This window comes from Nonomuraea sp. NPDC049480 (genome assembly GCF_044465905.1).
Classification (GTDB): Bacteria; Actinomycetota; Actinomycetes; order Streptosporangiales; family Streptosporangiaceae; genus Nonomuraea.
On record NZ_JBITMD010000010.1, the window covers coordinates 167096 to 223805 of the forward strand.

The window sequence follows — 56710 nt, forward strand, 5'->3', positions numbered from 1 at the left end:
GAAGGAGGTCGGGTTCGGGTTCGTGCCCGACCAGGTGCCGTTGAAGCCCATGGTGATGGAGGCGCCGGTGGCCAGGTTGCCGTTGTACGGCATGTTCGTCCCGGTCATGGTGGCGCCGGACTGGCTCCAGTTCGCGCCCCAGCCGGCGGGGGTGTACTTCTGGCCGGTGGTCGGATAGTCGAAGGCCAGCGACCAGGAGGTCAGCGGGTCGCCGGTGTTCTTCAACGTGATGTTCGCGGTGAAACCGCCCTGACCCGGGCTGCTCGTCCACGAGTTGGCAGAGTAGGTCACGTCGCAGGCGACCGCGGCGTTGGCGGCCGTGCTCTGGCCGACGACGAGCCCTAAGGCCGCGACACTCACGGCGGTCACGGTCACGGCCCATTGGCGAAGGCCGCGTTGGAGTCTCACGAGCGATCATCTCCAGTGCTGCTAGATGGCTGGGAGCGCTCCCATGGTGAGCCGGAGTCGGGGCGCTGTACAGAGCCCGCCTTTCTGCGCGGTGTCCGCCGCCCCGCATGCTCGTTGAATGCCCCGGAACGCCGATGAAACTTTCATCCCGGGCAGCCTGGTGAGAGGAAACACGGGGGTTACCGAACCGCCATTCCGTTGACATATGCCGGAGGGCACCGACAATCCCGTTTGGGAGCGCTCCCACACACCTACTCCCATGGAGACCCCGTGAAGCACAGACCCCCTTCCCTCTTGTCCCGCTTATCGAGGCGTCTCGCCGTGGCCACGACGCTTGTCCTCGTCGCGGGCGTGACCTCGGCCGTTGCGGCAGGCCCGGCCCAGGCCGCCGTGTCGTGTGACGTGACGTACGCCGCCAACCAGTGGACGACCGGCTCCGGTCAGGGCGGCTTCACCGCCAGCATCACGCTGAAGAACACCGGCGACCCCATCACGTCGTGGACCCTTGCCTTTGACTTCCCGACCACCGGACAGAAGTACACCCCCACCGGCTGGGGCGCGAACTGGAGCCAGTCCGGCACCACCATGACCGGGACGAACATGCCGTGGAACGGCAACCTGGCCACCGGGGCCTCCACGAACATCGGCTTCCAGGGCACCTGGACGGGCAGCAACCCGAGCCCCACCGAATTCAGCGTCAACGGCGTCACCTGCGGCGGCACCGGCGAGAACGCCGCGCCCACCGTGTCGCTGACCTCGCCGACCGCGGGCCAGACGTTCACCGCCCCGGCGACCGTGCCGATCGCGGCCAACGCGGCCGACTCCGACGGCACGGTCTCCAAGGTCGACTTCTACCAGGGCACCACGCTGCTGGGCACCGACAACTCGGCGCCGTACAACTACAGCTGGCAGAACGTGGCGGCCGGCAGCTACTCGATCACCGCGCGCGCCACCGACAACGGAGGGAAGACCACGACCTCGCCGCCGGTCGGGATCACGGTCTCCCCGGACTCCGGTCCCGCACTCGTGGTGAGCCCGACCAGCCTGTCCGTGCCGGAGGAGGGGTCCGCGAGCTTCACGGTGAAGTTGTCACAGGCGCCGTCGGCCAACGTGACCGTCACGGCCGCGCGGGTCAGCGGCGACGCCGACATCACCGTCGCCACCCCCACCACCAGGACCTTCACGCCGTCCAACTGGAACACCGCGCAGAGCTTCCAGCTGAACGCGGCCGACGACTCCGACACGACCAGTGGTTCGGCCGTGATCAGGGTGAGCGCCGGCGGCTACGACCCCGTCGACGTCACCGCCAATGAGGCCGACGACGACGTGGGCGGCGAAAACCCGTACGTCCAGCGCTTCGTCGAGCTCTACAACGAGATCCACGACCCGGCCAACGGCTACTTCTCGCCCGAGGGCGTGCCGTACCACTCGATCGAGACGTTCCTGGTCGAGGCGCCGGACCACGGGCACGAGACCACGTCCGAGGCCTACAGCTACTACCTGTGGCTGGAGGCGGTCTACGGGCAGGTCACCGGCGACTGGTCGAAGTTCAACAACGCGTGGGCGTCGATGGAGAAGTACATCATCCCGGCCACCGCCGACCAGCCGACGAACTCCTTCTACAACCCGTCGAAGCCGGCCACGTACGCGTCCGAGCACCTGCAGATCAGCAACTACCCGTCGCAGATCGACCCCGGAGTCACCGTGGGCGCCGACCCGCTGGCGAACGAGCTGCAGAGCGCCTACGGCACCCGGGACATGTACGGCATGCACTGGCTGCTGGACGTCGACAACACCTACGGCTTCGGCCGCTGCGGCGACGGCACGACCAAGCCCGCCTACATCAACACCTACCAGCGCGGCCCGGAGGAGTCGGTCTTCGAGACGATCCCGCAGCCGTCCTGCGACACCTTCGCCCACGGCGGCACCAACGGCTTCCTGGACCTGTTCATCAAGGACAGTTCCTACGCCAAGCAGTGGAAGTACACCAACGCCCCCGACGCCGACGCGCGGGCCGTCCAGGCCGCCTACTGGGCGCTGACCTGGGCCAAGGCGCAGAACAAGGCCTCCGAGGTGTCCGCGAGCGTGGCCAAGGCCGCCAAGATGGGCGACTACCTGCGCTACGCGATGTACGACAAGTACTTCAAGAGGCCCGGGTGCACGAGCCCGTCCTGCCCGGCGGGCACCGGCAAGGACTCCGCCGCGTACCTGCTGAACTGGTACTACGCCTGGGGCGGCGCGACCGACTCCAGCGCCGGATGGGCCTGGCGCATCGGCTCCAGCCACAACCACTCCGGCTACCAGAACCCGTTCGCGGCCTGGGCGCTGTCGAACGTGACCGAGCTCCGGCCCAAGAGCTCGTCCGGCGCGGCCGACTGGAGCACCAGCCTGACCCGCCAGCTGCAGTTCTACAAGTGGCTGCAGTCCAACGAGGGCGCCATCGCCGGCGGCGCGACCAACAGCTGGAACGGCAACTACTCCGCACCGCCGAGCAACCTGCCGAAGTTCCACGGCATGGCCTACGACTGGCAGCCGGTCTACCACGACCCGCCGTCGAACCAGTGGTTCGGCTTCCAGGCGTGGACGATGGAGCGGGTGGCCGAGCTCTACAACGTCACCGGCAACGCCGACGCCAAGGCCATCCTCGACAAGTGGGTGACCTGGGCGCTGGACAACACCACGGTCAGCTCTGACGGCAGCTACCAGATCCCGTCCACGCTCCGGTGGACCGGACAGCCGGCCGGTGACTTCAACGCCACCACCGGCATGCCGCCCGCCAACCCGAACCTGCGCGTGACCGTCGTGGACCACACCCAGGACGTGGGCGTGGCCGGCGCGTACGCCAAGGTGCTGATGTACTACGCGGCCAGGGCCAACCACGCCGAGGCCAGGGACACGGCCAAGGCGCTGCTCGACGCCGTGTGGCAGCACCGTGACGAGGAGGGCGTGTCGGTCCCGGAGACCAAGCAGGACTACAACCGCATCGACGACCCGGTGTACGTGCCTCCGGGCTGGAGCGGCGAGATGCCCAACGGCGACGCCATCAACTCCAACTCCACGTTCATCTCGATCAGGTCGTTCTACCGCGACGACCCCGACTGGCCGAAGGTCGACGCCTTCCTGAAGGGCACCGGCCCGGCGCCCACCTTCAACTACCACCGGTTCTGGGCGCAGGTCGACGTGGCTGTCGCGCTCGCCGAGTACGGGCGGCTCTTCCCGTGAGAAAGGCAGCACTCGTAGCCGCGGTGTCGCTGGCCCTGCCACTCCTGGTGGCGGGGCCGGCGGCCCGTGCCGCCGCACCGGCTTTCGCCTACGGCGAGGCGCTGCAGAAGTCGCTGTGGTTCTACGAGGCCCAGCAGTCGGGCGCGCTGCCCGACTGGAACCGCGTCTCCTGGCGCGGCGACTCGGGCATGAAGGACGGCGACGACGTCGGCGCGGACCTCACGGGCGGCTGGTACGACGCGGGCGACCACGTCAAGTTCGGCTTCCCGATGGCGTTCTCCGCCACCATGCTGGCCTGGGGCGCGGTCGAGTACCGCGACGCGTACGCGTCCTCGGGGCAGCTCACCCACCTGCTCAACAACCTCAAGTTCGTCAACGACTACTTCATCAAGGCCCACCCGTCGCCGAACGTCCTTTATGGACAGGTCGGCAACGGCGGCACGGACCACGCCTGGTGGGGTCCGGCCGAGGCCATGCCGATGACGAGGCCCGCGTACAAGATCGACGCGTCCTGCGGCGGGTCGGACCTGGCGGGGGAGACGGCGGCGGCGATGGCGGCCTCCTCGATCGTCTTCCGCCCGACGAATCCGGCCTATGCCGACACCCTGGTGACGCACGCCAAGCAGCTCTACTCCTTCGCCGACACCGTCAGGAAGAAGTACAGCGAGTGCATCACCGACGCGCAGGGCTACTACAACTCCTGGAGCGGCTTCAACGACGAGCTGGTGTGGGGCGCGATCTGGCTCTACCGGGCCACGAACGACGCCTCCTACCTGGCCAAGGCCGAGACCGGCTACGACAACCTCGGCAGCGAACCGCAGACCAGCATCAAGTCGTACAAGTGGACGATCGCCTGGGACGACAAGTCCTACGGCGCGTACGTGCTGCTGCACAAGCTGACCGGCAAGCAGCGCTACCTCGACGACGCCAATCGCTGGCTCGACTGGTGGACGGTCGGCGTGGACGGCGCCAAGGTGCGCTATTCGCCGGGCGGGCAGGCCGTGCTCGACCGGTGGGGCTCGCTGCGGTACGCGGCCAACACCGCGTTCGCGGCGCTCGTGCACAGCGACTCGATCACCGACGCCACGCGCAAGACGCGCTACCACGACTTCGCGGTCCGGCAGATCAACTACGCGCTCGGCGACAACCCGCGCAGCTCCTCGTACGTGATCGGGTTCGGCGCCAACCCGCCGAAGAACCCGCATCACCGCACGGCGCACGGCTCGTGGACGGACCAGATCACCAATCCTGAGCAGACCCGCCACATCCTGTACGGCGCGCTCGTCGGCGGCCCGCCCGACCCGAACGACGCCTACACCGACAAACGCGACGACTACGTCATGAACGAGGTCGCCACCGACTACAACGCCGGCTTCACCAGCGCGCTGGCCAGGCTCTACAAGGAGTACGGAGGCGCGCCGGCGGCGAACTTCCCGCCGCGGGAGACCCCGGACGGCCCCGAGATCTTCGTCGAGGCCGGCGTGAACGCCTCGGGCGCCACCTTCACCGAGATCAAGGCCATCGTCCGCAACCAGTCGGCCTGGCCCGCCAGGGTCCTGTCCGACGGCTCGTTCCGCTACTACTTCACGCTCGACGGCTCCACGACTGCCTCGCAGATCAGCGTGTCGTCGGCGTACACGCAGTGCAAGGCGCCCACGCTGCATCCAGCGGGCGGCAGCACGTACTACGTGAACATCGACTGCTCCGGGCAGGCCATCGCCCCGGCCGGGCAGTCCCAGCACCGCAGGGAGGTGCAGTTCCGGATCAGCAGCGCGGGCACGTGGGACCCGGCCAACGACTGGTCGTACCGGAACATCCCCACGACGCCCGGTGCGACGCCGGTGCGGACCCAGGACATCACCCTCTACAGCGGCGCCACCAAGATCTGGGGTGAGCCGCCGGGGCCGGAGGAAGAGGACGACACTGCGCCCAGCAAGCCCGGCAAGCCCGCGGTCTCCGCGATCACAGGCTCCACCGCCAGGCTGAGCTGGTCGTCCTCCACGGACAACGTGGGCGTGACCGGCTACGACGTCTACCTGGGGTCCACCAAGGCAGGCACGGCCACGAGCGCTTCCTTCGACCTGAGCGGTCTCACCCCTGCCTCGTCCTACACCGCCTCCGTGGTGGCCAGGGACGCGGCGGGCAACACCTCGGCGCCGTCGGACGGCACCCCGTTCACCACGACGGACGAGCCGCCGCCCCCGGGCGGCTGCACGGGCACGTTCAAGGTGACGAGCAGCTGGGGCGGCGCGTTCCAGGCCGAAGTCACGGTCAAGAACGCCGGCACCTCGGCGATCAACGGCTGGACGGTCGCCTGGACCTCGCAGAACACGATCAGCCAGCTCTGGGGCGGCAAGCACACCCAGACCGGCTCCAGCGTCTCGGTGAAGAACGAGAGCTACAACGGCGCGCTGGCCGCCGGCGCGACCGCCACGTTCGGCTTCATCGCGAACGGCACCCCGACCATCCCCGATCCGATCACCTGCACCCCCTCCTGAGCGAGAACCCGCCCCCGTCACGGGGGCGGGTTCTCGGTCAGGGAAAGGCACTCCCATGAGATCAGTGTTCACCGCGCTGACCGTCCTGCTGGTCATGCTCGTCACCCCCGCCGGCCCGGCGAACGCCGCCGTGGGCATCCACGTCAGCGGCACGAAGATCCTGGAACGCAACGGCCAGGAGTTCGTCATGCGCGGCACCAGTCACGCGCACACCTGGTACACCACCCAGACGAAGGCGTTCGCCGACATCAAGTCGCTCAAGGCCAACACCGTGCGCGTCGTGCTCAGCGGCGGCCGCTGGCCCGCCAACGGCGTCAACGACGTCGCCAACATCGTCTCGCTGTGCAAGCAGAACAAGCTCATCTGCGTGCTGGAGAACCACGACACCACCGGGTACGGCGAGCAGAGCGGCGCCTACACCCTCGACCAGGCCGTCGACTACTGGCTCAGCGTCAAGTCCGCCCTGGTCGGCCAGGAGGACTACATCATCGTCAACATCGGCAACGAGCCCATCGGCAACAACGCCGTCACCCCGGGCTGGGCCGCCCGCACCACCGCCGCCATCCAGAGGCTCCGTGACAACGGCTTCGACCACGCGTTGATGGTGGACGCGCCCAACTGGGGCCAGGACTGGCAGTTCACCATGCGCGACAACGCGCGGGCGGTCTTCGACAGCGACCCCGACAAGAACACGATCTTCTCCGTCCACATGTACGGGGTCTTCGACACGGCCGCCGAGATCACCGCGTACCTGGACGCGTTCAGGACCGCCGGGCTGCCGCTGGTCGTGGGCGAGTTCGGGCACAACCACTCCGACGGCAACCCCGACGAGGACACGATCATGGCGCAGGCCGTGAGCCGCGGCATCGGCTACCTGGGCTGGTCGTGGAGCGGGAACAGCGGCGGTGTCGAGTACCTCGACCAGGTCACCAACTTCGACGTCAACCAGCTCACCTCCTGGGGACAGCGGCTGTTCAACGGCGCCAACGGCATCGCCGCCACCGCCAGGGAGGCCTCGATCTACGGCGGCGGCACCAGCGACCCGACTCCGCCCAGCACGCCGGGCACCCCGACCGCGTCCGACATCACCTCGTCCGGGGCCACCCTGACCTGGGCGGCCTCCACCGACAACGTGGGCGTCACCGGCTATGAAGTCGCCACCTCGTCCGGCACGTCGCTCGGCGCCACGGCCACGAACTCGATCACTCTGACCGGGCTGTCGCCGTCGACCCCGTACCAGGTGCGCGTGCGGGCCAGGGACGCCGCGGGCAACCAGTCGGCCTGGTCGCCGGCGGTCCCCTTCACCACCCTCGGGGGCAGCGGCGGCGGGTGCACCGCCACGGGAACCGCGCAGAGCCAGTGGAGCACCGGCTACGTGGCCCAGGTGACCGTCACCAACACCAGCTCCTCGACCAAGAACGCCTGGACGGTGACGTTCACGCTGCCCGCCGGGCAGACGATCACCGGCTACTGGAACGCCGCGGTGACGGTCAGCGGCCAGACCGTGACGGCCAAGAACCTGAACTACAACGGCACGCTGGCGCCCAACGCGAGCACCGGCTTCGGGTTCCAGGCCGGCCGTCCGAACGGCAACACCTCACTTCCCTCCGGGTACGCGTGCGCCAACTGAACGCCCTGTTGAACATTGGGGCTGTCGGCTGCGTATGAGGAGGTGAGGCCACAACTTCATATCCCTGCCCGATGAACACCATCCCCGCCCGGATGGGACGGACGCGGCCGATTCCTCCAGTCGGCCGCGTCCGTTTGTCCGGCTGCTATTTGGTCCGGGCTGCTATTTGGCCTGGGAGAACCTCTGGCGCGCGGCCTCGATCGGCGCGTCGTCCTCGAACTCCTCATTGAACGCCTGCTCGTGATAGCGCTCGGGGATGAGCCGCTTCACCCGGTCCGGATAGCCCGCTCCCGGCTCGGGCACCCGGATCTGCGGCGGGATGCTGATCTTGACGGCTATCGGGCCCCCGGCCCGCACGGAGGCCGCCCAGTCGTCGCTCTCGCCGGTGATCGCGCACATGTGCCGGGCGTACACCCAGGTCACTTCGACGAGGGAGGCGGCATTCGGCGGCTCGGTCCCGAACGGCTCCACGGCGCACACCACGCGCGAGTCGAAGTCGTGTCCGTGGGCGTGGTGCTCGCCGGGCGAGGCCTCCTCGAGGATCTTGGTCACCTGGGCGGCGAGATCCTCCTTCAGCTGCGATGACGGCTGCCTGGCGACGAAAAACATCACCCCGGCCAGGGTCAGGCCGGCCAGGGTGATGATCGCCGCGACTAGCCCGCGACGCGTTCTGATCACGGGCTGGTGCACGTCAGGGCAGGTGCCGGGTTGGGAACGGAGCCGGTGGCGTTGAAGCCGAACGTGGTCGTGGCGTTCGGCGCCAGCTGTCCGTTGTGCGTGGCGTTGGAGACGGACACATTAGGTGGCTGTCCGTTCACCACGCCGTTCCACGGTGAGCCCTCGAATCCCTGCCCGCCGCTGTAGGTCCACTTGACCGTCCAGCCGCCGAGCGAGCTGGTGCCGGTGTTGCGCACGGTCACCTCGCCCTGGAAGTGGCCGGCCCAGCCGGTGTCGGTGGCCTTCCACGTCGCCGTGCAGGCGCCGGTCGGCGTCGGCGTGATCGTCGGGTCGGGTGACTGTCCGCCGTTGGGACCGACACCGGTGACCTCGCCGTTGCCGCCGTCGAAGACGACGTCGGAGCAGCTGTAGAAGTTCTCGTTGCTGTCCGAGCGGATCCAGTGCGTGAAGATGATGTGCCGGCCGGTCTTGCCGGACGGGAGCTGGGCGTTCCAGTAGTAGTAGTTGAGCCCGCCGGCCCCGCCGGTCTCGGGCGGGTCGGTGACGCTGCCGAACGGCTCCAGGTCGGACCACTTCAGTGGCGCGTTCGGGTTCCAGCCGTTCTTGGTGATGTAGTAGTTGAACGCGCCGGGGTGCCTGGCCCAGTTGCTGTGCCGCATCTGGATGGAGCGGCCGGCGGTCAAGTGGGTCAGCGGCCAGTCGGAGCGAACCGCGTTGTATGCCGAGAAGTCGTAGGGCCCGCCGGTGCCGCCGCTGCAGATCTGCCCGTCGGGGATGAATCCGGTGGTCCGGCCCGCGCCGTCGGAGCGCAGCACCGCGAACCAGTTGTACAGAGGAGTCGTGCCGCTCTGCTGAACGGCGGCCGCGCACGCCGGGTTGTAGGGGATGATCTGGCCGTTGTCCCGCAGGCCGTCCTGCCAGCACAGGAACGTGCGGGCGCCCGGGAACATCGAGACGCCGTGCGCCTGCGCCTGCGTCGGGATCATCAAGACACTAGTGATCAGGACCATGACGGCGGTGATCGCCGCCGACTTGAATAACTTCATGGGGATTCCCTTGCGCTGACGACGGAGGAAACCTGCCCACGACCAGCCCGCCCGGCCAGCGCGATTGAATCACGCGGTGCGCGGGTTCGACAACGCGCGGTGAAACTTTCAGCAGATCTTGGTCTTGCCACTCCGTTGATGGCACTATTGGGAGCGCTCCCACCAGTCGGAACTTCCCGAGGAGCGAAGCCGTGACGTTCACGCTGCCGGCCGGGCACACGATCACCGGCTCGTGGAACGCGAGCCTCACGGTCAGCGGCTCCACGGTCACGGTCAGGAACCTCGGCCACAACGGCGCCCTGGCGCCGAACGCTTCGACCAGCTTCGGCTTCCAGGCGAGCAGGCCGAACGGGAACACGCAGGTGCCCAGCGGCTACACCTGCGCATGAGGCTCGCGCGGGCGTACTTTGCGAGGGGTACGCGCCGCGCGAAGGAGGGGTACGGCTGGTGCTGCCGTACCCCTCCGTCAATCTCGCCCGAGCGCGGCCTCGATGTCGTCGAGCTTGGCCTCCAGCTCGCTCTTGCAGGCCGGCTCCAGCCGGCCCTCCCGCAGGCGGTCGGAGAGCTTCTGGCGCACGTCGGCCGTCGAGGACTCGTACGGGCCCCGGGGTATCACGGTCGCCTGCAGGACCTGCTTGAGGTCGAGCACGACGTCCGCGTCGGTGGCGCCGCACGGCGTCCTGGCCACCAGCGCGGTGGTGAAACCGGCCACGGCCTGCTCGACGGTGCTCACCGCGGACGGCGAGCTCTCGATGAACCGGGCCGTGGCGGAGGGCGACGGCTTGGCCACGGTCTTGTCCGCCTGCCGCTGCAGCGCCTGCTGCTGGAGTCCCGTCTGCTGGAACCACAGCAACGCGGAGAGCGCGATCGCGGCGGACCCCGCGACCGTCAATCCGCGTCTGACGTGCCGGCCCAGCGTCGCCGTGCCCAGCGCGGAGGTCAGCTCGGCGACGATGTCCGACGCCCCCGGCCGCTCCTCCGGCCGGTGCGCCAGGCAACGCTGGCAGAGTGAGGCGACGGCGTGCGGCACCCCTGGGACCCGCGGCGGAGGAGAGGTCCGGCAGGCCGCCTCGATCTCCTCCCACGTGGTCTCCGGGTACGGCGTCCGGCCCGTGAGCATGGTGTGCAGCAGCACGCCCAGGGCGTAGACGTCGACCGCGGGATGGGTGGGCGCGCCGAGCAGGCGCTCGGGGGCGACGTAGGGCGGTGTGCCCCGGTCGTCCTCCGGGTCGCCCGCCCAGGCCGCGATGCCGAAGTCGAGCAGCTTGGGCCCGTCCGCGGTGAGCAGCACGTTCTCGGCCGTGACGTCCCGGTGGACGAGCCCGCGGGCGTGCCCGGCCATGAGGACGCGCGCCAGCCGCAACGCGATGCCCGCCGCCTCGGTCCACGGCAGCGGGCCCGACTCGATGCGCTCGGCCAGCGGCGTGCCGTCGAGCAGCGGCATCACGACGTAGGCCGCGACACCGCCGTTCGTGGTGACGGTCTCGCCGTAGTCGTAGATCTCGATGGAGTCGGGATGGATGAACCTGGCGGCGGCGCGGGCCTCGCTGCGTACGCTGACCCGCTCGCCGTGGTCGGCGTGCAGCGACGCGGTGAGCACCTTGACCGCGATCATCCGGTGCAGTGACTGGTCGAAGGCACGCCAGATGACCGACATGCCCCCTCTGGCCAGCGGATCCAGCAGCAGATACCGCCGAGCCAGCACATCCCCAGGCTCAAGCCGACTCACGGACGACCAGTTCCGTGGGGAGGACGGGATCGATCCCCGCGGCCCCCGACAGGAGCAGCCGGGTGGCGACCGTGGCGAGCTCCTCGACGGGCTGGCGGATCGTGGTGAGCGCGGGGGCGGTGTGCTTGGCGACCGGGGCGTCATCGAACCCGATCACCGCGACGTCCGCGGGCACCTTGCGCCCGGCCCTGCGCAGCGCCTGGATCGCGCCCGCCGCCATCAGGTCGGAGGCGACGAACACGGCGTCCAGCCCTGGGGCATGACGTAACAGCCACTGCATGGCGTGGGTGCCCGAGGCGGCCGTGAAGTCGCCGTAGGCCACCGGCACGTCGGGCGCGCCGGCCGCCTGCAGGGTGCGTACCAGCCCGTCCAGCCGGTCGCGGGCGGCGGGCAGGGACGGTGGGCCGCCGATGGCGGCCACGTTGCGGCGGCCCGTGAGGAGAAGGTGCTCGGCCGCCTGACGACCGCCGTCGAAGTTGTCGACGTCGGCGTACGGGAGCTTGAGGTCGTGGGGCGGGCGGCCGATGTTGCGGACCGGGACACCCGAGGTGGACAGTTTGATCGCCAGAGGGTGGCGTTCTCTCGCGCCGATGATGAGCACCGCGCCGGACAGCGCGGGAAGGGTCGACGACGTCGGGGTCACGGTCGTGACCATCAGGTGGGTGCCGTGCTCGGCGATCACACCGCCCGCGGCGGACAGGAGCCTGGCGTAGTAGGGATCGGAGAAGAGACGGGGAAGGTGATCACAGATCACGGCCGTGACGCCGTCGGCCGTGGTCTTGGCAGCCGTTCCCCTGGGCGCCCGGTGGCGGACGTAACCCATGCGGGAGACGGCGTCGTAGACTTGGCGGCGGGTCGAGGTACTGACCCGCACTGAGCCCGTGAGGACTCTTGATGCGGTCGCGGGGGAAACCCCTGCAGCGGCCGCCACCTGTGCCAGTGTGGGCTGCTCGGTCATGGAGCACCTCGCGGAAAAGATCCTGGGAGCGCTCCCACGTTACCAATGTTTCGCCGTTGTTAATAGGGCCTTTGCTCCGAGTGCGTCCCATTGTGCGGACGCAAACCGAATTTGCGGAGCTAGTGGCGTTGGTAACCCTCAGAGGTTTTTGTGCCGGGTGGTGATCACCGCCATATTTCCATGTCCGATTTGTCGTATCCGACGGTTTGAAAATACCTCTTACCGATCAGTCGCCCAGCTCGGGGAGCTCGATGTCGATGCCGTCGTCCTCGCCCTCGTCCGGCTGCACCGGCTCCGGGTCCGGCTGCACGGGCTGGCAGCTCTGGCCGCAGCCGCCGAACCGGGCGCTGTTCACCGGCGTGAAGTCCGTCGGCGGGACGCCCTTCAGCGCGGCCAGCATGGTGTCCTTCCAGATCGGCCCGGGAATCGAGGCGCCGAAGACGTTGGAGTAGTAGCGGCCGCCGATGGTGACGTAGTTGAGCTTGTGGTTGTTGGCGCCGCGCGGGTCACCGATGCTGACCGCGCCCGCCAGGTCCGGGGTGTACCCGGCGAACCAGGCGCTGGACTGCTCGTCCGTGGTGCCGGTCTTGCCGGCGGCCGGGCGGCCGATGCCGCCGACGCCGCGCATCGTGCCCCTGGTGAACACTCCGGACAGGATGCTCGACGCGGCGTCCGCGACCTCGGGGTCGAGCTTCTGCTTGCAGTCCGGCTTGTAGTTGCGGACCTTGCCGTCGCGTTCCTTGATCGAGGTGATGGCCATCGGCGCGCAGTACTTGCCGCGTGCGCCGATCGCGGCGTAGGCGTTGGCCACCGTCACCGGGTCCATCTCGTTGGTGCCGAGCGTGAACGTCTCGAACTCCGTCAGGGGAAGTCCGTCGGAGCGCTCGATGCCCAGCGACTTGGCCGTCTTGACCACGTCGCACAGGCCCACCCTCTGCTCCAGGGCGACGAAGAAGGTGTTCACCGAGCCCCAGGTGCCGGTGGCCAGCGACTTGAAGCCGCCGCCGCCCCCTTCGGCATTGGTGACGGTGTGGCTGGGGTCGCCGATGTTCTCGCCCTTGCAGTTCTTGAACGAGGAGTAGTAGGGGGCGCGATAGCCGCTGCCGACGGAGATCCCATCGTTGATCTTCATGCCCTCGTCCAGCGCGGTGAGCAGGGTGAAGGTCTTGAACGTCGAACCCGCCTGGAAACCGGTGCCGCCGCCGTGCTTCGCGTTGGCGACGATGTTGTACGACATCTCGTTCTTGCGCTTCTTGGTGCCGTACTTCCGGCTGGAGGCCATGGCCTTGATCTGGCCCGTGCCCGGCTGGACCAGCGCCTCGGAGGCGACCGGGTTGTCCGAGGCGAACACGTACTTCTTGATGGCCTGCTCGGCGGCCTTCTGCATCTTCGGGTCGAGCGTGGTCCTGATCTCCAGGCCGCCCCGCTCGAGGAATTGCTCCCTGGCCGCGGCGGTCTTGGCGAAGACCGGGTTGGTCAGGACCTCGTTGCGTACGTACACGCAGAAGTACGGATATTTGCTGTCGATGCAGCCGCCCGGGATCTCTGTGCCCTTGTAGCCGAGCTTCTTGGCCTTGGCCTCGGCGGCCTCCTCAGGCGTGATCTTCTTCAGCTCGGCCATCCTGTCGAGCACCACGTTGCGCCGGCTGAGCAGCCGCTCCCGGGACTTCTTGCCCAGGTTGGGGTCGGTCGCGTTGGGGTCCTGCACGGCGCCCGCCAGCGTCGCCGCCTGCGCGAGGCTCAACTTGGACGCGGGGACCCCGAAGAAACGCTTGGCCGCCGCCTCCACCCCGTAGGCGCCGGCGCCGAAGTAGGCGATGTTGAGGTACTTCTCCAGGATCTGGTCCTTGGTGTACTTGTCCTCGATCGCCATCGCGTAGCGCAGCTCCTTGAGCTTGCGCGCGTAGCTGGCCTCGAGCGCGGCGTTCCGCTCCTTGTCGGTGGTCGCCGAGTTGAGCATCACCTGCTTGACGTACTGCTGGGTGATGGACGAACCGCCCTGGGCGGTCCGGCCCGTGCTGAGGTTCTTGGCCAGGGCGCGGATGGTGCCCTCGATGTCGATCGCGCCGTGCTCGTAGAAGCGGTAGTCCTCGATGGAGATGATGGCCGTCTTCATGATCTCGGCCACCTGGTCGAGCGAGACGTTCTCGCGGTACTCCTCGTAGAACCACGCGATCTCGTTGCCCTTGGCGTCCACCACGGTCGTACGCTCCGCCAGCGGGGGCTCCTTGAGCTCCTCGGGTTTGATGCCGAGCTCCTCCGATGCCGAGACGAACATCGCTCCCGTGCCTCCGACCGCGGGCAGCGCGATCGCGGCGGCCACCACGCCGGCCGCGGCCGCGGCCCCGGTCAGGCGCGCGATACTCGACATACGGGAACCCATGCGAAAATTCCTCCCCCTCGTGGCAATAGGGTGCATCCTAAACCCGCCCGTGGCGTGCTTCATGTAAAAGCTTGGACCCTGCGGAGGGCTGGTTTGTTCGGCCCGGATGCGGTGATTTCCGGCACACCTGGATGATCGTGCGGCTGGGGTCCTCACGGTTTCCGTCAGGCGTCGGCAAAGAAGCGTGTCGGCGGGCAGAGGACGGTTCGCCCCTCTGGCAACGTCTACCAGGGCATTTCTTCCTGGCTTGGTGGAGGGTTCTCATGCGTCGTGTCGGGGATGGCGAGTACTTCGATCGTCTGCTGCGCGCCGTCCGTCTCCATTGGGGAGAGAACCCCGGCGGTGACAGGTGCGTCGTTGCAGAGGTGTTCGACCAGGACATCAGGGTCGTGGTCCGCACACTCATGGTCGCGAAGGCCGTCTGCGGGGCGAGCCAGGCACGGCTGGTCGTGCTGGGCGACCCGGAGGCGCGGCAGCTCGCCGAGGTGTTCGGGGCGGCGCGCGACCTGCAGCCGACGACGCCGCCGGTCGCGCTGGTCACCGGCCGGGTGGACCGCCGCGTGCCGAGGGAGATCCCGGTCGTGCACGTGCACGGCAATGGGACGCTGCAGGCGTACGCGCTGTTCCCCGAGGATGGGCCGAGCTCCTACCACGAAGATCTGCCCGGCCGGGTCGCCGCATTCTTCGACGACCACATCTGGCAGAACAGAGACTTGATCGCGCCCAGCGCCGAACGCGTGGCCTGGCAGGCGAAGAGCGACTACGAGGTGCGCACCGACACCGAGCGCCGCCAGCTCCGCAGCTACGGCTGCGCCCGCCTGGACCTCGACCCGGGCCTGCCGACGATCGTCGTGTTCGGGCACGTGCCCGGCGAGGACACCGAGCTGTTCGAGACGACGGCGGAGTTCGCCTCGACGGACGACTTGGCGAACTGGATCTTCCTCGACCCCACCGCGAGCGTTCACTCCCGGATGAAGTGCGGGGTCGACGACCTGTCCACGAACATCCTGTGGAGCCTGGCCGACGTCGGCGTCGCGTTCGGCGGCAGCCACCTGCCCGCCTTCGGCATCCCCGTCATCCAGGCCGGCTGGTCGGAGGGCAGCGCCTGCGGCGCCACGCACGTCGCCCGCTCCGTGCCCGAGCTCCGCACGCTGCTGGAGGAGGCCGTCGCCAGGCACGCCAAGGGCGACACCATCCTCGGCCCCGAGCAGCGCGAGCGCGCCCGCCTGTGGCTCTGGCTGAGCCGCTGCGCCTCCGACGTGCCCACCCAGCTCCTTCCGCACTGGGAGCACGGTGCCGACTACGCGCGCGTGCTGGCCGTCAACCTGAGGTACGTGGAACGCGACGGCGACCCGCTCTTCACCTCGGTCCAACGCATGTGGGAACGGCGTGATCCCCTGCTCACCCGTTTCGACTTCCGCTACCCGACAGGACTGTCCACCACACTCACCCCCGCGAGGAGCACTCGATGAGCAGCGCAGGATCCGCCACCGACCTCGACCAGGTGATCCTTCCCGCGATACCGCCCGCGCACGTGCTCAGCGGCCAGATGCCCGCGCTGCAGGTCACCGACCGGCTGCACCGGGGCACGCAGATCGTGGGCAGGTTCGAGACCTCGGGACTGGCCGGCTTCAAGATCGCCGCACAGGGCCGTCCGCTGCGGGTGCGGATGTCGCTGTCGGTCGACGAGCTGTCGATAAGCGGCTGGCACACCGGCAGGACCGAGCCCGTCAGCACGCTGCCGCGACTGGTCCAGATCCGCTCCCAGGGGCGGCTGCGCCAGTGCGTGCTGCTGCGCGGCCGCAGGTCGCACGCCCAGGTCGCCTTCGACCTGCCGGCGGAGGAGATCCCCGACGACGGGCTGATCTGCGTCGAGGCGCTCGACATCATGGAGGGCGACAGCGTCTGCGAGGAGGTGCGCCGGGCGGTGGGCGGGCACGTCATGCCGGACGGCGCGGCGGGCCTGCGGATCGACAAGATCGTGTTCGAGGAGCCGCCCGCGGCCGACTACGACCCCGACACACTCGACGGGTGCCGCTGCGAGCTCTACTCGCTGATCAGCGCCGGCGGCCTGGCGAATCCCAACCGGCAGGGCGTGCGGCTGCTGCGCTCGGGCATGTTCGTGGTCAACCCCGTGCTGCCCGGCACGTTCGGGTCGAGCGAGCGGATCACGCTCCGGCTGGGCACCCGGGCGGAGCCGGCCAGCGTCATCCCGGCGACGTGGCGGCGGATGACCGGCGAGCTGCGCTGGCTGCGGCACGCGACCAGGAAGGCCCTGCGGGTGGCGGCGCCGTCCGTGGAGCGGATCCTCAGCGTCAGGGACGGCAACACGGGGCGGCCCAAGCAGCGGATGAACGGCAACATCACCGAGCTGGAGCCGCCGAGCCCGGCCGGGTCGCCGCTGCTGGTGATCATCTCCCCGGTCCAGGGCGTGATCCCCACTCTGGAGTCCGGCACCTCACACTAGCCCGCCGCCTCCAAGGCGGTCAGGAGGACCGGTACGGGTCTGAACTATCTGAGCTCGAATAAGATCTGGGGCCATGGGTGACGCCATCGACGGGATCCTCGAGCAGTGGCGGCGGGAGCGGCCCGATCTCGACCTGTCGGCCATGGGCGTCTTCGGGCGGCTGGCCCAGGTGATGCGCCTGCTGGAACCACAGGTCGACCGGGTGTTCACCAAGCATGGACTGCGCCAGGGAGAGTTCGACGTGCTGGCCGCGCTGCGCCGGGCCGGGCCGCCGTACACGCTGATCCCCTCGGAGTTGTCCGCGGTGCTGATGATGTCGCGGGCCGGCATGACCAACCGGCTGGACCGGCTGGAGGCGGCCGGGCTGGTCGAGCGCAGCCTGGACCCGACCGACCGGCGCAGCTTCCGCGTCCGGCTGACGGGCGAGGGCCGGCGGGTCGTCGACGAGTCGCTCACCGAGCACGCCGCGAACCTCGCCCGCCTGGCCGCCCCGCTGACCTCCGAGGACGCCGAGACACTCGCAGGGATCCTGCGCAAGCTGCTCGACGGTCCGCTCGGTAACCCCGGAGACCGCGAGGCTTAATGGCCGGGGAAAAATAGCGATCACCTGTGATAACGCCGCTCTGAGGGCAGTTGTCCCTTGTGAGCAGGAGCGGCTTGCGAATCGAGACAACCCGATATCTCCAGTGCACGGTCATACGCGCCAGCGGCGAGCTCGACCATGCGGGACGGGTCCGGTTCAGCGCCTGCATCAACGCCGTCTGGGACTGGTCGGAGGGGCCCGTCCTCGTGTTCGACCTCGCCGACCTGGACTTCTATGACTCCTCGGTCATCGGCGTACTGGCGATGGTGATGCAGCGGATGGAGGAGCAGGACAGCGGACGGATCATCCTGGTCCGGCCCTCGCGTCACCTGCTGTCCGTGTTGCGGCTGACGGACCTGCTCTCACACGTGGAGCTGCGCGACGGCGTCGAGGAGACCGTGGCGGAGCTGATGTTGCAGTCGGGGGAAGTCCTTAGCCCCGCGCCGGCCATCCCGCCCGTCGTGGTGCGCGCGGGCACGCGGCGGACCGCGCCCGAACACGGCCGGCGCGGGGGGCGGTTCTAGAGTCCGTACGCCTCCAGCAGGCGCAACCACACTTCGCTGACCGTCGGGAACGACGGAACCGCGTGCCAGAGCCGCTCCAGCGGCACCTCGGCGGTGACCGCGATCGTGGCGGCGTGCAGCAGCTCGGCCGCCCCCGGCCCGGCGAACGTGACGCCCAGCAGCACCTTCCTGTCCTCGTCCACGACGGCCCTGGCCCGTCCCCGGTAGCCGTCGCCCAGCAGGTACGCCCCGGTGACCGAGCCCAGGTCGTAGTCCACGGCGCGTACCCGGAAACCTTCCTCCCTGGCCGCCGCCTCCGTACGGCCCACCGCGCACACCTGCGGGTCGGTGAAGACCACCTGCGGCGCGCCGTAGCCGCCGGCGAGGTCGCGCATCGCGGGCAGCTCGTCGCCCCGGGCCCGCGCCGCGATCACGTCACCGCAGATTCTGGCCTGGTACTTGCCCATGTGGGTGAGCAGCGCCCGCCCGTTGACGTCGCCCACGGCGTACAGCCAGCCGTCGGCGATCCCGGTCGCCCGCATGCTGTCGTCCACCCCGACGTAGTCGCCGTCGGCCAGGCCCACCGAGCTCAGCCCCAGGTCGCGCGTCGCGGGCCGCCGGCCGGTGGCCACCAGCAGCTCGTCGGCCTCCAGCGGCGGATCCTCGGCCAGGTGCACCGTCACCTTCCCGCCGGGCTCGGGCCGCTCGATTCTGGCCACGTCGGTACGGGTGCGCACGTCGATCCCGGCCTCCGCGAACGACTCGGCGAGCAACTCGCCCGCGAACGGCTCCATCCTGCTCAGCAGGCCGCCGCCGCGGACCAGCACCGTGGTCTGCCGGGCGCCGAGCCCGTGCATGGCCTGCGCCATCTCGCAGGCCACCACCCCGCCGCCGAGCACGGCCAGCCGCTCCGGGATCTCGGTGGCCGCGGTCACCTCATGGCTGGTCCACGGGTCCGCCTCGGCCAACCCGGGCACCGGTGGCATCGCGGCCGTGCTGCCGGTGGCCAGCACGACGGCCTGCCGGGCGGTCAGCACCCGCTCGCCGCCGTCCTCCGTGGTCACGCGTACCCGCTTGGGGCCGTCGAGCCGGCCGCGGCCCCGTACGAACTCGGCGGGCACGCCCTCGAGCCACCTCACCTGGCCGGCGTCGTCGTAGCGCGAGACGGCCTCGTCGCGGCGGGCCAGCACGGCGGCCACGTCGATCTCCCCGAGAGAGAGCCCGGGAACCCGGCTCACCTCGGCCGCCAGGTCGATCGGGCGCAGCAGCGCCTTGCTCGGCACGCACGCCCAGTAGGAGCACTCGCCGCCGGCCAGCCGTTCCTCGACGACGGCCGCGGTCAGGCCGCCGCGTACGGCACGGTCAGCGACGTTCTCGCCGGCGGGACCTGCTCCGATCACGATGACGTCGAACTCGTCAGCCACCTCAGCCTCCAGAAGCACTCGTCGGTGAGATGCACTCTTTCACGCCCGGTCGCCGGGCACAGCGATCACCCCCGCGGGCCGGGGTGAGAGACCTTTCATTTCGTGCTCATGGTGGCCCAACGGGCGGCCGAGAACCTGAGGACAGCCGCGGAGAGACCGCGGGGACGTCAGGAGGAACTCACATGGGCCAGGCATTACAGCGGATTCTGCTCACGATCGCGGTCGGGCTCGGACTTGGTGCGACGGGGGCGATCTTCGTGACCACGAGCGCTCTGGCGGCGAACGCACCCGCCTCCGTCCACCTCACCACCGACTCGGACGACGACGATGACGATGACGACGGTGGGGCTCCGCGTGGCGGGGTCGACACGGGCATGGGCGGGGCCGCGGGGAGCGGGAGCGCCGAGGACGGGTCGGTTCCCGTGGTGCCGCTGAGTCTGGCGGGCGCCGGGCTGTTCGCCGTCGGGGCGTACTGGGTGCGGCGCGCGTTCTTCGCGGGCGGCTGACCGTGCGTGCTCTCGTGTCGGTCGTCACCGCCTGTGCGCTGGCCGGGGCCTGTGCCACCGCCCCGGCGCCCCGCGAGGCGGTGGCCGCCACGGCCCAAGACCGGACGCAGGGCGGAGAGGCGCGATTGGTGTCGGACGCCGGGGCCCTCCCGGCCGACGTGGCCCGCCCCGTACGGCTCCGCATCCCCGCCATCGGCCTCTCCACCCGGGTGATCCCGCTGCGGCTCGACGCCAAGGGCCGCCTGATCGCCCCGGAGAAGTTCGACCGGGTGGGATGGAACCAGACAGGTCCGGAGCCGGGCGAGCGAGGCGTCGCCGTGATCGCCGGTCACGTCGACTCCACCACCGGTCCGGCGGTGTTCTACCGCCTGCGCCAGCTACGCGAGGGCGACCGCGTCCACGTGGACCGCGCCGACGGCACGGCGGTCACGTTCGTGGTCAATCGGCTCGCCCGCTACCCGAAGGACCGGATCCCGGACAAAGAGGTCTACGGCTCAGGAGCGGGCGCCCAGCTCCGGCTGATCACCTGCGGCGGGACGTTCGACCGCCAGCGCCGCAGCTACCGCGACAACGTGATCGTGTTCGCCAGTTGAATCAGCACCCCCGTGCCGCTGAGGACCCCCCGCCTCAGCGGCACGGCCCATTCCGCCGTCTGCGGCATTCGTCTCCATGTACGCCTGCCGTCGGACGTCGTTAACCCTGGGCCCGTAGCGTGCCCGCATGGCTGATCACCCCACGTCGGTGCCGTATCAGCGGGCCACGGACGGTTACCACACGTACCGGATCCCCGCGGCGGTCGTGACGCAGGCGGGCACCGTGCTGGCGTTCGCGGAGGGGCGGCGCGGCTCGGCGGGGGACTCCGGCCACATCGACCTGGTGCTCAAGCGGTCCGCCGACGGCGGGCGGACGTGGGGCGCCCTGCAGGTGATCGCCACCGAGCCGCGCCGCGGCACCGCGGGCAACCCGGCCCCGGTCGTGCTGTCCGACGGCAGGATCGTCCTGGTGTTCGTGCGGCAGGGGCCGTCGGCCACCGAGGACAAGATCAGGCGTGGCCAGGTGGCGGCGGCGGATGGGCGTCGGGTGTTCGTGCAGGTCAGCGTGGACGACGGGGTCACCTGGTCGGCGCCTCGCGAGATCACCGGAAGCGTGAAACGGCCGGAGTGGCGCTGGTACGCGACCACGCCCGGCCACGCGATCGAGTTGCGCCAGGGCCCGCACGCCGGCCGCATCGTGGTCCCCGCCAACCACTCCCTGCCCCCGGCCGGCCAGGACAACGGCACCGAGGGCAAGTACAACGGCGGCCACTCGCTGCTCAGCGACGACGGCGGCCAGACCTGGCGCATCGGCTATGTCGACGACAACCCCGACGGCTACGTCAACGTCAACGAGACCACGGCCACCGAGCTGCCGGACGGCCGCGTCTACTTCAACACCCGCACGGAGTCCACCGCCCCCGGCACCCGGGCGGACGCCTACTCCGCCGACGGCGGTCAGACGCTGGAGCTGCCTTTCCGCCCGCAGGCCGGGCTGGTCGGCCCGGTGGTGGAGGGCAGCGTGTTGTGGTGCGCGGCGCCGGACGTGCTGCTGTTCTCGGGCCCGGCGGCCCCCGACGCGCGGGCGCTGATGACCGTGCGCGCCAGCGACGACCTCGGTGTCACCTGGCGCGTCGCGCACACGGTGTCCGGGCTGCCGGCCGCCTACTCCGACCTGGTCAGGCTGGACGGGGACACGGTGGGGCTGCTGTTCGAGACCGGGAACTTCGGCCCGTACGAGAGCATCGTCTTCCGCCGCATTCCCCTCGCCGAGCTAGCGACCGGGTGAGGCGTCCGGGCCGACCACGTTCATGGCCATGATGAGGCCGTGCGCCTCGTCGTCCTCGGTACGCAGGCGGGACAGGCGCACGGCGAGCGGCATGGGCAGCCCCCTGCGGTTGACGGCCTCCAGCACGGTCCCCTGGATCTCGCCGGCCAGCGCGGCCCTCAGACACGGCATGAGGCTCTCCAGCGGCAGGCCGATGTCGAGGGACGCGAACGCGCCGCCCACCGCCTCGTCCGCGCCTACCCCCCACAGCTCCTCGGCCCCTCGGCTCCACACGATCACCCGCAGTTCGGCGTTCAGCACCACCACCGCGTCGCCCAGGCTGCGTACGACCGAGGAGACGAGCCTGGTGACCTCGTCGAGCTCGATCGAGCGGGCCGTCAGCGCACGGTTGATCTGCTGCAGCTCTTCGTGGGCCTGATCCAGCTCCTCCTTCAGCTCGCGGCCGCCGTCCGCGTCCGGATCCCGGGCGATCCGCGGCCGGTCACGTACGGCGGTGGAGGGGACGGTTCGCACCGCGTGCAGGCGCGGCAGATGGCGGCGCGGTAACAGTGTCTCGTAGCTCTCCAAGCCGGTGGCGGCGAGGGCCTCCGGCATGCTCGTGTACAGCGGAATCGAGGGTCTGGCCTGCTCGGCCATCAGCGTGACCAGGCGGCGCAGCGGCGACCGGGCCTCCGCCACGGCCAGGTGACCGCCCTTGCCCCGCAGCGCCTGATGGGTGATCGCGAGCTGCTGGAGCCCGTTCAGATCGCAGAACCAGAGGTCGGCGGCGGCCACGACCACGTACTTCACCGGGGATCGCGGCAGCGGGTCCAGGAATGCGGCCAGCACGGGTCTGGTCGTTGAGTCGAGCTCTCCCGTCAGGGCGATGACCAGGGTCGTCTCGCCGACGGGAACGAGCCGGACGGAGAGTTGCATCACGGTACGGCCTCCTTCCTCCCGCTCGGCGCGGCCCGGCGCGCCGGCGGATTCGCGGCCCGAGGCCATAGTCCTCCCGCACGGTGCCGAGGGCCAGGCGATTCGCGTCAGAGAGGGTTGGGCAGCCGCGTCCAGGTGTCGCCCGGCGAGGCGCCCGCGAGCTGTGTGGCCAGATGTGCCTTCACCGTGAGGCATGGGCCGAACAGGGCCTCGCGGTCGGCCCGCACGTCCGGGCCGCCGGGAAGCCCGTCGAACGCCTCCCGCGCGGCGGCGGCCACGATCGCCCACATCCGCGACTCGGCGGCGCGGTCGCCTCGGCAGAAGAGCGAGATGAGGCTGCCGAACGTGGTGCCGACGAGCGAGCCGTACAGCTTGGCGTGCAGGACGCCGGGGTCGTCGGTGAGCAGCCTGGCGCTGACCGGCGGGACCTCGAACCCGTTGCGGGCCAGCCTGGCGGGACTGAGCCTGACGTCGGCCAGGTCGCGGTAGATCAGGCGGGACGGGCGGCCGCGAGCTCCGTCGAGCACGATCAGCAGGTTCTGGCCGTGCGCCTCCAGGGCCGCGCCGAGCGCCAGCAGGCCCAGGGCGTCCGTCAGCGCCAGGCGGGCGAACGCCGCCAGCCACGCCACCGGGTCGCCGGTCATCTCGCGGGTGACCGCGGCCACGGGCAGCACAGTCCCGCTCGTGACGAGGGCGGATGTCGGCTCGCGCAGCATCGCCGACAGGTCGGCGCTGAGCTCGCCCTTCGCCGTGGCGGCGGCCCCGGCCAGGTACCGGGCCATGCGCGGGCGGCCGCCGAGCCGCGCCGACAGGTCCGTGAGCAGGCGCGACAGCGCGACGCAGTCGCGGATCGAGCCAGGTGAGATGTCCCTGACGTCCGAGGTCATCCGGGTGCTGAACGCCGTTTTGAGATGCGGGCCGCCGTCGAGGGGGGCGAGGGTGCGTACGGCCATGAGCGGGCGCGCCGGGATCACTCCCGTCGCGTACGGCCGCAGGCCCAGCTCGGGCAGCACATGCCTGGTCTGCCAGGGGTGCATGGGCAGGAGCAGCCGGTCGCCGTCGATGAGCGAGGCCGGCCACGGGCCCGTGACCAGGCATTCCGCGGCGGGCACCGCCAGCAGGTCCAGGGCGACGACCGGGCGGTGCTCCGGCATGTACGCCAGCTGCTCGGCCACAGATACGCCCGGCCGGTTGCGGCAGCACGGGTGGTACGGATGGCCGTCCACCACACTTTGCTCGTAGTCCTCAGGCGTGGTGGGAGTGCGCTGTGCTTGCGCGGTGGCGGCGGCGCTCGCGCGGGACAGGGCCAGGGAGGCCACGCTGTTGTCCAGGTCCTCGACCAGCCGGTCGGCGCCGGGTATGCCGAGCGCGGCCAGGAGCTCGGCGGGGTGCGTCCAGGGGTAGCCGTCCAGCCACAGGGTCGATTCGCCGTCGAGGTCATACGGCAGCCGCGCCCGCCCGGCCAGCCGCCGCCCGCCGGCCGGCAACACGACGGCCAGGCCCGGTCCGGCCGGAGGTTCGGTTCTGGCGCGTCCCCTACCGTCCGCAGAGGCTGCGAGCGCGTCACCCGGGGCGGCGAGGACTGGGGACGTGGCCACGCCGGGCAGGGGTTCGTAGAGGAGACTGCGCCACAGGCGGCCGAGGACGGCGGCGCGGGCGCCCGGCAGGGCGGCGGTGTAGGCGGCGGACAGGCTGGGGCGCGCGGCCGCCAGCTCCGCTGCGAACCGATCCTCCGTTTGCCCCATATTTCCCACTATTTCCAGAAACACCTGGGTAGCTACCTTGTGACACCGATGGGTACCGATGGGATGACACAGTAGGAGCAGGTCGCCATGGCAACCACCGACGGCCTCCTCCCGCCCAACGGGCCGGAGCGCGAGGCGAGGACAGAGGCCGCGGCTCTGGCGGTGACGGCGCTGCTCAACTGCCTGCTCCGCGAGGTGGCCCGCCCGGGCCCGGACCCCGGGACGTTCGAGCTGCCCGCGACGAAGCGCCTGCTGCGGGCCGGCGGCGAGCGTTTCCCTGCCGCCCCCGCGCTCCGCACGCCCGGCGGCTGGCGCCCGCTGCCGCTGGACGACCTGATCGCGTTGACGGCGGCCGAGCTACGCGCGAGCACCGGGGTGGCCAACGACGCGCTGCCCTCCGAGATCCTCCACAGCAGGGACGTCACGGCGGTCCTGCTGGCCGCCCGGCGGGCCGCGCCGTCACCCGCGGAGCCGTTCCTGCGCTCCGAGCAGGCCCTCGTCGCCGGGCACCGCTACCATCCGGCGCCCAAGGCACGCGGCGGGGCGGGGCCGGAGGAGTGGCTGCGGTACTCGCCGGAGGCGCACGCGAGCTTCGCCCTGCCACTGCTCGGCGTGCCTCAGGAGATCCTGGTGGAGGAGGGCGACGCGAGCGCGCTCGACCGGCTGGGGCCGCCCGCGGGCGACGGCCTGGCGCTGCTGCCCGCCCATCCCTGGCAGGTGGACCTGCTCGGCGGCCTGCCGCTGCGCCACCTGGGCGCCACCGCGACGGCGGCCGTGCCGACCTCGTCGATCCGCACGGTGTACCTGCCGGAGCCGGACCTGTTCTGCAAGTTCAGCCTGGACGTGCGGATCACGAACGACGTCCGCCGCCTGTGGCTGCGCGACCTGCGCCGGCTGGGCGCGGTCGTCGACCTGGTGGACGGTGCCTTCGGAGACCTGCCCGAGCACGTGCCGCGGCCCGCCGTGCTGCGCGACAGGGGTTACCGCAGCGCGGAGCTGGGCGGGGACGGGGGCGAAGGGCTGGCGGTGATCGTACGGGACGGGCTGCGCGAGCACGTGCGCCCCGGGCTGACGGCGCTGATGGCGGCGGGGATCAGCGAGGGCTTCCCCGGCAACCCGCTGGACGGGCTGGACCAGGACCGGTCGCTGCTGTGGTGGGAGCGCTACCTGGAGCACGTGGTGCCGCCGGTCCTGCACGCGTACCTGCGGCACGGGGTCGTGCTGGAATGCCACCTGCAGAACGTGCTCGTCGCGGTGGACGAGCACGGCATCCCCGCCCAGGCGCTCTTCCGCGACCACGAAGGCGTCAGGGTGGTGGCGGAGCGGCATCCGGAGCTTTCTGGCGCGGGCGTGGTGAGCCGGTCGTACGGCTGGGAGCGGCTGGTCTACTGCCTGGTGACCAACAACCTGTGCGAGCTCGCCGGGGCCGTCTCCGCGCGCCATCCGCGGCTGCGGGAGGAGCTGTGGGCGCGGGCGAGGACCGTGTTCAAGGGCGTCGGCCGGGACCACGGCGATCCGGAGGAGCTGCGGGCGCTGCTTTCCGATTCGCATATTCCGGCCAAGGCCAATCTCCTGCTGCGCTGGACGGACGCCGCCGGCGAGGCGATGCGGTGCGTTCCCGTACCCAATCCGTTGAGACTCTTCACGGCATAAGCCATCCTCGCTTTCCGTCATTACTTTGCGGTGTATTGGGCGGCCGAACGCGGTCACGCGTTTCCCAGCTGCTCGGACTGCGATTTCATGCGGTCGATGATGGCGGAGGTCGAGTGGTCGGGAAGGTAGCCGAGCACGCGTACCTCACCGCCCAGCGCGCGCACCAGCGGCGCCTCGGGCAGCATCTCCGGGGTGTAGTCGCCGCCCTTGACGTACAGCTCGGGGCGGATCATCCTGAGCAGCCGCTCAGGAGTGTCCTCGTCGAACTCGACCACGTAGTCCACGTCGTTCAGCGCCGCCAGCACGGACATGCGGTCCTCGCACGGGTTGACCGGCCGGCCCGGGCCCTTCAGCCGGGCCACGCTCGCGTCGCTGTTGACGGCCACCACCAGCACGTCGCCGAGCCGCCCCGCCTGCTCCAGGTAGGTCACGTGCCCCCGGTGCAGCACGTCGAAGCAGCCGTTGGTGAACACCACCCGCTCGCCCCTGCGCCGGTGCTCGTCCAGCAGTTGCGCCAGGCGCTCGGGGGTCTGCACCGCGCCCTCCCGGCGGCGCAGGGCACGCAGCAGGTCGTGCCGGGTGCAGATGGCGGTGCCCGGGCGGCGTACGACGACCCCGGCCGCGGCCTGGCCCGCCTGCGCCGCCTCCTCCGGTGACGCTCCGGCCGCCAGCCACAGCGCGAAGGCCGCGGTGTACGTGTCGCCCGCGCCCGTGGCCATGTGCTGGGGCGCGGGCTGGGCGTAGGTCCGGTACGGCGGGCAGCCGTCCCTGTGCAGCAGCGTCCCCTCGCCGTCCAGCGTGGTCACCACCATCCCGGCGCCGGCCAGTTCCAGCAGCCGGTCGGACCGCGCCATCAGGTACGCCGGCCGGTCGACCTCGCCCACCCGGCCCTCCTCGCCCTCCTCACCGTTCTCGTCGCCGAGCAGGCGCACGACCTCGGTGAAGTTCGGCAGCACCGCGGCCGGCGCGCACTCCCGCCACGGCGCCACCGCGTGCGCGTCCACCACCAGCAGCGGGAACCCGGCGAGCGCCCGGCGCACGGCCGGGGTGAACACCCCGCCGCCGTAGTCGCACGCCACCACCACGTCCGCTCCGCGCACGGCCGCCGTCACGCGCCGCAGCAGCTCCCGCTCGGCCTCGTCCGGGATGACGTCGAGATCCTCCTCGTCGTAGCGGGCCGTGAGCTGGCCGCTGGTGACCAGCCGCCGCTTGTGCGACGTACGCCGTCCCGGCACGGTCAGCAGATCCGTCTGGACGCCGAGCAGGCGCAGCGCGTGCACCAGCTCGTCCCCGCTCTGGTCGTCGCCCACGACGCCGACGAGCCGGACCCGGGCGCCCAGCGCCACCAGGTTGGCCGCCGTGTTCGCGGCGCCGCCCGGCGCGTTCTCCGTCGCCTCCAGGCTCATGACGGGCACCGGCGCCTCCTGGGCCAGCCGTTTCGCCGAGCCGAGCAGCCACGAGTCCAGCATGACGTCGCCGACGACCACGGCATGAACGGTCTTCTCGTTCGCGATGCCCATGAGGGGCGAGTACCTGTGGGAGCCGGGTTCAAACCCGTGTGATCCCAGGTTAAGGACCGTGTCCCGGAGGGTAGCCGGGCGGCGGCGGCCGAGAAGACCACGGCCGCGGACGGGAGCGCGGAATGCTACGACTACGTCCTGGAGAGCCTGTGACGGGGCTGGTCGACGGCGTGGAGCGGATCGCGGTGCTGCGGGCCAACGCGCTCGGCGACTACCTGATGGCGGTGCCGGCGCTGGAGGCGATCAAACGGGCCTACCCCGGCGCGCGGCAGACGCTGCTCGGCACCGCCATGCACGCCGAGCTCCTCACCGGGCGGCCGGGGCCGGTGGACGACGTGGTGGCGCTGCCGCCGATCTCGGGGGTGTCCACGGCGGAGCGCGGGCATCCGGCGCCCGACGGGATCTTCCACGAGCTGCGGGAGCGCGGCTTCGACCTGGCCGTGCAGATCCACGGCGGCGGCCGGTTCTCCAACCCGTTCGTGCGGCGGCTGGGCGCCCGGGTGACGGCCGGGCTGCGGGCCCCGGACGCCGGACCGCTGGACCGCTGGGTTCCGTACACCGACTACCACCACGAGACCCTGCGCTTCCTGCAGGTTGCCGCGCTGGTCGGCGCGGTCGCCGACGGGCTGGAGCCCCGGTTGACGGTCACCGATCGTGACCGGGCCGAGCTGGCCGCCGCACTCGGCGAGCTGCCCGCCGGGCTGGTCGCCGTGCATCCCGGCGCGACCGACCCGCGCCGGCGGTGGCCGGTGGAACGCTTCGCCGAAGTGGCGGACGCGACCGACCGGCCGGTCGCCGTCACCGGCACCGAAGGGGAGCGGGACCTGGTGGAGGGGGTGATCGCCGAGATGCGCCGGAGCTCGCGGCCCGCGACGCCGGTCGTGGGCGCGCTCGGCATCGGCGGCCTGGCCGCGCTGTACGAGCGCTGCGACCTGCTGGTCGCCAACGACACCGGCCCGCGTCACCTGGCCGCCGCCGTCGGCACGCCCACGGTCGCCGTCTACTGGTGCGGCAACCTCATCAACCACGGACCGCTCTCCAGGACCCGGCACCGGCCGCTGATCTCGTGGACCACGGCGTGCCCGGTGTGCGGCGCCAGCGGCGTGGACGTACGCGCCGAGCGCTGCGCGCACAACCTGCCATGGGTGACCGACGTGTCGGTGGGCATGGTGATGGAGCAGGTCAGAGACCTGCTGACGGGGGAAGGAAGATGGGGAAATGAGTGACCACGCGGTGCTCGACGAGCTGCGACAAGCCATCGACGAGGCGTTCGGCGCGCGGGACCGGGTCGCGATCCGGCAGGTGTACGCGCGGGCCTCCGAGCACGTGAACCTGCCCGCCGACCTGCTCGCGCACCTCAACGAGCTGCCCGAGGGCGCCTACACCAGGCAGGAGGTGACGGAGGCGATCAACGAGGTCATCCGCCGCCGCGGCGAGCAGGACAGCCTGGGGCTGCTGGACATGCCGCGGCAGATGCGGCCGGTGGAGGAGACCATCGAGGCGGCGCGGGACGAGAGGCCGCTCGAATAGCTCAGCTCCGATTTCCAGGAGCCGGGCGCATAGCGGGGCGGCCGCACGGCGTCTGAGAGGGTGACATCAATCCCTCTTGGAGGTGATCGTGGACGCCGCGGACGAGCAACGTTTCCGTGAGTTCGTCGCCGCGCGTTCTCCCGCCCTGATGCGGCTAGGGTTCCTGCTCACCGGTGGTGACCAGCACGCGGCCGAGGATCTGGTGCAGAGTGCGCTGGCGAAGCTGGCGGCCAAGTGGCGGCGCGTGGAGGCGCCGGAGGCGTACGCCAAACAGATCATGTACCGGCAGCAGATCAGCAGGTGGCGGGCGAGCGGCCGGCGCGGCGAGGTGGTTCAGGCGGACCTGCCCGAGTCCGCGGACCGGGACCTCAACCACCAGAGCGAGCTGCGCATGGTCCTGCGGTCAGCGCTGGCCAGGCTGACCGCGCGGCAGCGTGCGGTGCTGGTGCTGCGGTATTTCGAGGATCTGCCCGAGCAGGAGATCGCCCAGGTGCTCGGGTGCTCCGTCGGCACGGTCAGGAGCACCGCGCACCGCTCCCTGGCCCGCCTGCGCGAGATCGCCCCCGAGCTGGCACAGGAACTGGAGGTGGCCAGGTGAGCCCACTGCTTCGCGACACCCTGCAGGACTGGGCCGGGGAGGCCCGGGTCCCGCACGACCTGGCGGACCGGGCGCTACGGAGGCGCGCCTGGTGGAAGCCGGTCGGCGTGGGCATGTTGGTGGTTGGTCTGGTGGCGGCCGTCGCCGTGGTCGTCACCGGCCAGGGCATCCCCGAGGTGACGGTGCGTCCGGCCAACGGGGTCACGCTTCCCGCCCGGCCGTCGCCGGCGCCGACCGACGTGCGGTCCGACACGGAGAACAGTCCGCCGGCCAAGTTCATCGCCGCGGGCAACATGGCGATGTCCGCCTACTACACGATCCAGCGCGAGCAGATAGCGGAGGATCGGCAGCGCATCCGGTACATCTGGTCACTGTACGATCCCCGCATCGACGGCTACGAGCGGACCTCGTGGGCCTGGGTGGACGTGGCACCCGGGCTGCAGGTCGCGGCCGTGCTGGACGGGGACCTGATCAGCAAGCGGCTGGGCATCTTGGACATGAACACCCGGCAGATCCTGAAATGGTTTGATCTGGAACATCCGGTGGCGTCGGTCTCGTGGTCGCCGGACGGCAAGAAGGTCCTCGCCACAGCGTATTCCGAATACCCTGACGTCGAGGCGGGCTCGGGGAAGCACACGTCTCCGGCCGGGACCAGCCCGCGCACCGGCTACTACATCGTCGACGTCGAGTCCGGCGAGGTCGGCTACCACGCGCTCCCGCCCCTCAAAGACGACGTCGGCGACGGTCGGCCCTTCAACATGAACAGCCGCCAAGACATCGGCTGGAGTGTGGACGGCGCCATGTTGTGGGCGCCGACCGGCATGGCCAACGGGCCGAAGCGGCTTTTCTACAGCCTGGACGGCAAGGAGCGGGCAGCACCCGCCGACCAGCGATACGCGGAGTTCTCCGGCATCTCGGCGATCTCGCCGAACGGCCGCCTCGTGCTCGGCCCTTCCGGTCTGCCCACCGCGATCACCGACCGCGAGACCGGCGAGATCGTCGGCCGCCAGAACGTGATGCAACTGCACGCCTGGGCCGACGACGACAACGTCCTCGCGATCGGCTGCGCGGGCTCGTGCGAGAACGAGTTCAACGGCGCGCTGGTGCTGGTGAGCGTGGACGGCAAGCGGATGACCCAGCTCGGCGCGTACTTCGACAACCGGAAGGAAGGCGCCTGGGGCTGGGTGCTCACCCCGAGGTGACGCATGACGGGGCAGCGCCAGGCGCTGCCCCGGTCATGAAGTAGTGATTTTTGACCGATCGTTCTCGATAGTGCTAGCGTTCCCTGTGTGGCACGGAGCAAGGAGTTCGATCCCGAGGTCGCGCTGGAGAAGGCGCTGGAGTTGTTCTGGGAGCGCGGCTACGAGGGGACGTCGATGGCGGACCTCGTGGCGCACCTGGGGATCGCGCGGGCGAGCATCTACGGGACCTTCGGTGACAAGCGTGAGCTCTACCTGAAGGCGCTGGAGCTCTATCTCGCGCGGTTCAACGTCGTGGAGCAGCTGTCCCAGCCGGGGCCGGCGCTGCCCGCGCTGCGCGCGTTCCTCGACGCCTACGTGGCGGAATGCCTGGCCGACGAGCTGCGGCGGGGCTGCATGGTGGTCAACACGGCCGTCGAGTTCGGCTCGCGGGACGCGGTTGTGTCGCGGAAGATCGCGGCGAGCTGGACGGAGCTGGAGACCGTCATGGCCGCCGCGCTCGTCAGGGCCCGCGCGCAGGGGGAGATCCCCGCGGGCAAGGACCCGCACGCGCTGGCCAGGTTCCTGCTCGTGCTGCTGCAGGGCGTCAGGGTGCTCGGCCGGGCCGACCCGGACCCGCGCCGCCTCCGTGACGCCGTCGATCAGGCCATGACGGCCGTCCAAATTTGAGAACGATTGGTATGGAATCAATGAGTCGATTTGCCGGCAAGGTTGCTCTCGTCACCGGCGCCACCGGAGTGGTGGGCGGCGCGGTCGCCCGTGCGTACGCGAAGGAGGGCGCGGCCGTTCTGGTCGCCGGCCGCGACGCCGGTCGGCTCGCCACGCTCGTGAAGGAGATCGAGGAGTCCGGCGGCCGGGCGAGCGCGTTCGCCGTGGACGTCACCAGGTCTTCCGAGGTCACCGCCATGGTCGCCGCCGCCGTCTCCCGATACGGCGGGCTGGACGTGGCCTGCAACGCGGCCGGCGTCTTCGGCATGCTGGCGCCGGTGGCCGACTACGAGGAGGACGTCTGGGACGACGTGCTGGCCGTGAACCTGAAGGGCGTGTTCCTGTCGATGAAGCACGAGATCGCCCACATGCGCGCGCACGGCGGCGGTGCCATCGTCAACGTGTCCTCCAACCTGGGCGCCCACTGGCGGCTGCCGGGAGCCGCTGCCTACGCCGCGTCGAAGGCCGGGGTGAGCCACCTGACCCGCACCGCCGCCCGCGACCACATCGCCGACGGCGTCCGCATCAACGCGGTCAGCCCGGGCCCGATCGACTCGCCCATGTCGACGCTTCCGGGGGAGACCCGCGAGGAACGGGACGCGCGGATGAGCGGCGCGCTGCCCATCGGCCGGGTCGCCACCCCGGAGGAGATCGCCAACGCGATCCTGTGGCTGTCGTCGGAGGAGTCCACCTTTGTCGTCGGCCAGGACCACGTCATCGACGGCGGCGCCACAGCCTAGAGCGGATCGGCGGTCACCATGGTGCCCGACAGCCGGTCGTGCAGCGTCCTGGCGGCCGGGTCGGCGATGCCCCACAGCACGTCCACGGCCAGCACCAACAGCCCGAACAACGGCACGAGGGCGAGGACAGGGAAGACCAGAGCGCGGACCGCGGCTTTCCGCCATCCCGGCCAGTGTCCCGTCTCGACGGAGACCATCCGGATGCGCATGAGGCGCTTGCCGGCCGTCCGCCCCGTCACGGCGTACAGGAACGCCGCCAGCACGACAAGCGCCGGCTCGGGGTCCTCGATCAGGTCATGGATATTGAGCTCGTTCAGCAGCCCGTAGTACAGGCCGTTCAACGGGCCGCCCCCCAGCGTATGGAGAAGGACGAGGAGCGCGGTGAAGACCAGGTAGTCCATCACGAACGCCGCCACCCGGCGCCCCATCAGGCCGGTGGGGTCCTGGGCGGCGCCGGACCGCGTCGCCAGCAGCACCAGCACCGCCGACGTCATCAGGCACAGCTCCACCGGCCCGTAGGCGTCGATCACGATCGAGAACCACTCGACGGTGAGGACGGGGACCGGGCCGCTGCACGGGTTGTCGCCGGCGTAACTGGGGCTGGCCGGGCCGGCGACCGCGAGTACGGTGAGCAGCCCGGCCACACGCCGCCCGGCGACCCCGCCCTTCCCCTTGAGGGCGGCGAGGAAGCCGACGACGATGAGGACCGCGGGGAGGGCTCCCTGGGTGGCGAGTTCCGCCAGCGTCGAGGCATCTCCCAGCAGCGACGACGCGAGGCTCGACGAGAACTGGGAGACGAGCGCTCCTGCGCTCTGCCCGCCCCCGGAGAACAAGCCGACGCAGCCGTAGGTCCGGGATTCGGAGTAGATCTCGTAGTCCCAGTGGTCCCAGGTGGGGTACGCGGCGGCGGCCAGTGCGGCCGACCAGGCGAGCAGGGTTAATCGCGACAAGTCGATCTCCGTTTTTCGCGACACCTTAGCCGTTATGCCGCGCCAGACAATTTCCGTGCCAGCGATGGCCCTTCTTGGCGGCTTTCCTGCTCCAGGCGCTTGTACAGCTCGGGCAGGGTCGCGCCGCAGCGAACGTTTGAGAGCCCGCTGTTTTCCGGCACCAGGACAGTACGGATGGCGATGTAGCCGCCCCCTGCGCCATCGATGATGTCCCAGCCGGGGAATCTCCGGGTCGTCGTCATGACGATCACGCCCCCACGGCGATGTCGGCCCACACGACGCGATGACTGTCCTCGATGACGTGCGTTCCACATCGGATGCTCAGCCGGGCCACGATGCCGAGGCCGCGCCCGGTCTCCTCCATGGGGCTCACCTGGCGAGGGATGAAGCATGGTTCTGGGTTCGGAGTGCCCGGGTCGATCACTTCCAGACGGATGAAGCCGTCGCCGAAGCCCAGCCGGACCTTGAGCCAGTCGCGTCGCCGACCCGCAGGCACGTGCTGAAGGACGTTGGCCACCAGTTCGGCGACGATCTGGAGCGCGTCCGACCGGACCGAGGGAGGGCTGTCGGCCAGCCATAGGCCGGTCGCCTGCCGCGCCTGCCATGGCGTCCTGTCGTTTCGGCGCAGTGTCGTACTGCGCCATAGGCGGATATCTGGCATCTCCGTTGATGTGGTTTCCGCTCGCACAGAATCACCGACTTTGCTCTGCTGTGCCGACATTTGCTCCGGACAAGAGGCTCAAGGCGGCGTCCGGAATCACTTACGAGAGTGCCGTCTCCGCGCTAATTTGTAATCAACTGGCAACTGTCCGTGGCCGGACAGACGTTTGGCGGTGCTGTCGGGGTCCTGTGAAAGGGCGGTGGCATGACGACAGAGGTTTATGGCGAGGTACTGAAGAAGGCGCGCGACGCGGCGGGTCTGTCCCAAATGGCGCTGGGAGACCTGCTCTCGTGCAGCGAGAGCCTGGTCGGCCTGATCGAGCGCGGCAAGCGGAAGCCGACCAAGAAGTTCACGGTTGCGGTGGAAGCGGTGCTGGGGCTCAACGGGGAGCTCTACCGGCTCCTGCCCAACACCACGGTCATGTCCACGCCGAAGTGGTTCAGCGAGTGGCCGAAGGTAGAGGAGAAGGCGCACACCATACGAACGTGGCAACCGCTCGTGGTCCCGGGACTCCTCCAGACAGCTCGCTACGCTCGGGCCCTCCTCTCTGCCGAGCCGGGAGCCGCAGAGCAGTGGATCGAAGAGGCCGTCGAGACGCGGCTCCGGCGGCAATCTGTGTTCGAACTCGAGGATCCGCCCATGTATTGGGCACTACTCGACGAATGCGCTCTCCTTCGGCCGATCGGCGGAAAGGAAGTTATGCGAGAGCAGCTAAGGCACCTGCTGAAGATGGCCGAGCGACCTAATATCTCGTTCCAGGTCGTGCCGCTGGAGGTGGGCGCCACGGCAGGCCTGCTTGGAGGCTTTACCCTCTCCCAGGGCGACGGCATGCCGGACCATGTCTATCTCGATGCCGCCGCGCAGGGCTCCGTAACGGCTCGCGAGGAGACCGTTCGGCACGTTAACGTCAGATATGACGCAATTCACAAATGGGCACACCCTATACATGTGAGCCAGCGACTAGTGCGTGAGGTGGCGGCGAAGTATGAAGATCAGTGACGACTTGCGCGTTGAGCTGGAGGCCGCACAGTGGACGAAATCCACGCTCTCCGGCTCGAACGGAGGGGACTGCCTGTACGCGGCCAAGCTAAGCGGCGACCGATACGCGATCCGTGATTCCGAGCAGCCCGACGTCCCGCCGATGATCCTTCGGGGCAGCGTCTTCCGCGCCTTCGTGGGCGGCGCGAAACTCGGAGAGTTCGACTTCTGATCACTGGATCGGCACCGCGGTGCCGGAGACCTTGACGCGGGTGTCACCGGGGATGGTGGTGCACGTCAGCAGGCTGGGCCGGCCCATGTCGACGCCTTGGTGAATGGTGAGAACGGCGCCGTCCTCCAGGTGTCCCAGAGCGCGGAGATAGCCGGTGAACGCGGCCGCCGCCGCGCCGGTGGCCGGGTCCTCGACCACGCCGCCGGGCGGGAACGGGTTGCGGGCGTGGAAAACAGTGGGGGATTCGGCCCAGAAGAGGTGGACGGTGGTCCAGCCCAGCTCCGCCATGATCTTGCCGAGGGCGTCGAAGTCGTAGTCGAGGCCGGCCAGGCGGGCCCGGGTGGCCGCGGCCAGCACGAGGTGGTCGTTGCCGGCGTTGGCGATGTGCGCCGGATAGGCCGGGTCCAAGTCGTCGGCCGACCAGCCCAGCGCGGCGAGCGCCGGCCGTACCTCCTCCTCCTCGGAGGCTGGGCGGGTGGAGGTGCGCGGACTCGTCAGCGTGGCGGTGATGCCACCGGTCGAAGCCGCGACGATCTCCACCGGGACCGGGCCCGCCTGGGTGGCGAGGTGTACGGTCCCTGGGCCGATTCGCTCGCCGAGCGCGACCGAGGTCGCGATCGTCGCGTGGCCGCAGAAGGCGACCTCGGCCAGAGGGCTGAAGTACCGGATCCGATACTGGCGCTCTCCCGTGGGAAGCAGGAAGGCCGTCTCGGAGTAGCCGAGCTCGGTGGCGATGGCGAGCATCTCCGCGTCTGACAGTCCCCGCGCATCCAAGACCACCCCGGCAGGGTTGCCGCCAGAGGGAGTGGTGGTGAAGGCGGAATATCTCAGGACTTGGGTCACTCGGACATCATCGCGCAAATCCGCTGTCCGCATTCGGGTGTACGCCACGCTAGTGGTGTGACCTGCTTCTTTCGCGAAGGAGAACGAGATGAGCCGGCTCAGGCTGGGGGTGCCGCTGTCCCTGTCCGGGAAGCATGACCGATTCGGCAAGCAGGCCGGGCTGGGCCTCGAGGTCTGGCGGTCCTTCAACGAGTCCGTGGAAGTGATCGTTGAAGACGACCGGAGCGACCCCGAGGTGCTGGAGCGCGTTCTTCGGGGGCTGTCGTCGCGGTGCGACATCCTCCTGGGGCCGTACTCCACTCAACTCATGCGGCGGGCAGGACAGGTCGCCACGGAACTGGACCGGCTGATCTGGAATCACGGGGGTTCGGGTGACGACGTGGAGACGGCCCATCCCGGTCATGTGGTCTCTGTCTTGACGCCGACGAGCTGGTACGCGGAGCCGTTCATTCGCCAGGTGGCCCGTGGTCCGCTTTGGGTTGCGGAGGGGAAGGGGAGCTTCGGACGGCAGGTGGCCGAGGGTGCGGAGAGGTGCGCGGAGGAGTTCGGGATCCGGGTGGTCCGGATCCGACCTGGCGATGCGCTGCCTTCCGTGCAGGATGATCCGTGGAGTCTGTTGTGTGCTGGGTCATTTGCCGAGGATGTCGAGGTGATCAAGCGAGCTCGGGCAGACGGACCGCGGGTGATCTGCGCCGTGGCGGCGGGGGTGCGGGAGTTCGGTGAGGCGGTGGGCGATCCTCGTGGGATCTATGGCGTCGGGCAATGGTTCCCGGGGGGCGGGGGCGAAGCCGCAATCGGGATGTCGGAGCGCGATTTCGTCAACGCGTATTGGGATCGGGCCGGGGCGCTGCCTGATTATCCCGCCGTACAGGCCGCAGCCACCGCGATTATCGCGGCCCACGGCGTTGCGCGGGCGGGAAGCACCGGGCGGGCGGAGTTGTGGTCCGTCGCCACTGACCTAGAGACCAGCACCCTGTTCGGGGCCTTCAAGATCGATCCGTCTACCGGCGCCCAGGTCGGCCATCGGACAGCGCTAATCCGGTGGGAATCCGACGGCCCGCGCCCGCTGTGAGGGCGGACCCAAACCGTCCGGTATCTCAGATCCGTTGATGGGACCGCGTCGGCGATGAACGTAGCCTCGCGCTGGAGGCCCAGCGGCTCACGTCGACCACATCGTACGACGTGGAGCTGTGTACCCGGGACCCGCTGGAACTCCGCGGGAAACCGGGACTGCGTCTACCGATCAGCGATCAAGGCTGTTTCGCGCAGGCGGTCGAGAGCCGAAGCGATGTCACTCGGGCGGAACAGCCGCTGCTTGCGAGGACTCCAGGCGGCCATTTCCGCCGCGAGAATACCCTGATCGGCAGTTTTCTCGGGGTTCGAGGCGAGGTAATGGGCCGTCGCCAGCAATTCCATGCCTTCGGGATATTCGTAGCCCGAGACCGCGTGGCGAACCTGTTCCCAAGACCGCTCGAACTCGGGATCGGATGCCAGAGCGGCCTCGGCGGCCTCGGCTGCTTCGTGGAGAATCTGGAGCACAGCCTTCGCCCCCAAGGTGCCGTCGCCGTACCCGAGAAGATGATGGCCTTCCATGGCCGCCAGTTCTTGATTGAGGCGTACGGAGAAAGGCCCGTAGAGATGTGGCGTGAACTGCAACCCCATCTGGAGTCCGGCGCTCTGCATGAGATAGACGATCTTGTGTGCTTCGAGCAGTGATAGGCGAGGCTCGATGGAGATGCCCGACTCGAAGGCGAGGGCTACGTAGCGGGAGAGTGAGGCGAGGAGTCGAGTCCGAGATGTGGTCAGTCTCGGGGATTCGGTTCGGGTGGGCATGTCCTCGGGGTTGGGAGTGCCCGGCCCGTAGAGCCGGACGTCGACGCCGTCGTGCGCATCCATCATCGGAGCAGCAGCTTAGCTCCTGATCATGTTGTGGGCTCTCCTGAATGCGGATTTCTGCCGGTAGGTCCCGTCTGATTCTGAGAAGGGTACGGTCCGCGCCCCCCGCCAGAGACGGACGCGGACCGTACGAGGACTCAGACGCGGCTGATACGGACCGCGTCGGCGATGACGAGGCCCGTGCCTGAGGTCCAGCGGCTCACGCCGACCACGTTGTAGGTGCCGGCGTTGAGCGAGAACGTGCCGATGCTACGCCACGTTCCGCCGCCGGACCGCTGGTCGACGTACACGGTCTCGTTGCCGCCCGACGCGGCCACGATGTACGGCGCCGAGCTGTTGTATCCGGGATCGGCCGGATACCAGACATCGACCCGGTAGGTGCCGGCGCTCGGGATCGTGGCCGAGTACCACGCCGGGTCGCTGGCGGCGACCGGGTCGGCGAAGCGGTAGTCGGTGCCGTGGCGCTGGCTGGAGAACGTGGAGGTGCCCCAGTTGGCGCTGGCGGTGAACTGGCCGGCGGTGGTGTTGTCGACCGTGGTGGTCCACGAGGGGGTGCCGCCACCGGTCACGTAGTTCATGTACGTGGTCCAGTTCCAGTGCGAGCCCGGGTCGGTGTGGGTCGCGCCGGGCACCTCGTTGTGGCCGATGATGCCGGTACGGGTCTTCGGGATGCCGTACTTGTCGCACAGCGCCCTGGTCAGGGCCGCGGACGCCCGGTACATCGCGTCGGTGAACCACGAGGCGTCATTGACGAACCCCTCGTGCTCGAGCCCGATGGACCGGTTGTTGTAGGTCGAGTTGCCCGCGTGCCAGGCGACGTCCTTGTCCCGCACCATCTGGGTGATGGCGCCGTTGGAGGACTTGATGACGTAGTGCGCCGAGACGTTGGCGCTGGGGTTCTGGAACCAGGAGATCGTCCCGGCGTACGAGCCCTGGGTGACGTGGATGACCACGCGGTCGATGTTGTAGCTGGTCTCGCGGTTGGAGACCCGGTAGTTGCCGGAGTTGGCCGGCACCCAGGCGGCCGGCGGGTAGTCGGGGCTGGCGACCTCGGCCTGGGCGTTCAGGTCGCGGGCCTTGGCCAGGGCTCCACGGTCGGCGGTGACCTCCTGCGGCTTGACCTGCACGCCGCGGGTGTCGATGCCGAGGCCGAGCTGCTCGTACACGGCGTCGGCGTACAGGCGGGCCAGCTCGGGGGAGGAGGCCGCGCTGTACTTGGCGACGGCCTGGTACCAGCGGCCGAGGTCCTTCCTGGCCGTCTCGTCGAGGCCCAGCGCGTCGGCCTGGGAGCGCAGGACGGCCGCGCCGCCGAGGATGTTGGCCTCGTCGTCCTTGCGCAGCTTGTCGGCCGGGAGCTTGGTGAGCTCGGCGGCCTTCTCGAGCGAGTGGTTGGTCGGGTTGCTGACCAGGTGCATCATGCCGTAGCCGCCGCTGGCGCTGGGCTCGCCGTTGTGGCCGTCGAGGTGGGTCTCGGCGTAGGCGAGGGCGACCAAGAGGTCGCGCGGCACGTCGTACTCGGCGGCGGCCTTGGCGAACGCGGCGGGCAGTGGGCCGTCCTTGGCCTGGGGCGCCGCCATCGCGGGCTGGCCGGCGGCGATCAGGAGGACGGCGAGGATCGAGGTGGCGAGGGCTGCTAATCGCGTGCGGGCGAGAGTCATGTGGGGTGTGCTCCTCGTTCACAAGGGTGACGGGTGCACCGTAAGCCACTTTCTGACTCGATGTCGATAATTGACATTACTTGGGTGTTAGGTGAAACTTTCCGCCCATGTGATCCCTGAAGACTATTGCGCTTTGGCCGGATTGCGCTGAAACTTCCCTTCGTGACCGCGCTCCCGCGTATCGTCCTGGCGGTGCTTACCGCCGCACTTGTCGGCATCGCCGCCCCGACGGCCGCCTCTGCCGTCGCCTGCGCGACTGATCCCGCCACCCCCAAGCGCCAGCTCAGGGCCATGTGGATCTCCTCGGTCGCGAACATCGACTGGCCCAGCCGCACCGGGCTCAGCGTCTCGGCGCAGCAGGCCGAGTTCCGCGCCTGGCTGGACCTGGCCGTCGCCAAGCGCATGACCGCCGTGGTCGTGCAGATCAGGCCGACGGCCGACGCGTTCTGGCCCTCGTCGTACGAGCCGTGGTCACAGTGGCTGACCGGCACCCAGGGCGGCAACCCCGGGTACGACCCGCTGGCCTTCATGGTCAACGAGGCCCACGCCCGTAACCTTGAGTTCCACGCCTGGTTCAACCCGTACCGGATCGCCAACCACGACGACCCCACCAGGCTCGTCTCCACGCACCCCGCGCGGCAGAACCCCGGCTGGCGCTTCGCCTACGGCGGCAAGCTCTACTACAACCCGGGCATCCCGGCGGTACGCGACTTCATCGAGGACGCGATCATGGATGCCGTCTCCCGCTACGACGTGGACGGTGTGCACCTCGACGACTACTTCTACCCCTATCCGGTGAGCGGCCAGAGCATCCCCGACTCGGCCACCTACCAGCAGTACGGCGGCTCGTTCGGCAACATCGCCGACTGGCGGCGCAACAACGTCAACCTCCTCGTACGCGAGCTCGACCAGCGCATCCACACCGCCAAGCCGCACGTGTCCTTCGGCATCAGCCCGTTCGGCATCTGGCGCAACGCCGGTACCGACCCGCTCGGCTCGCGCACGTCCGGGTTGCAGTCGTACGACGCGATCTACGCCGACAGCCGGCAGTGGGTGAAGCAGGGCTGGGTCGACTACATCTCGCCGCAGATCTACTGGCACCTGGGCTTCTCCACCGCCGCGTACGAGGTGCTCACCGCCTGGTGGTCCGACGTCGTACGGGACACCGGCGTGCAGCTCGTCGTCGGCCAGGCCGCCTACCGCGCGGGCGCCTCCGGCGAGGACGCCGCCTGGCAGGACCCCAATGAGCTCAGCGACCACCTGACCGACAACAGGAAGCACCCTGAGATCGTCGGCGACGTGTACTTCAGCGCCAAGGACGTCAAGGCCGACCGGATCGGCGCGATCACCAGGCTCGTCAACGCCCACTACACCAGGCCCGCCCTCCTGCCCGCCCGCGGCTCGGCCGCCGCCCCCGCCGCGCCGGCCATCACCTCGGCCACCCAGGGATCCAACGGGGTCCAGCTCTCCTGGACCGGCTCCGGCGCCTCGTACGCCGTCTACCGCGTCGCCGGCACCCCGTCCACGGCCGACCCGTGCTTCTTCGCCGACGCCCGCAACCTGATTGGGACCACCCGGCAGACCACGTTCACGGACACGACCGCCGGCGGGACGCAGACGTACTACGTGACCGCGCTCAACCGCACGCACCAGGAGAGCGCGCCGAGCGCGGGCAAAGTCGCGGGGGCGCCGGGCGGCTCGTTCAGCGTGGTGATCGACAACGCCGGGTCCGGCTTCAGCGCCGGCGCGAACTGGGGCACTTCCACGTACTCGACGCAGCTGCACGGCACCGACTACCGCTTCGCCGAACCGGTCTCCTCCAGCGACCCCGCCTGGTTCCGTGCGGCCATCCCCAGCACGGGGAACTACCGGGTGGAGGTGTGGTATCCGGCCAACTCCGGGTACAACAGCGCGACGCCGTACATCGTGGCCGCGTCCGGCGGCAACCAGACGGTCACCGTGGACCAGCGGTCGGGGGGTGGGCAGTGGCGGGTGCTGGGGACGTACGCGCTGGCGGCGGGGACGTACAACGTGGTCGGCGTGAGCCGCTGGACCTCCACGACCGGGTACGTCATCGCCGACGCCGTCCGCATCACCAAGCTGTGAACCCCGGCCCGCAACCGGCGGCGAAGGCGGTGCCTGAGTCTGGGCACGATGCGCCGGTGATCGTACGATGAGCCGGTGGACGGTGCCCGTCCGCGACCTGCCGACGTGGTCGCGGTCCTGGTCGCGGCAGGCTTGACGCTGACGATCTGCGCGCCGGGCCCGCTCCTGGCGATTTTCGTGGCGGCCGCGATCCCCATCCTGTGGATGCGGCGCGCGCCGCTGACCGTCGCGTGGATCACCGTGGGCACGGCGGTCGCGCTGCCCGTGCTGAGCGTTCTGGCCCCGTCCGCCGTGCCGCCGCTGGACGGCGTGCTGGTGTGGCCGCCCGCGGGCGCTTTCGCGGTGTACGGGGCCATGGCGTTCCCGGCCGAGCGGCATCGCGGCGTCCCGCAGTGGCTGCCGGTGCTCACGCTCGCCGTGGCCGTGCTGCTGCCGGCCGAGTGGCCCGCTGCCGCGCCGCTTGTGCTGCGGACCGAGGCGGCGATCGTGCTGGCGGCCGTGTACGGCCTGTACGCGGAGGTCAGGATACGGCTGCGCCGGACGCTGGAGGAGCGGGCCGAGCGGGTGGAGCGCGAGCGGCTGGCCGGCGAGATGCACGACGTCGTCACCCACCGCGTGAGCCGGATGGTTCTGCAAGCCGGGGCGCTGGCCGTGGCCTCGGCCGACGAACGCACCAGGGCGGCGGCGGAGGAGTTGCGGGAGACGGCGTGCGAGGCGCTGGACGAGCTGCGTCACATGGTGGCGCTGTTGCGGCGCGGTACCGGTGAGGGCTTCGACCTGGGGTTGCCGCTGCCCGACCTGCGGTCGCTGATCTCCGAGTCGGCCTGTGCAGGGGTGCCGGTGGAACTGGTGGTGACCGGGACGCCGGTGCCTGTCTCCGGCGCGGTGGGGCGGACGGCGTACCGGGTGGTCCAGGAGGCGCTGGCGAACGTGTGCGAGCACGCGCCGGGCGCGGACGCCCGGGTGGAGGTGCGGTATTCACCTGGCGTCGTGCGGATCAGCGTGCGCAACACCCCGCCGGACGAGCCGCAGCCCGCGATCGGCGAGGAGGGCGGCACGGGCCTGTACGACGTGCGGCAGTGGGTCGAGCTCGCCGGCGGGACGCTGAAGGCGGAGCCGGTGGAGGGTGGAGGCTTCCAGGTCGAGGCGACCCTGCCCACGTCGCCGCCGTGACCCCGTCGCCGCCGTGACCCCGTCGCCCCTTGACCCCGTCGGTCAGTGCGGGTCGCCGTTGAGCAGACGTTCGAGACGGGCCGTCGCCTCCACCGGGTCATAACCGGGGAGGGCCGCGCGCATGAGGTCGTGGGTCTGGCGTTGGGCGTCCGCGCATGCGTCGCGCACCGCGGCCAGCGTTTCATCGGCCAGCTCGTGGCTGGTCAGCTTCATGGCGCGGGCGCTGTAGGCGACGTCGAGCACCCGGCCGTTCGGGTCCACGGACGCCTTGACGTACCCGGTCGGTCCCGTTCCCGTGCCGACGATCTTGTTGAGCTCTTCCTGCGCCGTCTCCAGCCAGGCCAGCATGCGCTCGCCCTGGCGGCCGGCCTCGTCCAGGTCCTTGTCCCTGATGTTGCCGGGGTCGATCTGCGGGCCGAACACGCTTGCCTCCACCTCAGAGAAGAAGATCTCGGGTCGCCTGCTCGACCCGCTGGCGTATGAAGGTCTCGTCGAGCGGCTCCGGCAGGGCCTTGCCCTTGACCTTGTCCGCGATCTCCATGGCCTGCCGCTCGGCGTTCGCCTGCGCCTCCTGGAGCACAGCCGTCACCTTCCTGCCGAGCTCCCGCTCGCTGAGCCGCAGCGCTCGCGGGTCGATGCGCAGGCGGGTCAGGCCGCCCTGGCCGTCCGCGACGGCCATGACCAGGCTGTCGCCGCTCTCGGCGCGGCCTTCCACCTGCCTGATCGCGGCCCTGGCGGCCTGCAGGTCACGCATGATCTGCCGGCTCTGGTCGAGGTAGGCGGCCAGGTATTCGGCGTCGTGCTCCGGCGCGGGTGTCTGCATGTCGGACTCCGGCGGTCAGATGAACGGACTGGCCGCCCAGTTTAGACACATCCTGACTCGATCTTGACGGGGAGATGTGGATCTCATGAATCTTGAATCTTGCTCATTCACTGACATGTCCCGATATGGTCATTGGGCATGACGGGACTTGAGATTGCTCTGGGGGCGGCGGGGCGGAACGCCTCGGACATCAGGACCCTTGGGGAGGACTACGACGCCGCGCTCCAGCGGCTCAAGGAGCGCGCGAACGGCGCCGCGGCGTGGGGCGACGACGGACTGTTCGGCGTGATCACCGCCACGTACGCCGAATGCACCCATTGGGGACTCGCCGCCCTCACCGGGGTGTCATCGGAGATCACCGGCACCGGCGAAGGACTGGACGCCGTCGGCAGGAACACACAGGCCGCCGAGGACGCGAACATCTACAACGTCGGAAACAGCACAAACGTCGGAAACAGCACAAACGTCGGAAACAGCACATGGGTCTGATGCTTCCGCCGGAGGTGGCGGGGTTCGTGCAGATGCTCGGCGTCCCCTGGCCGAACATCGACGAGGACGAGATCAAGAAGGACGCCGCCGCCTGGCGTACCGTGTCGGCCGGTTCCGAGCGCGCGGGCGCGGAGGCCGACACGACGGTCCGCAGAACGCAGGTCACGTACCGCGGCGATTCCGCCACGGTCCTGGCCGACCGCTGGAACGCCACCGGGAACGGCGGCGGCCACATCTCCCAGGCGTCCACCGCGGCGAGAGTGGTGCCCGTGGCCCTCGACGGCACGGCATCCGTGGTGACTGCGGCGAAGGTGGTCGTGGGCACCCAGGCGGCCAGCGCGATGGTCAGCGTCGCCCAACTGCTGGCGTTCGGGGGTGCGGTCGGCGTGACGGCCGCGACCGCCCGCATGCTCCTCGCCCGCCAGGCCGCAGCGAGGGGCCTGCGCGAGGCCGGCGAGGGCACGGCCCGGCAGCTGGCTCCGTTACTCGGCAAGCGGGCCACGTCCGTCTGGAGCCGCATTTTCGGCGACCTACGCGGACTGGGCCGCCCGGGCGGCACCCCGGCGCTGGCCGGCGCCGGCGGCCCCACCATCGGTCCGAGGGCGATGACCGGCCCTCGCCACGTGCGCGACTACATCGCCACCATGGGCCGCAACAACAACAATGCGCGAAGAGGCAGCAACAACCGTCGTGGCGGAGGCCGCCGCGGCGGAGGCAGCGGGGGCGGAGGCCAGGTCCGCCGGGACTCGTCAGGAAAAGTCCACGGTGACCTTCCCCGCGACACCAGGGGCATGACCAAAGAGCAGGCGGAGCAGACCCAGCGGGAGCTGATGAAGAGCATCAGCAGAAGGGAGACGGAGCAGAGGGTGCTCGGCGAGGAGGCCGGGCACAGGACCCGGATACAAATGGAGAGGGAAGCCCTCAGGAGGGTCCAAGAGGACATGCAGCGGAGATGGGGGGGACAACAGTAGATGCAAACGCAAGCAGGCGATGACCTGATAGAGCGCATCCGCACGCATTCGGCCGACGACACCGTGGTGGGTCCGGCGGCCAACGACCTGCTGAGCGAGCTGTTCGCGGGATACCCCGTCGAGAACCTCCAAAGGCTCCTGCGCAGCGGCGACGACGCGGCCGTGGGGACGGGCACCTGGCTGCTGTCAGAGCTGGGAGAGCGCGCCGCCCCGCTGCTGGACGAGGTCCCGGCGCTGCTCGCCCACCCGCTCCGCCGCGTGCGGTACTTCGCGATCGAGGTCGTGCTGTTGAGCACCGACGCCGCGCACGGGCCTGTCATCGCCCAGGTCATGAATCTGAGCCGGGATCCCGAGCGGGCCATCCGTGGGAAGGTTCTCGAGTTCCTGGCCGAGGCCGCGGACGACCAGTTGGCGGCCGGGGCGGCAGCCCTGGAGCCCGGCCAGGTCAAGGAACTGGTCGAGTGGTTGATCCGCTTGGACGGCGAGGAGGAGCCCGACCCCCGGGACATCGTCGCCCGGCTCGAGGGACCCGATCCGGTTGCCCGGCTGTTCGCCGCGGCGGCCGCGGCGCACCTGTCCGACGCGGAGGACATGAACCTTCTGCGGCACGCGGCCACCGCCGAGGACGAGGAGATCAGCTCGTTCGCCCGGCGGCAACTCGGGGAACTGGCGGAGTAGAGCGACCAGAGTCGTAGACCTGAGTCATCCCGCGGGACGATCGCCAAACGTCCCTCGGAAGGATGCCCGGCCGCCGTGGTTCGGCCAGGGTTGAAGGTATGAATCGACTCGTTCGGACGGCCGCCTTACTTGTCTCGGTCGTCCTGCTCGCCTCGTGCGGAGCGCAGAGCACCGCCGCCCCGGCCGGTCGTGCCAGCCATTCGGGACACGCCGTCACGTCCACGCCCATGGCGTCCCCGCTGCGGGCCGGCGAACGGTTCGTCAACCTGACGATGGCGGAGCCGTACACGCCGGGCCCGCCCAACGGCGGCACCGACGACTACCGCTGCTTCCTCGTCGATCCCAAGCTGGCGAAGTCGATGTTCCTGACCGGCGCGCAGTTCCAGCCCCAGAACGTCGACCTCGTCCACCACGCGATCTTCTTCAGGCTCGGCCCCCAGCAGGCCGCGCAGGCCCGCAAGCTCGACGCCGACAGCCCCGGACAGGGCTGGACCTGCTTCTCCGACTCGGGCATCGACGAGGCGTCCTGGGTGGCTCACTGGGCCCCGGGCACGAACGAGACGCTCCTCGACCCGAAGTACGGCTACGAGCTCCCGGCGGGCGGCCGGCTCGTCATGCAGGTCCACTACAACCTGCTCGGCGTGGACGGCAAGCCGGGCACCGACCGCTCGGGGATCCGGCTCCGGCTCACCGAGCAGCCACTCACGCCGCTGCTCACCGCGCAGTTCCCCGGGCCGGTCGAGCTGCCCTGCACGCCGAAGGAGTCCGGTCCGCTGTGCGACCGCGACGCCGCCGTGAAGGACGTCGGCAAGAGGTTCGGCAAGGACGTCCAGGAGAGCTCCACCGAGCTGGCCGAGTTCTGCGGCCCGGTCAAGCCGGGACCGACGCAGCACTGCGACCTGCCCGTCCAGGGCCCCGCCGTTGTCCACGCCACGGCCGGTCACATGCACCTGCTCGGGCGCTCCATCAAGATGGAGCTGAACCCCGGGACACCGAAGGCCCGCACGATCCTGGACGTGCCCAACTACAACTTCGACGACCAGTCGCTCCGCGTGCTTCCCGCGCCCGTCCAGGTCAAGAAGGGCGACGTGGTACGGGTGACCTGCACGCACGACGCCGGCCTGCGGGCCCAGTTGCCGCAACTGCGGAAGCTGCCGCCTCGGTACGTGGTGTGGGGCGACGGCACCAGTGACGAGATGTGCCTGGGCCTGGCCATCATCTCGGCCGCCTAGCGGGCGTAGAGGACCGACAGGAACCGCACGAGCACCGCCTCCCTGCTCGCCGCCGGCAACGCGTCCAGCACCGCGTTCACCACCGCCATCTCCGGCTGACCGGCCCCCGGCCGGAGGTCCACCCCCACGGAGGCGGCCAGCTCGGCGAAGGTCGCGTCGTCGAGCGCCTCCAGGTCCATGCCCGCCACCAGCTCGACCAGCCCTTCGGGCAGCACGACCGGGCCGCGTCCGACGGCCGCCGCGGCCGACTCGGCGATCACCTTCAGCATGGCGTCGACTCCGGCCAGCGTCACCCCGGTGACCGTGATGTGCAGGTTGGCCGGGATGCCGGCGTACGACAGCTGCGGCTGAAGGAACCAGCCCCGCCCCCTTGCCTCGTCCGCCAGCACGAACACGTCGACCCCCTCCCCGCCGAACGCCACCAGCGACGACTCGGGCTCCCCGAGCACTCGCAGCCCGGGGATCGCCGCGATGCCCTCGCGCAGCCGCCGCGTCGCCTCCAGCGTGGCGCGGCCCAGCTCCAGGTAGCCCTCCCGGCCGAGCGCCTGCAGGGTGGCCCAGGCGCCGCCGAGCGGGCCCGCCGACCTGGAGCTCTGCACAGTCGCGTTGATGATCGTGTACCCCGGCCAGGCCGCCGAGGCGAAGTACGCCTTACGCCGCATCGCGGGATCCGCGAAGAGCACGACCGAGGCGCCCTTGGGGGCGTACCCGAACTTGTGCAGGTCGCAGGAGATCGACGTGACGCCCGGCACCGACAGGTCGAACGGCGGGATCGCCGCGCCCGCCGCGCGCAGCCACGGCAGCAGCCACCCGCCGACGCACGCGTCCACGTGGCACGGCACGCCCGCCGCCGCGGCCACGGCGGCGACCTCCTCGATCGGGTCGATCACGCCCTGCGGGTAGGAGGGCGCCGAGGCGACGACGAGGATCGTGTTCTCGTCGACGGCCGCCTCGACGTCCCGCGCCCGCACCCGGTACGTCTCCAGGTCCACCGGCACGGCGACGACCTCGACGCCCAGGTAGTGCGCGGCCTTGTGGAAGGCGGGGTGGGCGGTGACCGGGACCACCACGTTCGGGCTGCCGCGCCCGGCCAGGTCGCGGGCGGCCTTCACGGTCAGCATGATCGACTCGGTGCCGCCGCTGGTGAAGATCCCGTGCCCGCCTCCGAGCACGTCGGCCACCGCCCCGACCACCTGGCGTTCCATCTCCACCACACTCGGGAACGCGGTCGGGTCGAGACAGTTGACCTCCAGCATCTCGAAGTACGCCCGCGCCGCCGCGTCGTTGACCTCGGCCCGTCCGGTGTCGTACACGTAGGCGGTCACCTGCCCGCCGCGCACCGGTAAGTCGTGCTCCTTCATCCCGGCCACCTCGGCCAGCAGGTCTTCGGGCGTGCGTCCGGTCGGGGGCAGATTCACTCGGACTCCTTCGTGACACGAGGCGGCGAACGACCGAACATAATTCCGCCGCACGCTCCCGGTCAATGCTCTCGGTCCGGCGCCCAGAGCCAGGACGAGCACCGGCAGGAGCACGAATCACCGGATCCATGCCCCTGGACGCGTCACGGCGGACGCGTCACGGCGCCGAACGGATCATCTGAGCGCGTCCACGGGCTCCATCCTGGCCGCCCGCAGCGCCGGATAGAGCCCGGCCAGCAACCCGACCACGGCTCCCGCGACGGGCGCGGCCACCGCCAGTCGCACGTCCAGGAGCGGCGTCCACTGCTTGGCCGCGGACACGGCGACGACCGTCACCACGCCCAGACTGGCGCCGATCACACCGCCGGTCAGCCCGATCAGCGTGGACTCCAGCAGGAACTGGGCGGCGATGTGCCGCCGGGCCGCGCCGAGCGAGCGGCGCAGGCCGATCTCGGCGACCCGCTCCATCACGGTGACGAGCGTGACGTTCGCGATGCCGACCGCGCCGACGACGAGCGAGACCAGGCCGAGGATCAGGAACAGCGCGTTGACGTCGTCCTGCGCCTCGTCGCGGGCCCTGGTGGGGCTGGGCGGTGCGACGACCTGCAGCATGTCGCCGTTCTCCGGGCTGAGCGCGGCCGGGGCCTGGCCCGCGATCAGGCCGGCGGCGCCCAGACTGGTGTTGACCAGCACCCGGGTCACGTCGCGCAGTCCGAACTGACGGCCCACGGTGGGCGGCACCATCACGGCGGTGCTCAGATTGCGCTCGCGACGCAGGTCCCCGAGGATGCCGATCACGGTGTACGCGTGCTTCCCGATGAAGATCGCCGGTGCCCGGTCGAGACTGGTGACGCCGAGCATTTCGGCCGCCTGGTCGCCCAGCACGGCCACCCGGTCACGCCGCTGGATGTGCCCGGCGTCGTAGAACCTGCCCCGCACCATCCGGCCGCGCGCCGCCTCGGGCAGCCCGGTGGTCGCGGCCAGCACGGTCAGGGTCTGTGCGGTGACCCTGGTCGGGTCCACGATGTCGGTGGAGCGTACGGACAGGTTCGTACTGTCCTTCGAGTCGGCCACGGCGGCGGCCGACTCGACGCCGCGCAGCCTGGTCAGCCGGTCGATCGCGTCCCATCGCACCAGCGGCACGTGCTCCGCCTCCGGCACCTCCACCGTGATGGCGGTGGCCACCAGCGCGTCGAAGCGGCCGACGATCTGGTTGCCCGCCGTGGCCGACACGCCCAGCGTGACGACCAGCGTGGTGATGCCGAGCACGGTGCCGAGCGTGGTGAGCGCCGCGCGCACGGGTCTGGCGAGCATGCCGGCGAGCGCCTCGCCGACCAGGTCGCGGAGGTGCATCACTCCTCCACCAGCACGCCGTCGGTGATCCGGACCCGCCGCTCGGCCCGCTCACTGACCTCGTGCTCGTGTGTGATGACCACGATCGTCAGCCCGTGCGCCCGCAACTCGTCGAACAGGTCGAGCACCGCCTCGGTGTTGCGGCTGTCGAGGTTGCCGGTGGGCTCGTCGCACAGCAGCAGGGAAGGTCCCCCCATGAGGGCCCTGGCGATGGCCGTGCGCTGGCGTTCGCCCCCGGACAGGCGGCCGGGCGAGAAGCCCGTCCTGTGCCCGAGCCCGACGCGGTCCAGCGCCGCCAGGGCCCTCTCCCGCCTGCCCCCGCGCGCCTGCCCGGCTGTGCTGATGGTCGCAGCCGCTTCGGAGCTCGTTGGCTGCGCTCTCTCCCTCCGAGCTCCTCTGCTCCGGTATATTTCGGCGAGCATCACGTTCTCCACGACGCTTCGGTGGGAGAGCAGGTGGAAGGACTGGAAGACGAAGCCGATCCGCTCGCCGCGCAGCCTGGTCCTGGCCCCGTCGCGCAGGGTGGTCGTCTCGGTGCCGTCCAGGCGGTAGCTGCCCGAGCTGGGCCGGTCCAGAAGCCCGAGCACGTTCAGGAGTGTGGACTTGCCGGAGCCCGACGGGCCGGCGATCGCCAGGTAGTCGCCCCTGTCGACGCGGAGCGTCACGCCGTCGAGCGCGCGGACCGGGGGCTGCGCGGGGAACTCCCTGCGGACGTCCGTCAACGAGATCACCGGCTCAGGCATCACTCACCACCACCCGGTCACCTTCCTTGAGCGCGCCTGTGACCTCGATGTTCCCGTCGGCGGCCAGGCCTGTGCGCACCTCGACGTCCCTGGTCTTGTCCTGGGCGTACTCGATCCGGACGCGCGTCTTGCCGTCCGCCGAGGTGATCACGGCGGCTAAGGGGACGACCAGCACCGGCTCCTCGGTCGCGCCGATCGTGATCCGCGCCGTCACCGCTGTTCCCGCCTTGAGTCCTTTCATCGCGGCCGGCGTGAGCAGGACCGGCTGCGAGCCGTCCGTGGATTGCTGAGCACCGGGCATCTTGGCCTTGTCGCCGACGGCGGTGAGCGTCGCCGGGTGCGTCTTGCCCGTGTCGAGCTCGATCTCCGCCTTCATGCCTGCCCGCAGCAGCTCAGACTCGGCCGCCTCGACCGATCCCGTCACCATGAAGACGGAGCTGGTCACGGTCGCGACCTCGTCCTCGATGCGCTGCCCCGCCTTCACTTCGCTCTTGTGTACCCGGGCCGGGAGCTTCGGCAGGAACACCACCTCGCCGGGCGGGACGGAGGTTCCATACGTGCGCGCGAACTCGGCCAGCATCTCCTTGGCCGCCGCCACGTCCTTCCCGGCGTTGGCGACCTTGAGCCGGGTCGGGGAGAGTTGCCTGGCCTGGCGCAGCCCCTGCTCGGCCGTGGCCAGTGTCTCCCCGGCGGTGCGCACGGTTTTCCGCAGCTCCTCCAGCTTCGTCTTGCGGGCCTGCTCGGCCTCCTCCAGGATCCGGCCGCGGGCCTCGTGGGCGGCCGCCAGATCCGCCTCGGCGTTGGCCACCCGCATCTCCAGCAGCTCCGTGTCGGCGGCCGGGGCGGAGGTGGGCTGCGGCGTGGCGGTGGCTCCCGGAGTGCTCGACGGGGCGCTGGTGGGCTGGTTCCTGGCCGTGGCGAGCGCCTGCTCGGCCTCCGCCAGCTTCTCCTGAGCCGCCCGCACCGCCGCGTCGGCCGCCGCCAGCTTCGTCTCGTCCTCGGGCGTCAGCCGCCGCGATTCCGCCTGCTCCAGCGCCCTCTTCGCCGCCGCCAGGTCGGCCTTGGCGTTGCGCACCTTGAGCTTCAGCGGGAACACGTCACGCCCCTGGTCGAGTACCTTTCTCTCGGTCGCGAGCGTCTCCTGCGCCGTCTGCACGGCCTTGCGCAGTGTGTCGTACGCCTGCCGGTCGGTCAGCGTCGGCTCTTGGGCCTCGTAGCCTTTCGCCTCGTACATTCTGGTGACGGCGGCGATCGTGGGCCGGTCGAACGTTCCGGAGCGTGAACCGCCGTACCCGAGCCTGCGCAGCGCGCGCTGCAGCTGCTCGACGTCGTCGCCCTTGGTGCCGGGCGCGATCGTGCGGTGCATCGGCACCGGGCCGCGCAGGGCGAACACCGGGCGGCCGTTGACCTCCATCAGCACGGCGCCTTCCCTGATCCTGCCCTGCCGCGGGGCGCGGGTGGCCCGCTGCAGCTCGGACGTGCCGCCGACGGCGCCGGCCAGGCTGATGGGCAGCGGCGAGCCGTACTCCAGCGTCCCGCTGAGCACGACGGTGCTGACGAGCTTGCGCCGCTCGACGGCGGCGGTGACGAGCGAGGGCTTCGGCGCGGCGCGCCGGGCCGCCTCGTCCGCGGGGGAGCGCAACCGGGTGCTCAGCGCCCAACCGGCACCGGCGATGATCACGACGCCGGCGAGGATGACGGTGAGGAGCCTGCGTGGGGACTTCACGGGCCGCCGTCACATGCCGAACTGTTCGCTGATCTGCTGCGTGATCGCCGACTGCTTCGGTATGAAGACCGGATAGAAGTCCTTGCCGCAGTCCACATCGTCGAGCGCGGCCTTGATCTCCTTGTTGAGGTACGGCCTGGCCTGGTCGGCAGTCAGCGTCGGCGCGTAGTACATCGGGAGCTCGCCCTCCTTCACCGGAGGAGCGACGTCGGGCACGTCGTCGCGTTGCTCGCGGCCCAGTTTGTCCTCCTGGTCGCGGAACACCGTCTGGCCGCGGTCGGACATGGCGTCAGGCGCGGTGTCGGTGACGGCGTAGCCCTTGCCTTTCAGGCACGTGGCCATGTCGGCGGCCAGCTCCATCAGCTGGGGGTCACCGTTGACCGCGTTCTTGATCGCTCGGTTGACGGCCACGCCGTGCGCCTTGTAGAGGTCCATCTCCGACTTCACCTTCAGGCCGAGCACCTGATCGGCCGCCGTGGCCGAGCAGGTGTCCATCGCCTTTCTGTAGGCCTGCATCTGGGCCTTGGAGAGCCCGGACTGGATCTTCCAGTTGGGGTCGATCTCGGGGTTGTCGGGCCTGACGGCCGGGTTGCCCATCTCCTTGGGGTAGACGTGCATGGCGAACACGCCGTACCCGTATTTTTCGCGGTATTTCCGCATTGCCTGGTAGTCGCCGGCAGCGCGGCGGCGCTCCTCCTCGCTCTCCGCGGGCTTCGGCGGCACGTAGGCGACGTATTTGAAGCCCTTTTGCTTCATGCAGTCGGACTTGGCCGCTTCAAGCTGGTGCCTCTTGTCCTGGGCCGCGGTGGGCGAGGCCGGAGCCGCGCTCTCGGCGGCGCCCCCGCAGCCGGAGAGCGCGGCCAGCGCCGTGGCGACCAGGAAGATCCGCATGGACGTCATCAGAGTGGCCCTCTCCCGAACATCTGTGAGACCCGCTCGCTGATCTCCCTGTTCTTCGGCTCGTAAGCGGCGTAGAAGTCTTTGCCGCACTCCAGATCGTCCAGGGCCGCCTTGATCTCTCTGTTCGCATGCTGCCTGGCGGTGGCGGGTGGGAGGTGCGGCGCGGCGACGCCGGACTGGAGGCGCTGCGGCTGGTCGGCCCTGTTGTCCCCGGTCGGTTCAGGCGCGGATCGGGTCTCCGTCGTGGAGGCACAACCTGCCGTCCCGGCGAGACAGAGCGCGGCCAGACCCGGAGGGAGTCTTGTCGGCATGCCCCCGAACATACTACGTTTAACGAAGCATGGTCAATCCAGGCAGTGCCGCCGACGGTGGAAGGGCGCGAAGGCGGTCGCCGCGACCAGCAGGACCAGCACGCCCCAGTACGCCAGGTGCTGCCTGGTCAGGTTTTCGGCGTGCATGACGAACGGACCGGAAGCCACAGCCAGGTAGACGCCCGACGCGAGCGCCCACCGGTGGTCGCGTGCCAGATAGGCGCTCGCCGTGGCCAGTCCGAACGCCGCCGCCTCCACGGCCATCCTGCTCAGGCTGAGCGGGAACCCGCGCTCCTCGGCCATCCACGCGGGACCGGCCCACGCGGCCGCCAGGGCTGCCGCCACCCACCACCACGACCGGGTCCTGAGCGCTTGACGACGGGAGGCGAGCACCAGCAGGCCGATCAGGGTCACCGCGTAACCGGCCGCCACCGCGAACGGGTCGCTGTCCGCGAACAGCGCCTGTCCGCTCAGCCACGACGGGTAGACCGGCAGGAGAGTGACGTCGAACGGCTGCTCACCGCTCGCGATCGCGAGCGCCTTGACGCCGGTGACGAAGGTGAGGGGGACCGCCGCGACCACCCGTCCGCGCAGGACGGCCAGCAGCGCGAGCGCCGACAGCAGCGTCCACACCGGCAGCGTGCCCGCGTACGGCAACAGGGCCGCGAGATGCGCCGCCGCCACCGCCGTGACGGCCAGGTGCAGGCCGTCCGCCCACGCACTGCCCGTCGCCTGGTGGATGATGCGGCTGCGCACGCCGCCCACGAGCAGGCCCCACGTCTCCTTGAGCGGCGGGACCTTCCGTCCTGCCGCATCGGCCAGCAGGACGTCGAGGAGCTCGTCACCGTGCGCCGCGCGGTAGTGCGGTGGGTAGGCCAGCAACAACCTGCGGTAGCGCCGCTCCAGTGCGGATGGGGCGGCATCCGGTGTGACGGCCGTCATGAGCCGGCCGGTCGCAGGACGAGCGAGGCGGCCGCCTGCATGCGCCGGGCCTCGGCCTCGACCAGCGTCTGGCCCTCGTCGGTGATCCTGAAGTAGCGGCGGTTACGGCCGTTGACCACCTCCTCGCGGTCCACGGCGATCACTCCGCGCTCGTTCAGGCGCTCCAGGATGCCGTACAGGGTGCCGACCGACGGCTGGACCCGGCCCCCCGACAGCTCCTTGATCGCCTTGCTGATCGCGTGCCCGTGCAGCGGTCCCGCGCGCAGGGCGGCGAGCACGAAGAACATCGGCTCGCTGACTTCTGACGTTCCCCTCGGCATGAGGCCGACAGTATTCCGTTGAACGAAGCGTCCGCAACGCCCGGCGGCCCACGCGTGGCCGCCGGGCGTGCTGGATCACCTACACCGGCCGCCGTTCAGGTTGAACACCTCGGGCGCCGGGTTCGGACCCCAGGCGTTGACGGCGACGAAACCGAAGGTCGCGGACTTGCCCGGCCTGATCTTGCCCGAGCTCTTGGCCGTCACCACCGATCCCGACTGCGACAGCGCCGCGCCCAGGCCGTGCCGGACGCGCTGGCCGCTCAGGAAGGACCAGCGCAGGGTCCAGCCGTCCACGGTGTGCTTGCCGGTGTTCTCGATCACGACCTGGCCGGTGAACGTGCCCGAGCCGTGCGCCGAGTAGCGGACCCGGCAGTCCGACCGCTCGCTCTTGTCGGCCAGGAAGGCCGAGACCCAGGCCAGCGGGGAGTTCCAGTTGATGGTCAGCTCGTTCGTCGCCCACGACTCGATGTGGTCGATGTAGCAGAACTGCGGCTTGCAGCCTCGCAGGAGCCGTTGCGCGAGCGGGTCCTGGATGCTGGAGTTCGGGCCGCCGGCCAGCGTGCCGCGCGGCGGGTTGGGCAGCGCGGGGTCGAGCTGGTGGGCGTACCAGCGGCTGTGCTGGTTCTTCGAGGCCACCTCGCCGTAGCCGGTCACGTACGACTGGTTGAGCGCGTTGCGGCCCAGGATGTAGTCCATGCCCTCGCGTACCGCCGCCCGGTATCTCTCCTGCCCGGTCAGGTCGTACGCGGTGGCCATGACGACCATGTTGTTCAGCACCAGGTTGTTGGAGCCCCAGTCGAAGTCGGGCGGGTTGTACGGCAGTCCGTACGGGTGCGCCTTCTGGATCGCCAGGTACTTCTCGGCCCCCTCGATCACCGACTGCCGCACCCGTGCCCGGTCGGGCAGTCCGTTGGGCACGGTCGCCAGGTCCAGGCGGCCGAGCTGGGCGGTGTTGCCCCAGTCGAAGCCGCGATCCCGCCAGACGTCGCCGGTGTGGTGCGGTGAGGCCAGGACGAAGTCCCTGAACTCCTTCTCACCGGTCGTGATGTAGAGCTCCGCGGCCGCCCAGTAGAACTCGTCGGTCACGTTGTCGTCGTTGTAGGCGCCGCCGCCGGTGCCGTCGTTGGGGTCGGCGTACCTGGCCGGGTTGGCCTTGGCGGCCGCCCACGCCTTGCGGGCCGCCTTGAGGTTCTTCGCGGCGAACTCGGCGTCGTAGGGGGCGAACAGCCGGGCCGCCTGCGCCGCCGTGGCGGCCAGGTTGAGCGTGGCGGCCGTAGAGGTCGGGTGCAGCTCGCGCGGTTGCGGGTCGAGGTGCGGCAGCAGCGGCAGGCCGGTCCAGTTCTGGTCGTGGATCTTGTGGTGTGCCATCCCGGCGAACGGCTTGCCGTCCGGCACCTGCATGCTCAGCAGGAACTCCTGCTCCCATCGGGCCTCGTCCAGGATGTCGGGCCTTCCGTTGCCGCTCTCGGGAATGTTCAGCTGGCCGTCCTTGAAGGCCGCCTTGTCCCGTTCGTACGCGGCCATGAGCTGGTAGACCGAGATGCCGCCGTTGACGACGTACTTGCCGTGGTCACCGGCGTCGTACCAGCCGCCCTTGACGTTCAGCGTGTAGTCGCAGACGCCCGGCTGACACGGCACGCTGACGTCGCCCTGGTTGGGGGCCACGCCGACGTGGCCGGCGGGCCTGCCGTACCCCGGCCGCAGGCTGTCGAGGATCTCGATGCCGCTGCGCTGCGTGTAGTAGAACTTCAGCGCGTCGGCCGGCAGCTGGTCGTAGATGCCGGCGGCGATGTCGAACGGCCGGCTCGTCTCGCCGTCCGCCGTGATCGTGTAGTCCTGGCCC

General features: G+C 70.2%; 54 protein-coding genes (2 of these 54 cut by a window edge). 27 read left to right on the forward strand and 27 right to left on the reverse strand.

The features are described 5' to 3' along the window. On the reverse strand, positions 1-360 hold the beginning of the coding sequence (locus ACIBX3_RS28345; RefSeq protein WP_397122084.1) for a glycoside hydrolase family 6 protein. It extends 1941 nt beyond the left edge of the window; the window shows 360 of its 2301 coding nt (coding positions 1-360); the start codon lies at positions 358-360; its stop codon lies off the left edge, out of view. A 369-nt stretch (positions 361-729) separates the two neighbouring features. Between ACIBX3_RS28345 and ACIBX3_RS28350 the strand changes: the two genes are divergently transcribed. Genes ACIBX3_RS28350 through ACIBX3_RS28360 form a run of 3 tightly spaced genes read left to right on the forward strand, consistent with a single transcriptional unit; the run spans position 730 to position 7758 of the window. Continuing rightward, positions 730-3630, forward strand: coding sequence for a glycoside hydrolase family 48 protein (locus ACIBX3_RS28350; protein WP_397122086.1), 2901 nt, complete (start codon positions 730-732; stop codon positions 3628-3630). Further along, complete coding sequence (locus ACIBX3_RS28355; protein WP_397122555.1) at positions 3573-6128, forward strand: glycoside hydrolase family 9 protein; 2556 nt, start codon at positions 3573-3575, stop codon at positions 6126-6128. Before ACIBX3_RS28350 ends, ACIBX3_RS28355 begins: the two co-directional genes overlap by 58 nt. Before the next feature lie 55 nt (positions 6129-6183). Then, positions 6184-7758 (forward strand): cellulase family glycosylhydrolase, encoded by a 1575-nt coding sequence (locus ACIBX3_RS28360; protein WP_397122088.1) that lies wholly within the window; start codon positions 6184-6186, stop codon positions 7756-7758. A gap of 162 nt (positions 7759-7920) precedes the next feature. Here the strand turns inward: ACIBX3_RS28360 and ACIBX3_RS28365 are convergent, their stop codons facing one another. Further along, entirely contained in the window at positions 7921-8436 is a 516-nt protein-coding gene (locus tag ACIBX3_RS28365; protein ID WP_397122090.1) for a hypothetical protein, read from the reverse strand. Beyond that, positions 8433-9482, reverse strand: a complete 1050-nt coding sequence (locus ACIBX3_RS28370) for a lytic polysaccharide monooxygenase (protein ID WP_397122092.1) — start codon at positions 9480-9482, stop codon at positions 8433-8435. Before ACIBX3_RS28370 ends, ACIBX3_RS28365 begins: the two co-directional genes overlap by 4 nt. Before the next feature lie 191 nt (positions 9483-9673). Here ACIBX3_RS28370 and ACIBX3_RS28375 point away from each other — a divergent pair, with 191 nt between their 5' ends. Beyond that, the gene (locus tag ACIBX3_RS28375) at positions 9674-9871 is read left to right on the forward strand and encodes a cellulose binding domain-containing protein (protein ID WP_397122094.1); all 198 of its coding nucleotides are present in this window, start codon (positions 9674-9676) and stop codon (positions 9869-9871) included. Between the two features lie 77 nt (positions 9872-9948). Here the strand turns inward: ACIBX3_RS28375 and ACIBX3_RS28380 are convergent, their stop codons facing one another. The 3 genes from ACIBX3_RS28380 to ACIBX3_RS28390 all read right to left on the reverse strand — a co-directional run bounded on the left by ACIBX3_RS28380 (position 9949) and on the right by ACIBX3_RS28390 (position 14540). Continuing rightward, the gene (locus tag ACIBX3_RS28380; RefSeq protein WP_397122096.1) at positions 9949-11187 is read right to left on the reverse strand and encodes a serine/threonine-protein kinase; all 1239 of its coding nucleotides are present in this window, start codon (positions 11185-11187) and stop codon (positions 9949-9951) included. Between the two features lie 10 nt (positions 11188-11197). Beyond that, a complete protein-coding gene (locus ACIBX3_RS28385) occupies positions 11198-12169 on the reverse strand; it encodes a LacI family DNA-binding transcriptional regulator (protein WP_397122098.1) in 972 nt (323 codons plus the stop codon). Between the two features lie 226 nt (positions 12170-12395). Then, on the reverse strand, positions 12396-14540 hold the full coding sequence (locus ACIBX3_RS28390) for a transglycosylase domain-containing protein (RefSeq protein WP_397122100.1): 2145 nt from the start codon (positions 14538-14540) through the stop codon (positions 12396-12398). Between the two features lie 275 nt (positions 14541-14815). On the opposite strand from ACIBX3_RS28390, the gene ACIBX3_RS28395 reads away from it, so the two are divergent. The 4 genes from ACIBX3_RS28395 (at position 14816) to ACIBX3_RS28410 (ending at position 18126) form a co-directional block, all read left to right on the forward strand. Beyond that, positions 14816-16024: a hypothetical protein gene (locus ACIBX3_RS28395; protein WP_397122102.1), complete on the forward strand. Its 1209-nt coding sequence runs from the start codon at positions 14816-14818 to the stop codon at positions 16022-16024. Beyond that, the gene (locus ACIBX3_RS28400) at positions 16021-17019 is read left to right on the forward strand and encodes a hypothetical protein (protein WP_397122104.1); all 999 of its coding nucleotides are present in this window, start codon (positions 16021-16023) and stop codon (positions 17017-17019) included. The genes ACIBX3_RS28395 and ACIBX3_RS28400 overlap by 4 nt, the downstream gene beginning before the upstream one ends. A 73-nt stretch (positions 17020-17092) precedes the next feature. After that, on the forward strand, positions 17093-17602 hold the full coding sequence (locus ACIBX3_RS28405) for a MarR family winged helix-turn-helix transcriptional regulator (protein WP_397122106.1): 510 nt from the start codon (positions 17093-17095) through the stop codon (positions 17600-17602). A gap of 74 nt (positions 17603-17676) precedes the next feature. Further along, entirely contained in the window at positions 17677-18126 is a 450-nt protein-coding gene (locus tag ACIBX3_RS28410; RefSeq protein WP_397122108.1) for an STAS domain-containing protein, read from the forward strand. Here the strand turns inward: ACIBX3_RS28410 and ACIBX3_RS28415 are convergent. Then, the gene (locus tag ACIBX3_RS28415) at positions 18123-19529 is read right to left on the reverse strand and encodes a dihydrolipoyl dehydrogenase family protein (protein ID WP_397122110.1); all 1407 of its coding nucleotides are present in this window, start codon (positions 19527-19529) and stop codon (positions 18123-18125) included. The two genes, ACIBX3_RS28410 and ACIBX3_RS28415, sit on opposite strands and share 4 nt — an antisense overlap. 182 nt (positions 19530-19711) lie before the next feature. Between ACIBX3_RS28415 and ACIBX3_RS28420 the strand changes: the two genes are divergently transcribed. The 3 genes from ACIBX3_RS28420 to ACIBX3_RS28430 all read left to right on the forward strand — a co-directional run bounded on the left by ACIBX3_RS28420 (position 19712) and on the right by ACIBX3_RS28430 (position 21856). Further along, a complete protein-coding gene (locus tag ACIBX3_RS28420) occupies positions 19712-20035 on the forward strand; it encodes a hypothetical protein (protein ID WP_397122112.1) in 324 nt (107 codons plus the stop codon). 2 nt (positions 20036-20037) lie between these two features. Then, the gene (locus ACIBX3_RS28425; protein ID WP_397122114.1) at positions 20038-20628 is read left to right on the forward strand and encodes a class F sortase; all 591 of its coding nucleotides are present in this window, start codon (positions 20038-20040) and stop codon (positions 20626-20628) included. A gap of 127 nt (positions 20629-20755) precedes the next feature. Then, positions 20756-21856, forward strand: coding sequence for an exo-alpha-sialidase (locus ACIBX3_RS28430; protein ID WP_397122116.1), 1101 nt, complete (start codon positions 20756-20758; stop codon positions 21854-21856). On the opposite strand, the gene ACIBX3_RS28435 is transcribed toward ACIBX3_RS28430, so the two are convergent. Beyond that, a complete protein-coding gene (locus tag ACIBX3_RS28435; protein WP_397122557.1) occupies positions 21842-22771 on the reverse strand; it encodes an STAS domain-containing protein in 930 nt (309 codons plus the stop codon). The genes ACIBX3_RS28430 and ACIBX3_RS28435 overlap by 15 nt on opposite strands. Before the next feature lie 107 nt (positions 22772-22878). Next, entirely contained in the window at positions 22879-24516 is a 1638-nt protein-coding gene (locus tag ACIBX3_RS28440; protein ID WP_397122118.1) for an IucA/IucC family protein, read from the reverse strand. An 87-nt stretch (positions 24517-24603) separates the two neighbouring features. Here ACIBX3_RS28440 and ACIBX3_RS28445 point away from each other — a divergent pair, with 87 nt between their 5' ends. Continuing rightward, positions 24604-26169 carry an IucA/IucC family C-terminal-domain containing protein gene (locus tag ACIBX3_RS28445; protein WP_397122120.1) on the forward strand — a complete coding sequence of 522 codons (1566 nt, stop codon included), beginning with the start codon at positions 24604-24606 and terminating at the stop codon, positions 26167-26169. A 53-nt stretch (positions 26170-26222) separates the two neighbouring features. On the opposite strand, the gene rfaE2 is transcribed toward ACIBX3_RS28445, so the two are convergent. Continuing rightward, positions 26223-27689 carry a D-glycero-beta-D-manno-heptose 1-phosphate adenylyltransferase gene (gene rfaE2 / locus ACIBX3_RS28450; RefSeq protein WP_397122122.1) on the reverse strand — a complete coding sequence of 489 codons (1467 nt, stop codon included), beginning with the start codon at positions 27687-27689 and terminating at the stop codon, positions 26223-26225. A 149-nt stretch (positions 27690-27838) separates the two neighbouring features. Between rfaE2 and ACIBX3_RS28455 the strand changes: the two genes are divergently transcribed. The 6 genes from ACIBX3_RS28455 to ACIBX3_RS28480 all read left to right on the forward strand — a co-directional run bounded on the left by ACIBX3_RS28455 (position 27839) and on the right by ACIBX3_RS28480 (position 32464). Then, on the forward strand, positions 27839-28915 hold the full coding sequence (locus ACIBX3_RS28455; protein ID WP_397122124.1) for a glycosyltransferase family 9 protein: 1077 nt from the start codon (positions 27839-27841) through the stop codon (positions 28913-28915). After that, positions 28908-29219: a hypothetical protein gene (locus ACIBX3_RS28460; protein ID WP_397122126.1), complete on the forward strand. Its 312-nt coding sequence runs from the start codon at positions 28908-28910 to the stop codon at positions 29217-29219. Before ACIBX3_RS28455 ends, ACIBX3_RS28460 begins: the two co-directional genes overlap by 8 nt. Before the next feature lie 88 nt (positions 29220-29307). Beyond that, a complete protein-coding gene (locus tag ACIBX3_RS28465) occupies positions 29308-29817 on the forward strand; it encodes a SigE family RNA polymerase sigma factor (RefSeq protein ID WP_397122128.1) in 510 nt (169 codons plus the stop codon). Beyond that, the gene (locus ACIBX3_RS28470) at positions 29814-31019 is read left to right on the forward strand and encodes a hypothetical protein (protein ID WP_397122130.1); all 1206 of its coding nucleotides are present in this window, start codon (positions 29814-29816) and stop codon (positions 31017-31019) included. The genes ACIBX3_RS28465 and ACIBX3_RS28470 overlap by 4 nt, the downstream gene beginning before the upstream one ends. 87 nt (positions 31020-31106) lie before the next feature. Continuing rightward, the gene (locus tag ACIBX3_RS28475; protein ID WP_397122132.1) at positions 31107-31685 is read left to right on the forward strand and encodes a TetR/AcrR family transcriptional regulator; all 579 of its coding nucleotides are present in this window, start codon (positions 31107-31109) and stop codon (positions 31683-31685) included. Positions 31686-31705: 20 nt separating this feature from the next. Beyond that, the gene (locus tag ACIBX3_RS28480) at positions 31706-32464 is read left to right on the forward strand and encodes an SDR family NAD(P)-dependent oxidoreductase (protein ID WP_397122134.1); all 759 of its coding nucleotides are present in this window, start codon (positions 31706-31708) and stop codon (positions 32462-32464) included. On the opposite strand, the gene ACIBX3_RS28485 is transcribed toward ACIBX3_RS28480, so the two are convergent. From ACIBX3_RS28485 to ACIBX3_RS28495, 3 genes are read right to left on the reverse strand one after another with little or no spacing between them, the layout of a single operon-like run. Continuing rightward, the gene (locus ACIBX3_RS28485) at positions 32461-33414 is read right to left on the reverse strand and encodes an RDD family protein (RefSeq protein WP_397122136.1); all 954 of its coding nucleotides are present in this window, start codon (positions 33412-33414) and stop codon (positions 32461-32463) included. The genes ACIBX3_RS28480 and ACIBX3_RS28485 overlap by 4 nt on opposite strands. 32 nt (positions 33415-33446) lie before the next feature. Next, complete coding sequence (locus ACIBX3_RS28490; protein ID WP_397122138.1) at positions 33447-33665, reverse strand: hypothetical protein; 219 nt, start codon at positions 33663-33665, stop codon at positions 33447-33449. After that, a complete protein-coding gene (locus ACIBX3_RS28495) occupies positions 33662-34135 on the reverse strand; it encodes an ATP-binding protein (protein ID WP_397122140.1) in 474 nt (157 codons plus the stop codon). Before ACIBX3_RS28495 ends, ACIBX3_RS28490 begins: the two co-directional genes overlap by 4 nt. Positions 34136-34279: 144 nt before the next feature. Here ACIBX3_RS28495 and ACIBX3_RS28500 point away from each other — a divergent pair, with 144 nt between their 5' ends. Then, the gene (locus ACIBX3_RS28500) at positions 34280-35074 is read left to right on the forward strand and encodes a Scr1 family TA system antitoxin-like transcriptional regulator (RefSeq protein ID WP_397122142.1); all 795 of its coding nucleotides are present in this window, start codon (positions 34280-34282) and stop codon (positions 35072-35074) included. Then, on the forward strand, positions 35061-35285 hold the full coding sequence (locus ACIBX3_RS28505) for a DUF397 domain-containing protein (protein ID WP_397122144.1): 225 nt from the start codon (positions 35061-35063) through the stop codon (positions 35283-35285). The genes ACIBX3_RS28500 and ACIBX3_RS28505 overlap by 14 nt, the downstream gene beginning before the upstream one ends. Here ACIBX3_RS28505 and ACIBX3_RS28510 read toward each other — a convergent pair whose 3' ends face one another. Further along, the gene (locus ACIBX3_RS28510; RefSeq protein WP_397122146.1) at positions 35286-36128 is read right to left on the reverse strand and encodes a PhzF family phenazine biosynthesis protein; all 843 of its coding nucleotides are present in this window, start codon (positions 36126-36128) and stop codon (positions 35286-35288) included. Between the two features lie 88 nt (positions 36129-36216). Here ACIBX3_RS28510 and ACIBX3_RS28515 point away from each other — a divergent pair, with 88 nt between their 5' ends. Then, complete coding sequence (locus tag ACIBX3_RS28515; RefSeq protein ID WP_397122148.1) at positions 36217-37200, forward strand: ABC transporter substrate-binding protein; 984 nt, start codon at positions 36217-36219, stop codon at positions 37198-37200. A 164-nt stretch (positions 37201-37364) separates the two neighbouring features. Here the strand turns inward: ACIBX3_RS28515 and ACIBX3_RS28520 are convergent, their stop codons facing one another. Beyond that, positions 37365-38027: a hypothetical protein gene (locus ACIBX3_RS28520; RefSeq protein ID WP_397122150.1), complete on the reverse strand. Its 663-nt coding sequence runs from the start codon at positions 38025-38027 to the stop codon at positions 37365-37367. 134 nt (positions 38028-38161) lie between these two features. After that, on the reverse strand, positions 38162-39682 hold the full coding sequence (locus ACIBX3_RS28525) for an N-acetylmuramoyl-L-alanine amidase (protein ID WP_397122152.1): 1521 nt from the start codon (positions 39680-39682) through the stop codon (positions 38162-38164). Between the two features lie 162 nt (positions 39683-39844). Between ACIBX3_RS28525 and ACIBX3_RS28530 the strand changes: the two genes are divergently transcribed. Continuing rightward, the gene (locus ACIBX3_RS28530) at positions 39845-41788 is read left to right on the forward strand and encodes a family 10 glycosylhydrolase (protein ID WP_397122154.1); all 1944 of its coding nucleotides are present in this window, start codon (positions 39845-39847) and stop codon (positions 41786-41788) included. Between the two features lie 75 nt (positions 41789-41863). Next, the gene (locus ACIBX3_RS28535; RefSeq protein WP_397122156.1) at positions 41864-42961 is read left to right on the forward strand and encodes a sensor histidine kinase; all 1098 of its coding nucleotides are present in this window, start codon (positions 41864-41866) and stop codon (positions 42959-42961) included. A gap of 42 nt (positions 42962-43003) precedes the next feature. On the opposite strand, the gene ACIBX3_RS28540 is transcribed toward ACIBX3_RS28535, so the two are convergent. Together ACIBX3_RS28540 and ACIBX3_RS28545 are read right to left on the reverse strand one after the other, a co-directional pair. Then, positions 43004-43384: a YbaB/EbfC family nucleoid-associated protein gene (locus ACIBX3_RS28540; RefSeq protein ID WP_397122158.1), complete on the reverse strand. Its 381-nt coding sequence runs from the start codon at positions 43382-43384 to the stop codon at positions 43004-43006. A 13-nt stretch (positions 43385-43397) separates the two neighbouring features. Beyond that, complete coding sequence (locus tag ACIBX3_RS28545; protein WP_397122160.1) at positions 43398-43784, reverse strand: YbaB/EbfC family nucleoid-associated protein; 387 nt, start codon at positions 43782-43784, stop codon at positions 43398-43400. Between the two features lie 138 nt (positions 43785-43922). Between ACIBX3_RS28545 and ACIBX3_RS28550 the strand changes: the two genes are divergently transcribed. The 4 genes from ACIBX3_RS28550 to ACIBX3_RS28565 all read left to right on the forward strand — a co-directional run bounded on the left by ACIBX3_RS28550 (position 43923) and on the right by ACIBX3_RS28565 (position 47154). Beyond that, a complete protein-coding gene (locus ACIBX3_RS28550; protein WP_397122162.1) occupies positions 43923-44273 on the forward strand; it encodes a hypothetical protein in 351 nt (116 codons plus the stop codon). Next, a complete protein-coding gene (locus tag ACIBX3_RS28555) occupies positions 44264-45244 on the forward strand; it encodes a hypothetical protein (RefSeq protein ID WP_397122164.1) in 981 nt (326 codons plus the stop codon). The genes ACIBX3_RS28550 and ACIBX3_RS28555 overlap by 10 nt, the downstream gene beginning before the upstream one ends. Next, the gene (locus ACIBX3_RS28560; RefSeq protein ID WP_397122166.1) at positions 45245-45922 is read left to right on the forward strand and encodes a hypothetical protein; all 678 of its coding nucleotides are present in this window, start codon (positions 45245-45247) and stop codon (positions 45920-45922) included. Positions 45923-46020: 98 nt separating this feature from the next. Continuing rightward, a complete protein-coding gene (locus ACIBX3_RS28565) occupies positions 46021-47154 on the forward strand; it encodes a monooxygenase (protein WP_397122168.1) in 1134 nt (377 codons plus the stop codon). Here the strand turns inward: ACIBX3_RS28565 and ACIBX3_RS28570 are convergent. From ACIBX3_RS28570 to ACIBX3_RS28610, 9 genes are all read right to left on the reverse strand, one after another. Continuing rightward, positions 47151-48572: a pyridoxal phosphate-dependent decarboxylase family protein gene (locus ACIBX3_RS28570; RefSeq protein WP_397122170.1), complete on the reverse strand. Its 1422-nt coding sequence runs from the start codon at positions 48570-48572 to the stop codon at positions 47151-47153. The two genes, ACIBX3_RS28565 and ACIBX3_RS28570, sit on opposite strands and share 4 nt — an antisense overlap. A 174-nt stretch (positions 48573-48746) precedes the next feature. Next, a complete protein-coding gene (locus ACIBX3_RS28575) occupies positions 48747-49925 on the reverse strand; it encodes an ABC transporter permease (protein ID WP_397122172.1) in 1179 nt (392 codons plus the stop codon). Next, positions 49925-50668 carry an ABC transporter ATP-binding protein gene (locus ACIBX3_RS28580; RefSeq protein ID WP_397122174.1) on the reverse strand — a complete coding sequence of 248 codons (744 nt, stop codon included), beginning with the start codon at positions 50666-50668 and terminating at the stop codon, positions 49925-49927. The genes ACIBX3_RS28575 and ACIBX3_RS28580 overlap by 1 nt, the downstream gene beginning before the upstream one ends. Then, positions 50661-52394: a peptidoglycan-binding protein gene (locus ACIBX3_RS28585; protein ID WP_397122176.1), complete on the reverse strand. Its 1734-nt coding sequence runs from the start codon at positions 52392-52394 to the stop codon at positions 50661-50663. The genes ACIBX3_RS28580 and ACIBX3_RS28585 overlap by 8 nt, the downstream gene beginning before the upstream one ends. A 9-nt stretch (positions 52395-52403) precedes the next feature. Further along, complete coding sequence (locus ACIBX3_RS28590) at positions 52404-53285, reverse strand: hypothetical protein (protein ID WP_397122178.1); 882 nt, start codon at positions 53283-53285, stop codon at positions 52404-52406. Positions 53286-53293: 8 nt separating this feature from the next. Then, on the reverse strand, positions 53294-53605 hold the full coding sequence (locus tag ACIBX3_RS28595; protein WP_397122180.1) for a hypothetical protein: 312 nt from the start codon (positions 53603-53605) through the stop codon (positions 53294-53296). Between the two features lie 33 nt (positions 53606-53638). Continuing rightward, positions 53639-54547 (reverse strand): hypothetical protein, encoded by a 909-nt coding sequence (locus ACIBX3_RS28600; protein WP_397122182.1) that lies wholly within the window; start codon positions 54545-54547, stop codon positions 53639-53641. Beyond that, positions 54544-54867 (reverse strand): PadR family transcriptional regulator, encoded by a 324-nt coding sequence (locus ACIBX3_RS28605; RefSeq protein ID WP_397122184.1) that lies wholly within the window; start codon positions 54865-54867, stop codon positions 54544-54546. The genes ACIBX3_RS28600 and ACIBX3_RS28605 overlap by 4 nt, the downstream gene beginning before the upstream one ends. Before the next feature lie 75 nt (positions 54868-54942). Continuing rightward, positions 54943-56710 carry the 3' portion of a glycoside hydrolase family 9 protein gene (locus ACIBX3_RS28610; protein ID WP_397122186.1) on the reverse strand. Its footprint extends 743 nt past the window's final position, so 1768 of the gene's 2511 nt are visible here — the last part of the coding sequence; the start codon falls outside the window, past its right edge; the stop codon is at positions 54943-54945.

Coding starts and splice junctions, on each gene's coding strand:
- ACIBX3_RS28360 (WP_397122088.1), top strand. CDS start 6,184: ATGAGATCAGTGTTCACCGCGCTGACCGTCCTGCTGGTCATGCTCGTC.
- ACIBX3_RS28370 (WP_397122092.1), bottom strand. CDS start 9,482: ATGAAGTTATTCAAGTCGGCGGCGATCACCGCCGTCATGGTCCTGATC.
- ACIBX3_RS28385 (WP_397122098.1), bottom strand. CDS start 12,169: ATGACCGAGCAGCCCACACTGGCACAGGTGGCGGCCGCTGCAGGGGTT.
- ACIBX3_RS28390 (WP_397122100.1), bottom strand. CDS start 14,540: ATGTCGAGTATCGCGCGCCTGACCGGGGCCGCGGCCGCGGCCGGCGTG.
- ACIBX3_RS28395 (WP_397122102.1), top strand. CDS start 14,816: ATGCGTCGTGTCGGGGATGGCGAGTACTTCGATCGTCTGCTGCGCGCC.
- ACIBX3_RS28400 (WP_397122104.1), top strand. CDS start 16,021: ATGAGCAGCGCAGGATCCGCCACCGACCTCGACCAGGTGATCCTTCCC.
- ACIBX3_RS28405 (WP_397122106.1), top strand. CDS start 17,093: ATGGGTGACGCCATCGACGGGATCCTCGAGCAGTGGCGGCGGGAGCGG.
- ACIBX3_RS28420 (WP_397122112.1), top strand. CDS start 19,712: ATGGGCCAGGCATTACAGCGGATTCTGCTCACGATCGCGGTCGGGCTC.
- ACIBX3_RS28430 (WP_397122116.1), top strand. CDS start 20,756: ATGGCTGATCACCCCACGTCGGTGCCGTATCAGCGGGCCACGGACGGT.
- ACIBX3_RS28435 (WP_397122557.1), bottom strand. CDS start 22,771: ATGCAACTCTCCGTCCGGCTCGTTCCCGTCGGCGAGACGACCCTGGTC.
- ACIBX3_RS28440 (WP_397122118.1), bottom strand. CDS start 24,516: ATGGGGCAAACGGAGGATCGGTTCGCAGCGGAGCTGGCGGCCGCGCGC.
- ACIBX3_RS28445 (WP_397122120.1), top strand. CDS start 24,604: ATGGCAACCACCGACGGCCTCCTCCCGCCCAACGGGCCGGAGCGCGAG.
- rfaE2 (WP_397122122.1), bottom strand. CDS start 27,689: ATGGGCATCGCGAACGAGAAGACCGTTCATGCCGTGGTCGTCGGCGAC.
- ACIBX3_RS28460 (WP_397122126.1), top strand. CDS start 28,908: ATGAGTGACCACGCGGTGCTCGACGAGCTGCGACAAGCCATCGACGAG.
- ACIBX3_RS28480 (WP_397122134.1), top strand. CDS start 31,706: ATGAGTCGATTTGCCGGCAAGGTTGCTCTCGTCACCGGCGCCACCGGA.
- ACIBX3_RS28495 (WP_397122140.1), bottom strand. CDS start 34,135: ATGTCGGCACAGCAGAGCAAAGTCGGTGATTCTGTGCGAGCGGAAACC.
- ACIBX3_RS28500 (WP_397122142.1), top strand. CDS start 34,280: ATGACGACAGAGGTTTATGGCGAGGTACTGAAGAAGGCGCGCGACGCG.
- ACIBX3_RS28505 (WP_397122144.1), top strand. CDS start 35,061: ATGAAGATCAGTGACGACTTGCGCGTTGAGCTGGAGGCCGCACAGTGG.
- ACIBX3_RS28515 (WP_397122148.1), top strand. CDS start 36,217: ATGAGCCGGCTCAGGCTGGGGGTGCCGCTGTCCCTGTCCGGGAAGCAT.
- ACIBX3_RS28520 (WP_397122150.1), bottom strand. CDS start 38,027: ATGATGGATGCGCACGACGGCGTCGACGTCCGGCTCTACGGGCCGGGC.
- ACIBX3_RS28525 (WP_397122152.1), bottom strand. CDS start 39,682: ATGACTCTCGCCCGCACGCGATTAGCAGCCCTCGCCACCTCGATCCTC.
- ACIBX3_RS28545 (WP_397122160.1), bottom strand. CDS start 43,784: ATGCAGACACCCGCGCCGGAGCACGACGCCGAATACCTGGCCGCCTAC.
- ACIBX3_RS28550 (WP_397122162.1), top strand. CDS start 43,923: ATGACGGGACTTGAGATTGCTCTGGGGGCGGCGGGGCGGAACGCCTCG.
- ACIBX3_RS28555 (WP_397122164.1), top strand. CDS start 44,264: ATGGGTCTGATGCTTCCGCCGGAGGTGGCGGGGTTCGTGCAGATGCTC.
- ACIBX3_RS28560 (WP_397122166.1), top strand. CDS start 45,245: ATGCAAACGCAAGCAGGCGATGACCTGATAGAGCGCATCCGCACGCAT.
- ACIBX3_RS28565 (WP_397122168.1), top strand. CDS start 46,021: ATGAATCGACTCGTTCGGACGGCCGCCTTACTTGTCTCGGTCGTCCTG.
- ACIBX3_RS28575 (WP_397122172.1), bottom strand. CDS start 49,925: ATGCACCTCCGCGACCTGGTCGGCGAGGCGCTCGCCGGCATGCTCGCC.
- ACIBX3_RS28580 (WP_397122174.1), bottom strand. CDS start 50,668: ATGCCTGAGCCGGTGATCTCGTTGACGGACGTCCGCAGGGAGTTCCCC.
- ACIBX3_RS28590 (WP_397122178.1), bottom strand. CDS start 53,285: ATGCGGATCTTCCTGGTCGCCACGGCGCTGGCCGCGCTCTCCGGCTGC.
- ACIBX3_RS28595 (WP_397122180.1), bottom strand. CDS start 53,605: ATGCCGACAAGACTCCCTCCGGGTCTGGCCGCGCTCTGTCTCGCCGGG.
- ACIBX3_RS28600 (WP_397122182.1), bottom strand. CDS start 54,547: ATGACGGCCGTCACACCGGATGCCGCCCCATCCGCACTGGAGCGGCGC.
- ACIBX3_RS28605 (WP_397122184.1), bottom strand. CDS start 54,867: ATGCCGAGGGGAACGTCAGAAGTCAGCGAGCCGATGTTCTTCGTGCTC.